Annotated in this window: 49 protein-coding genes, 2 tRNA genes and 2 pseudogenes; 19 read left to right on the top strand and 34 right to left on the bottom strand. The window is 40.1% G+C overall.

What is annotated here, in order from left to right; genetic code table 11:
* Positions 1 to 148 precede the first annotated feature (148 nt).
* Positions 149 to 1,495, bottom strand: a complete 1,347-nt coding sequence (locus ACN6OV_RS12640; protein WP_427953453.1) for a dicarboxylate/amino acid:cation symporter — start codon at positions 1,493 to 1,495, stop codon at positions 149 to 151.
* A gap of 414 nt (positions 1,496 to 1,909) precedes the next feature.
* On the opposite strand from ACN6OV_RS12640, the gene ACN6OV_RS12635 reads away from it, so the two are divergent.
* Complete coding sequence (locus ACN6OV_RS12635) at positions 1,910 to 2,905, top strand: glycosyl transferase family protein (protein ID WP_427953451.1); 996 nt, start codon at positions 1,910 to 1,912, stop codon at positions 2,903 to 2,905.
* Between the two features lie 317 nt (positions 2,906 to 3,222).
* Here ACN6OV_RS12635 and ACN6OV_RS12630 read toward each other — a convergent pair whose 3' ends face one another.
* Both ACN6OV_RS12630 and ACN6OV_RS12625 read right to left on the bottom strand, forming a co-directional pair.
* Complete coding sequence (locus ACN6OV_RS12630) at positions 3,223 to 3,489, bottom strand: YeaC family protein (protein ID WP_086178070.1); 267 nt, start codon at positions 3,487 to 3,489, stop codon at positions 3,223 to 3,225.
* 2 nt (positions 3,490 to 3,491) lie between these two features.
* Positions 3,492 to 4,430 (bottom strand): NAD(+) kinase, encoded by a 939-nt coding sequence (locus tag ACN6OV_RS12625; RefSeq protein WP_086178071.1) that lies wholly within the window; start codon positions 4,428 to 4,430, stop codon positions 3,492 to 3,494.
* Between the two features lie 152 nt (positions 4,431 to 4,582).
* On the opposite strand from ACN6OV_RS12625, the gene mrcB reads away from it, so the two are divergent.
* Both mrcB and ACN6OV_RS12615 read left to right on the top strand, forming a co-directional pair.
* Entirely contained in the window at positions 4,583 to 6,976 is a 2,394-nt protein-coding gene (mrcB, locus tag ACN6OV_RS12620; protein WP_427953448.1) for a penicillin-binding protein 1B, read from the top strand.
* A 13-nt stretch (positions 6,977 to 6,989) separates the two neighbouring features.
* Positions 6,990 to 7,541: a tetratricopeptide repeat protein gene (locus ACN6OV_RS12615; protein ID WP_427953455.1), complete on the top strand. Its 552-nt coding sequence runs from the start codon at positions 6,990 to 6,992 to the stop codon at positions 7,539 to 7,541.
* Positions 7,542 to 7,631: 90 nt separating this feature from the next.
* Here the strand turns inward: ACN6OV_RS12615 and ACN6OV_RS12610 are convergent, their stop codons facing one another.
* On the bottom strand, positions 7,632 to 8,531 hold the full coding sequence (locus ACN6OV_RS12610; protein WP_427953446.1) for an NUDIX domain-containing protein: 900 nt from the start codon (positions 8,529 to 8,531) through the stop codon (positions 7,632 to 7,634).
* A 139-nt stretch (positions 8,532 to 8,670) separates the two neighbouring features.
* Between ACN6OV_RS12610 and hemP the strand changes: the two genes are divergently transcribed.
* Entirely contained in the window at positions 8,671 to 8,841 is a 171-nt protein-coding gene (gene hemP / locus ACN6OV_RS12605; RefSeq protein WP_427953444.1) for a hemin uptake protein HemP, read from the top strand.
* Positions 8,842 to 8,926: 85 nt separating this feature from the next.
* Here the strand turns inward: hemP and ACN6OV_RS12600 are convergent, their stop codons facing one another.
* The 4 genes from ACN6OV_RS12600 to ACN6OV_RS12585 form a co-directional block, all read right to left on the bottom strand.
* A complete protein-coding gene (locus tag ACN6OV_RS12600) occupies positions 8,927 to 10,273 on the bottom strand; it encodes a sensor histidine kinase (RefSeq protein ID WP_427953442.1) in 1,347 nt (448 codons plus the stop codon).
* 10 nt (positions 10,274 to 10,283) lie between these two features.
* Complete coding sequence (locus ACN6OV_RS12595) at positions 10,284 to 10,946, bottom strand: response regulator transcription factor (protein ID WP_427953440.1); 663 nt, start codon at positions 10,944 to 10,946, stop codon at positions 10,284 to 10,286.
* Between the two features lie 122 nt (positions 10,947 to 11,068).
* Positions 11,069 to 11,434, bottom strand: coding sequence for a NirD/YgiW/YdeI family stress tolerance protein (locus ACN6OV_RS12590; protein ID WP_427953438.1), 366 nt, complete (start codon positions 11,432 to 11,434; stop codon positions 11,069 to 11,071).
* 92 nt (positions 11,435 to 11,526) lie between these two features.
* A complete protein-coding gene (locus ACN6OV_RS12585; RefSeq protein ID WP_427953436.1) occupies positions 11,527 to 13,284 on the bottom strand; it encodes a GspE/PulE family protein in 1,758 nt (585 codons plus the stop codon).
* 197 nt (positions 13,285 to 13,481) lie between these two features.
* Between ACN6OV_RS12585 and ACN6OV_RS12580 the strand changes: the two genes are divergently transcribed.
* On the top strand, positions 13,482 to 14,453 hold the full coding sequence (locus ACN6OV_RS12580) for a hypothetical protein (RefSeq protein ID WP_427953434.1): 972 nt from the start codon (positions 13,482 to 13,484) through the stop codon (positions 14,451 to 14,453).
* A 28-nt stretch (positions 14,454 to 14,481) separates the two neighbouring features.
* Here ACN6OV_RS12580 and tsaA read toward each other — a convergent pair whose 3' ends face one another.
* Positions 14,482 to 15,207, bottom strand: coding sequence for a tRNA (N6-threonylcarbamoyladenosine(37)-N6)-methyltransferase TrmO (gene tsaA / locus ACN6OV_RS12575; protein ID WP_427953432.1), 726 nt, complete (start codon positions 15,205 to 15,207; stop codon positions 14,482 to 14,484).
* Positions 15,208 to 15,312: 105 nt separating this feature from the next.
* Here tsaA and ACN6OV_RS12570 point away from each other — a divergent pair, with 105 nt between their 5' ends.
* Positions 15,313 to 16,092 carry a ferredoxin--NADP reductase gene (locus ACN6OV_RS12570; RefSeq protein ID WP_427953430.1) on the top strand — a complete coding sequence of 260 codons (780 nt, stop codon included), beginning with the start codon at positions 15,313 to 15,315 and terminating at the stop codon, positions 16,090 to 16,092.
* Positions 16,093 to 16,174: 82 nt separating this feature from the next.
* Here ACN6OV_RS12570 and ACN6OV_RS12565 read toward each other — a convergent pair whose 3' ends face one another.
* The 10 genes and pseudogenes from ACN6OV_RS12565 to ACN6OV_RS12520 form a co-directional block, all read right to left on the bottom strand.
* Positions 16,175 to 16,357, bottom strand: coding sequence for a hypothetical protein (locus tag ACN6OV_RS12565; RefSeq protein ID WP_180005252.1), 183 nt, complete (start codon positions 16,355 to 16,357; stop codon positions 16,175 to 16,177).
* Positions 16,358 to 16,376: 19 nt separating this feature from the next.
* Positions 16,377 to 16,628 (bottom strand): hypothetical protein, encoded by a 252-nt coding sequence (locus ACN6OV_RS12560; protein WP_180010878.1) that lies wholly within the window; start codon positions 16,626 to 16,628, stop codon positions 16,377 to 16,379.
* Between the two features lie 153 nt (positions 16,629 to 16,781).
* Positions 16,782 to 17,009 (bottom strand): transposase, encoded by a 228-nt coding sequence (locus ACN6OV_RS12555; protein WP_257245643.1) that lies wholly within the window; start codon positions 17,007 to 17,009, stop codon positions 16,782 to 16,784.
* Between the two features lie 28 nt (positions 17,010 to 17,037).
* Positions 17,038 to 17,280, bottom strand: coding sequence for a transposase family protein (locus tag ACN6OV_RS12550; RefSeq protein ID WP_218952797.1), 243 nt, complete (start codon positions 17,278 to 17,280; stop codon positions 17,038 to 17,040).
* A 4-nt stretch (positions 17,281 to 17,284) separates the two neighbouring features.
* Entirely contained in the window at positions 17,285 to 18,553 is a 1,269-nt protein-coding gene (locus tag ACN6OV_RS12545) for a type VI immunity family protein (protein ID WP_427953426.1), read from the bottom strand.
* Positions 18,554 to 18,969: 416 nt separating this feature from the next.
* On the bottom strand, positions 18,970 to 19,758 hold the full coding sequence (locus tag ACN6OV_RS12540; RefSeq protein ID WP_427953424.1) for a hypothetical protein: 789 nt from the start codon (positions 19,756 to 19,758) through the stop codon (positions 18,970 to 18,972).
* 118 nt (positions 19,759 to 19,876) lie between these two features.
* Positions 19,877 to 21,006, bottom strand: a pseudogene (locus ACN6OV_RS12535) (DUF2515 family protein).
* The gene (locus ACN6OV_RS12530; RefSeq protein WP_427953422.1) at positions 21,006 to 21,173 is read right to left on the bottom strand and encodes a hypothetical protein; all 168 of its coding nucleotides are present in this window, start codon (positions 21,171 to 21,173) and stop codon (positions 21,006 to 21,008) included. Before ACN6OV_RS12530 ends, ACN6OV_RS12535 begins: the two are co-directional and overlap by 1 nt.
* Before the next feature lie 73 nt (positions 21,174 to 21,246).
* Positions 21,247 to 23,787: pseudogene (locus ACN6OV_RS12525) on the bottom strand (type VI secretion system Vgr family protein); the annotation flags it as partial.
* A 189-nt stretch (positions 23,788 to 23,976) separates the two neighbouring features.
* The gene (locus ACN6OV_RS12520; RefSeq protein WP_427953420.1) at positions 23,977 to 24,612 is read right to left on the bottom strand and encodes a cation transporter; all 636 of its coding nucleotides are present in this window, start codon (positions 24,610 to 24,612) and stop codon (positions 23,977 to 23,979) included.
* A 62-nt stretch (positions 24,613 to 24,674) separates the two neighbouring features.
* Between ACN6OV_RS12520 and cadR the strand changes: the two genes are divergently transcribed.
* From cadR to ACN6OV_RS12505, 3 genes are all read left to right on the top strand, one after another.
* Entirely contained in the window at positions 24,675 to 25,091 is a 417-nt protein-coding gene (gene cadR / locus ACN6OV_RS12515) for a Cd(II)/Pb(II)-responsive transcriptional regulator (RefSeq protein ID WP_427953418.1), read from the top strand.
* An 80-nt stretch (positions 25,092 to 25,171) separates the two neighbouring features.
* Positions 25,172 to 26,578, top strand: a complete 1,407-nt coding sequence (yegQ, locus tag ACN6OV_RS12510; protein ID WP_427953416.1) for a tRNA 5-hydroxyuridine modification protein YegQ — start codon at positions 25,172 to 25,174, stop codon at positions 26,576 to 26,578.
* Between the two features lie 6 nt (positions 26,579 to 26,584).
* Positions 26,585 to 26,839: a YfhL family 4Fe-4S dicluster ferredoxin gene (locus ACN6OV_RS12505; RefSeq protein ID WP_427953414.1), complete on the top strand. Its 255-nt coding sequence runs from the start codon at positions 26,585 to 26,587 to the stop codon at positions 26,837 to 26,839.
* Between the two features lie 257 nt (positions 26,840 to 27,096).
* Here ACN6OV_RS12505 and ahpF read toward each other — a convergent pair whose 3' ends face one another.
* The 7 genes from ahpF to ACN6OV_RS12470 all read right to left on the bottom strand — a co-directional run bounded on the left by ahpF (position 27,097) and on the right by ACN6OV_RS12470 (position 35,626).
* Positions 27,097 to 28,662, bottom strand: coding sequence for an alkyl hydroperoxide reductase subunit F (ahpF, locus tag ACN6OV_RS12500; RefSeq protein WP_427949416.1), 1,566 nt, complete (start codon positions 28,660 to 28,662; stop codon positions 27,097 to 27,099).
* A gap of 533 nt (positions 28,663 to 29,195) precedes the next feature.
* Positions 29,196 to 30,122, bottom strand: a complete 927-nt coding sequence (locus tag ACN6OV_RS12495; RefSeq protein WP_427953412.1) for a hypothetical protein — start codon at positions 30,120 to 30,122, stop codon at positions 29,196 to 29,198.
* A gap of 38 nt (positions 30,123 to 30,160) precedes the next feature.
* Positions 30,161 to 31,291, bottom strand: coding sequence for a toxic anion resistance protein (locus tag ACN6OV_RS12490; protein ID WP_427953410.1), 1,131 nt, complete (start codon positions 31,289 to 31,291; stop codon positions 30,161 to 30,163).
* 16 nt (positions 31,292 to 31,307) lie between these two features.
* Entirely contained in the window at positions 31,308 to 32,099 is a 792-nt protein-coding gene (locus ACN6OV_RS12485) for a tellurium resistance protein (protein ID WP_180058235.1), read from the bottom strand.
* 301 nt (positions 32,100 to 32,400) lie between these two features.
* Positions 32,401 to 32,805 carry a nucleoside diphosphate kinase regulator gene (gene rnk / locus ACN6OV_RS12480; protein ID WP_427953408.1) on the bottom strand — a complete coding sequence of 135 codons (405 nt, stop codon included), beginning with the start codon at positions 32,803 to 32,805 and terminating at the stop codon, positions 32,401 to 32,403.
* A 156-nt stretch (positions 32,806 to 32,961) separates the two neighbouring features.
* The gene (gene glyA / locus ACN6OV_RS12475) at positions 32,962 to 34,218 is read right to left on the bottom strand and encodes a serine hydroxymethyltransferase (protein WP_427953406.1); all 1,257 of its coding nucleotides are present in this window, start codon (positions 34,216 to 34,218) and stop codon (positions 32,962 to 32,964) included.
* A gap of 154 nt (positions 34,219 to 34,372) precedes the next feature.
* Positions 34,373 to 35,626, bottom strand: coding sequence for an alpha/beta hydrolase (locus tag ACN6OV_RS12470; protein ID WP_427953404.1), 1,254 nt, complete (start codon positions 35,624 to 35,626; stop codon positions 34,373 to 34,375).
* A 313-nt stretch (positions 35,627 to 35,939) separates the two neighbouring features.
* On the opposite strand from ACN6OV_RS12470, the gene ACN6OV_RS12465 reads away from it, so the two are divergent.
* From ACN6OV_RS12465 to ACN6OV_RS12450, 4 genes are all read left to right on the top strand, one after another.
* Positions 35,940 to 36,638 carry a 3'-5' exonuclease gene (locus ACN6OV_RS12465; RefSeq protein ID WP_427953402.1) on the top strand — a complete coding sequence of 233 codons (699 nt, stop codon included), beginning with the start codon at positions 35,940 to 35,942 and terminating at the stop codon, positions 36,636 to 36,638.
* A gap of 90 nt (positions 36,639 to 36,728) precedes the next feature.
* Positions 36,729 to 37,391: a hypothetical protein gene (locus ACN6OV_RS12460; RefSeq protein WP_427953400.1), complete on the top strand. Its 663-nt coding sequence runs from the start codon at positions 36,729 to 36,731 to the stop codon at positions 37,389 to 37,391.
* A 215-nt stretch (positions 37,392 to 37,606) separates the two neighbouring features.
* A complete protein-coding gene (locus tag ACN6OV_RS12455; protein WP_427953398.1) occupies positions 37,607 to 37,963 on the top strand; it encodes a hypothetical protein in 357 nt (118 codons plus the stop codon).
* 147 nt (positions 37,964 to 38,110) lie between these two features.
* On the top strand, positions 38,111 to 38,404 hold the full coding sequence (locus ACN6OV_RS12450) for a hypothetical protein (protein ID WP_427953396.1): 294 nt from the start codon (positions 38,111 to 38,113) through the stop codon (positions 38,402 to 38,404).
* A gap of 77 nt (positions 38,405 to 38,481) precedes the next feature.
* Here the strand turns inward: ACN6OV_RS12450 and ACN6OV_RS12445 are convergent, their stop codons facing one another.
* The 7 genes from ACN6OV_RS12445 to lldP all read right to left on the bottom strand — a co-directional run bounded on the left by ACN6OV_RS12445 (position 38,482) and on the right by lldP (position 47,452).
* Positions 38,482 to 38,694 (bottom strand): hypothetical protein, encoded by a 213-nt coding sequence (locus ACN6OV_RS12445; RefSeq protein WP_427953394.1) that lies wholly within the window; start codon positions 38,692 to 38,694, stop codon positions 38,482 to 38,484.
* Between the two features lie 697 nt (positions 38,695 to 39,391).
* Positions 39,392 to 39,481 (bottom strand) — tRNA-Ser (locus tag ACN6OV_RS12440).
* Positions 39,482 to 39,568: 87 nt separating this feature from the next.
* Positions 39,569 to 41,605, bottom strand: a complete 2,037-nt coding sequence (locus ACN6OV_RS12435; RefSeq protein WP_427953392.1) for an FAD-dependent oxidoreductase — start codon at positions 41,603 to 41,605, stop codon at positions 39,569 to 39,571.
* A gap of 257 nt (positions 41,606 to 41,862) precedes the next feature.
* The gene (gene dld, locus ACN6OV_RS12430; RefSeq protein WP_427953390.1) at positions 41,863 to 43,560 is read right to left on the bottom strand and encodes a D-lactate dehydrogenase; all 1,698 of its coding nucleotides are present in this window, start codon (positions 43,558 to 43,560) and stop codon (positions 41,863 to 41,865) included.
* A gap of 295 nt (positions 43,561 to 43,855) precedes the next feature.
* Positions 43,856 to 45,007, bottom strand: a complete 1,152-nt coding sequence (gene lldD, locus ACN6OV_RS12425; RefSeq protein WP_427953388.1) for an FMN-dependent L-lactate dehydrogenase LldD — start codon at positions 45,005 to 45,007, stop codon at positions 43,856 to 43,858.
* Positions 45,008 to 45,009: 2 nt separating this feature from the next.
* Positions 45,010 to 45,753 (bottom strand): transcriptional regulator LldR, encoded by a 744-nt coding sequence (gene lldR, locus ACN6OV_RS12420; RefSeq protein ID WP_427953386.1) that lies wholly within the window; start codon positions 45,751 to 45,753, stop codon positions 45,010 to 45,012.
* A gap of 28 nt (positions 45,754 to 45,781) precedes the next feature.
* Positions 45,782 to 47,452, bottom strand: coding sequence for an L-lactate permease (gene lldP, locus ACN6OV_RS12415; protein ID WP_427953384.1), 1,671 nt, complete (start codon positions 47,450 to 47,452; stop codon positions 45,782 to 45,784).
* 566 nt (positions 47,453 to 48,018) lie between these two features.
* Here lldP and argG point away from each other — a divergent pair.
* Positions 48,019 to 49,362 (top strand): argininosuccinate synthase, encoded by a 1,344-nt coding sequence (gene argG / locus ACN6OV_RS12410; protein ID WP_427953382.1) that lies wholly within the window; start codon positions 48,019 to 48,021, stop codon positions 49,360 to 49,362.
* 58 nt (positions 49,363 to 49,420) lie between these two features.
* Here argG and ACN6OV_RS12405 read toward each other — a convergent pair whose 3' ends face one another.
* The gene (locus tag ACN6OV_RS12405; protein ID WP_427953380.1) at positions 49,421 to 50,677 is read right to left on the bottom strand and encodes a diguanylate cyclase; all 1,257 of its coding nucleotides are present in this window, start codon (positions 50,675 to 50,677) and stop codon (positions 49,421 to 49,423) included.
* A gap of 154 nt (positions 50,678 to 50,831) precedes the next feature.
* Between ACN6OV_RS12405 and pyrC the strand changes: the two genes are divergently transcribed.
* The 5 genes from pyrC (at position 50,832) to ACN6OV_RS12380 (ending at position 57,239) form a co-directional block, all read left to right on the top strand.
* Positions 50,832 to 51,866, top strand: coding sequence for a dihydroorotase (gene pyrC, locus ACN6OV_RS12400; protein ID WP_427953378.1), 1,035 nt, complete (start codon positions 50,832 to 50,834; stop codon positions 51,864 to 51,866).
* Positions 51,851 to 52,510 carry a ribonuclease T gene (rnt, locus tag ACN6OV_RS12395; RefSeq protein WP_427953376.1) on the top strand — a complete coding sequence of 220 codons (660 nt, stop codon included), beginning with the start codon at positions 51,851 to 51,853 and terminating at the stop codon, positions 52,508 to 52,510. The genes pyrC and rnt overlap by 16 nt, the downstream gene beginning before the upstream one ends.
* A gap of 20 nt (positions 52,511 to 52,530) precedes the next feature.
* Positions 52,531 to 52,606 (top strand) — tRNA-Glu (locus ACN6OV_RS12390).
* A 212-nt stretch (positions 52,607 to 52,818) separates the two neighbouring features.
* Positions 52,819 to 55,329, top strand: a complete 2,511-nt coding sequence (locus ACN6OV_RS12385) for a TonB-dependent receptor plug domain-containing protein (protein ID WP_427953374.1) — start codon at positions 52,819 to 52,821, stop codon at positions 55,327 to 55,329.
* A 479-nt stretch (positions 55,330 to 55,808) separates the two neighbouring features.
* A complete protein-coding gene (locus ACN6OV_RS12380) occupies positions 55,809 to 57,239 on the top strand; it encodes an amino acid permease (protein WP_427953372.1) in 1,431 nt (476 codons plus the stop codon).
* The last annotated feature ends 243 nt before the right edge of the window (positions 57,240 to 57,482 follow it).

Below are 57,482 nucleotides of genomic sequence, written 5' to 3'. Positions count from 1 at the left end.
TATTTTGATGTGACAAAGCCTGAGTCCTTCTCGTTAAAGTGTTGGTTCGCACTTATATTTTAACGATTTGGGCTCAGATTTTTTTATTTAAATTAAACTATGGGACAGCAGTGGCCGAAGCTTCCTCTTAGAATACTAACGAGATGCATTAAGCATGATGCGTATTGCCTTCTTCTTGCATTAATCGGTCAATTTCTTCTGGGTTCGCCAAAGCAAAATCCAATTTTTCTTTGTCCAATTGACCGACCCATTTCGCAACAACAATTGTTGCCAATGAGTTACCAACAAGGTTCGTTAAAGCACGCGCTTCAGACATGAAACGGTCAATACCTAGAATCAATGCCAGACCCGCTACAGGAATATGTCCCACAGCAGAAAGCGTTGCCGCCATAACAATAAAGCCAGAACCCGTTACACCCGCTGCACCTTTCGATGAAATTAAAAGTACCAATAACAGGGTAATTTGGTGTGAAAGGTCAAGCTGCGTATTGGTTGCTTGTGCAATAAAGATAGCCGCCATGGTTAAGTAGATTGACGTACCATCGAGGTTAAATGAGTAACCTGTAGGAATAACCAAGCCCACAACTGATTTTTCTGCCCCAGCAAGCTCCAATTTTTTAAGCATACGCGGTAAGACAGATTCAGAAGATGAAGTCCCTAATACAATCAATAATTCTTCACGAATCATGCGAATCATTTTCAGGATACTAAAGCCACAAATACGTGCAATTGTGCCCAGTACAAGGAAAACAAACAGTAGACAAGTCACATAGAAGCAGAGAATTAACTGACCTAATTGCGCCAAACTACCAATACCATATTTACCAATAGTATATGCCATTGCACCGAATGCCCCGATTGGTGCAAGCTTCATGATCATATTTACAATATTAAAGAATACTTGTGCAATTTGATCTACGAATTTCAGTACAGGTTTACCGGCATCGCCCAGTTTATGCAGTGCAAAACCGAATAATAAAGCAAACAATAGAACTTGAAGAATTTCACCCTGCGCAAAAGCACCAACCACGGTGTCAGGAATAATATTCATAAAGAATTCCTGAGTGGATTGGGCTGCACCAGATTCAACATATTTAGAAATACCTGAAGTATCTAAAGATGCTGGATCTACGTTCATGCCTACGCCTGGTTTAGCAATATTAATGACTGCTAGACCAATAATGAGTGCAATAGTCGATACAATTTCAAAATACAGTAATGCCACACCACCTGTTTTACCCACAGATTTCATGCTTTCCATACCCGCAATACCACTTACGACAGTACAGAAAATCACAGGTGCAATAATCATTTTGATCAGCTTGATGAAACCTTGTCCTAATGGATAGAACAATTCACCCCAGCCTTTCACGTATTGCTCGGTACCGTTAATAATTTGAGTACCACTTGGCGAGTAATGACCAACCAAGACACCTGCAATAATGGCAACGATCACTTGAAAGTACAGTGACTTATAAATTGGTTTTTTAGCCATAATATTACTTCACGATATATTTCTGCTTTCAAGAAATATTCAGTTTTTGCCTATTTTCAAAAAATAAACAGCCCAAAACCCTTTTGCCATCGGCAAAAGAGCACCAAAGTATTTGATATAAACAAATACGAAAAATACAAAAATGTGCAAAGTGGCTGAGAAATAGCCACATCAGGACCTGATATAAAAATCAGTTCATTGATCAGGAGATGAAACACATACTAAAGTAGGTTAAATTTTACCTGTTTTTTTTAGGCTTGTTGCGCTGTAAATGTTAATTTAGGTCACAAAACAAACACAACTTATTAGACTATAGTCTAAATACAGCATTTTTTAGTCTTAACTTCAGGCTGAAAAATACCGACTATAGAAGTAAACTATCCTTAAGTCCTAGATTTTATGCCAAGCGTCCGAATGAACAATAAACGAAATATTTATAAAGATTTTGAACATCCCTTTGCCCAATTTGTCCGTATTGTCGGCAAAGGCAAAAGTGGTGCCCGCTCACTGACCTATGACGAAGCCTATCAAGCTTTTAGTATGATCTTAAAAGATGAGGTTTTAGATGTGCAATTGGGCGCTTTCTTGATGTTATTGCGGGTAAAAGAAGAATCTGTGGATGAATTGACCGGATTTGTTCAAGCCACGCGCGATCAATTAAACTTTAAACCGCTTGAAGTTGATTTGGATTGGTCATCCTATGCAGGGAAGCGTAAACACTATCCATGGTTTTTACTTGCGGCCTTAACCCTAGCCAAACATGGTTATAAAATCGTAATGCATGGCGCTTCTGGCCACACCATCAACAGGCTTTATACAGAACAAGTATTAGAGTATTTGGGTTTTCCTATTTGCCAAAATGATCATGATGTGGAACAGCAATTAAAACAGCGAAATTTTGCTTATCTTCCATTAGAAGTGATCTCTCCTATTTTGAGTGATTTGATTTCACTGCGTAATGTCATGGGGTTGCGTTCACCGATTCATACCTTGGCACGTTTAATTAATCCCTTTAACGCTAAAGCCACACTGCAAGCGATCTTTCATCCGGCTTATCGCACATCACATCAACGCGCTGCGTTTCAATTGGGTTATCAAAATAGTGCGGTGATTAAAGGTGAAGGCGGTGAGTTTGAACGCAATCCCGATGCTAAAACATTAATTTGCGGAATCAAAGACGGTGAAATGTATGAACATGAATTACCAAAACTGACCGATAATCGTAGCCCCGTTGAAGAAGAATTAGATTTAGCCATATTTAAAGCCGTGTGGGACGGTCAACAAGCGCATGAATATGGTGAAATTGCGGTCATAGAAACTATGGGCATTGCACTATATAGCATGGGTGTTTGTCCAAGCTATGAAGAGGCTATGCTCAAAGCTAAAGCACTTTGGGCAGATCGGTTCTAATCTAATTTTTCAGTTCATAATGGATGTTCCCTCTCCTTTTAAAGGATGAGCGTAGTTACGCACAAGAGGGAGAGGATTTAGATGAAAACTCCCCCCTCATCCTCTTGCGGAGCATGCTCCTCATCCCTGAGCCATATATGGCGCAAGAGAAGGAACTGTTCATGACTAATTTAATCTCTAATTCTGAACATTTTTTGACTTTTTCAAGAGATCTATTTTAGTTTTATTGATTGCATTGAAAGATTTTTTACTTATTTTTGAGATTTAAAAAAGCCATATGATTGCTCTAACCATATGGCTTTTTGAAGTGAATTCGATTAGACAAAACGAATTGGCTTGAACTCTGGCTCTTCAACATGTGAGTCGCAATGTTCGTCTTCTTCTTTCGTTCCACGGTCAATATAACCACTACGCTCTTCTTCAGGCAAATGTTTAATTTCCCACGCGTACACTGCTTGCATACAAATCTGACGTTGTTCTTGAGTCAGTGCAACGCCATTGGGCCATTTACCAATTTCAATTGCCGTTTTAAGTCGACCAACTATTTCAGGATCGAGTACGGCAAGCATCTGTTCAATATTCATAATTAATCCTGCTTTAATGAGTCAAAATCTTGGTTCCAACCGAGTTTGGTACGACACGCCATATAGAAGTCATAACCGGGTGGATGTAATAAGTTGAGCTTAAATGGATGTTTACGGATATGTAAACTATCGCCTACACCCAATGATACACTGTGTTGGCCGTCGGCACTAACCATTGGTAATACACGGTTTTCACGAATGAGTATTTTGATTTCGCTTTGACCACCGACCACAATTGGGCGTGATGACAAAGTATGAGGATGCATCGGCACCAAGGCAATCGCATCCATACTCGGATGTACAATTGGTCCACCACCAGAAAGTGCGTAGGCAGTTGAACCGGTTGGGGTTGAAACGATCAAACCATCACTGTGCTGACGATAAACATATTGCCCATCAATATTCAGTTCAAAGTCGATCATATGCACAGACTTACCGGAATGCAGCACAATATCGTTTAAAGCCACGGCATCATAAATCGACTCGCCTTTGGAGCGAATTTCCATTTCCAATAAGAAACGGCGATCGAGCTGAAATTCACCTTTCAGCACTTGGTCTAGCTTAAAAATCACTTCAGTCGGTTTGATATCGGTTAAAAAACCCAAGCGGCCACGGTTTACACCAATCACAGGCGTATTATGCTTTACCAACGCGCGCGCAGCATGCAGTAAAGAACCATCACCACCGACAACAATAACTAAATCGACGACTTCACCAAGCAGTGCACGGCTCACGGTTTGAGTATTGTTATAAGGAACCAATTGCGCTGTTTGCGTATCAAATACAGGATGTAATCCTAAACTCAAGATATGATCATGGATCAAACATAGGGTTTCGATCACGGATGATTTATCTGGACGACCAATCAACCCAATGTTTCGAAATGATTTATGTGAAATTTGCACCTGCGCCATTGCTCCGCTTCGCCTCGGCCATATCATATCACTAACAGAAATGATTTAAAAAAACTTTAAAGTGTCTACTTTAGTCATGTTCATATCGACATTTTGCATACATATAACAGATTAATTATTGCAAAATGCTGAAAAGCTTCGCATGATTAGCAAAATTTCTCAGGGTCTGATCATTATTTATGAAGTCTGAACGTGGCATAGGCTTAATTGCACTTATTTTCTCACTGCTGATTATCGGTGGATTTATAGTGTTCAGCATTTATCTCATTCGTCTTGATAATATTGTACGGGATAAATTTGAAGGTCAGCGTTGGGATATTCCAGCCAAAGTATTTGCGCGTCCTTTAGAAATTTATTCGAATGCACCCGTCAGCCAAGCAGATTTCAACGAAGAATTGAAACTCTTGGGTTATAAGTCACAAAATAGTTATGCAAAAACCGGAAGCTATGTCACTTCAGGTAATGTCACTTATGTACATACACGTGGCTTCGATTTTGGTGACAGTGTCGACCCAGAACAAGTGCTTAAAGTAACTTTTGATCAAGATCAAATTACCGAAGTCAGTGCAACTAAACCCTCAAGCAGTGGGATTGCCCGTTTAGAGCCAATGCTAATTGGTGGGATTTACCCGCAGCACAATGAAGACCGTGTGCTGATTAAACTGGATAAAGTGCCTAAGCCACTTATTCAAGCTTTAATTGCAACCGAAGACCGCAACTTCTATCAACATCATGGCATTTCTTTCCGTGGTACTGCACGTGCTATTGTCAGCAACATCACTGGTGGTAAACGACAAGGTGGTTCAACCCTAACTCAGCAGTTGGTTAAAAACTTCTATTTATCCCCTGAAAAAACCATTAAGCGTAAAGCCAATGAAGCATTAATGGCGATGCTGATTGAATTGCATTATGACAAAGATGAAATTCTGGAAACTTATTTAAATGAAGTGAACTTAGGCCAAAACGGTAACTATTCTATTAATGGCTATGGTTTAGCCTCACAATTCTATTTTGGTTTACCGCTGCGTGAATTAAATATTGCTCAGCAGGCTTATTTAGTCGGTTTAGTCCAAGGCCCTACCCTGTATAACCCTTGGAAAAATCCAGAACTGGCAAAAAAACGTCGTGATATCGTCCTCAACAACATGGTGGTCATGGGCTATTTAACCCAAGAACAATATGAAACTGAGTCTGCACGTCCATTAAATGTAATTTCCAAACCGACTTTAGGTCCATCACGTTTCCCAGACTTTATGGATATTGTGCGCCGTCAATTACGTACTGAATATCAAGAAAGTGATTTGACCAATCAGGGTTTACGTATTTTCACAACCCTAGATCCAATCGCACAAACCCATGTACAAAGTGCATTTAAAGATTCTGTTGAACGTTTAAGTAAAGCGAATCCTGCGCGTTTAAAAGAATTACAAGGCGCAGTATTGGTTTCCCATCCTGAAAATGGTGAATTGGTTGCCGCTGTGGGGTCGACACAAGACTTCACTGGTTTTAACCGGACCATGGATGCCAAACGTCAAGTCGGTTCGTTATTGAAACCGGTCATTTACCTCAGTGCGATTGAATCCAACCGTTATAACTGGGCAAGTCAAATTCAAGATAGCCCAATTAGCATTCAAAGTGATGGCAAAGCATGGACACCGAAAAACTATAGTGGTGGTGCACATGGTGTGGTGCCAATGGTTGATGCGCTCTCCAACTCTTATAACTTATCGGCAGTCCGTTTAGGTCAAGAGTTGGGTATGTCGACCTTTATTAATCACCTGAAAAAGTTTGGTGTAACCTCAAACATTCCAAATTATCCGTCAATCTACCTCGGTGCTATTGATATGTCACCGATGGAAGTAATGAGTATTTACGGTAACTTTGCAACAGGTGGTTTTAAATATCCAACCAAAGCGATTCGTTCAGTTGTGGATTCAAATGGTCGTCTACTTGACCGCTATAGCTTAACCGTACAACCGACGATTTCTCCTGATGCAGCCTTTATTTTAAACTATGGTTTGCAACAGGTAATGAGCTCAGGTACAGGTCGCTCGGCTTATGCCTCATTACCTGCTTCACTGAAGTTGGCTGGTAAATCTGGTACCACCAACGATACACGTGACTCTTGGTTTGCAGGCTATTCGGGTAATTATTTAAGTGTGGTGTGGCTAGGTCTGGACGATAACAAAGTTACAGGTTTAACCGGTTCATCGGGCGCACTCCCAGTTTGGACCAATGTGATGAAACAGTTGCGTCAAAAACCGGTGAATTTACGTCAACCTGATAACGTGCAATGGCACTGGCTTGACCGTTATTCAGGTAATTTGTCGGCAGAACATTGTACTGGTGCCATGTACATTCCACTGAATCGTAATTCGATTCCAAATCAGGCAACGGCTTGTGGCTCTACACAATATGAAGTAGAACCTTACACAGTTGATACTGAAGAAACGCAGCCAAACAGTGAACAAAATGATAGTTTAGGCGACTACATTCGTGAAAGTGATTTGGAAAATGATCAAGGTAGTCATGATCAGCAACGAATCATCTCAAGTGGAGAGTATTCAAATTAAACTGTATTTTTCAATGACCTTAAAATGGTTTTGCCTTCCAAGTTTAGCACTGCTGAGCTTGGCGGGTTGTCAAAATATCATTCAGACTGAGCCTGAAACAAAACCTCAGGTTCAAAATGAAAAAAAATCTGACATTCATGCTCCCTCTGGTGTGATCATTCACCCTTATGATCGTCCTGAAATTAAACGTCAGCGGATTGTCATTCCAGAACAAAAGCCTCAAATCCAAAAGTTTGAGGATGGCCGTAACTTGCCTGCCTTTAAAAAGCTGATGCAAACCACCCAAACAGCGTATGCCAATGGCAAATGGAATGAGGCTGAAGCTGCTGCAACACAAGCACAGCGTTTAGCGCCACAGTCGGCTGAAACATTTTTATATTTAGCCATGATTGCCAATCGCAAAAACCAACCTGCAAATGCAGAGTCACTTGCCCTACGTGGCTTAAGCTATGCGCAAACCAAGCCGATGAAAACCCAACTTTGGAATGTCGTGCTAAAAGCAGGTCAAATGCAAAAAAAAACCAGCACCATCAATAAAGCACAACAAGCACTGAAATCACTCTAATCTCGTAATAAAAAAATCCTCAGCAATGAAAATTCAACTGAGGCTTTTTTATGCATACTACCTTTTAGTAAGTAACACTAGAATAGAAAGTTAAATATGACGAATACCTGCGATTCCGTATGCACCATGTTGTTTTGCAATAGCGAATAACTTTTTTTGCATGCCGCCTAAGGCAAACACTGGAATATCGAGTGATTGTGCAATCTGTTCAAATTTTTCCCAACCTAAAGTGACATCATTCGGGTGTGTGTCTGTAGGCAATACAGGACTAAGTAATATCGCGTCACAGCCAATTTTTTGGGCATGTTGTGCAGAGACCACGTCATGACACGCGGCAAGATAGCGACAACCAAGGGTTAAATCTTCTGCTTGGCACTGCATGAGTTGATTTTGCTTTAAATGAATGGCGGAAATATGTCGTTGAACTTCAGGAGTCAATTTACGCCATAGCTCTACGTTAATGATCATTTGTTGTAAAAGAACAGTCGGCAGCTGATTGAGCGCTTGAGCATTTTCATCCGTTGCCTCTACGCGCCAGTAATACAATAATTCAGGATTGAAATTTTCAAGCATCGGCAGTGTTTTACCAATTTTAATCTGTTCAGCCCAATATAATCGCTGAATCATGCTTCGATTGGCTTGAGGAAAATTCAATTCCAGCAATTGGCTCCGTGTATACCAGGCCCAAGGCTGTTGAATTTCATTCAGCAATGCGGTCGGTACAACCGCATGGAATAGATGCAATCTAACAATCACATCTTCATATTCATGCTGGATAAAATCAAACTTGTTCCACTCATGTAGCCCAATCCCGACTTCTTCAAAAATTTCACGACGGCAGGCTTGCTCAGGTGTCTCACCCTCCTCTACTTTCCCGCCCGGAAATTCATGCTTATTGCCCTGATGCTGTTTGGCCTTACGCCACCCGACTAACACTTTGTCTTGATGCAATAAAATGGCGATCGCCACATCAAGTTGAGGTTTAGACATTGCTCTTGCTCTATTCCATTTAATGCCTAAGTGTAAGCAAATTTAGCTTTTTTATAAATTAATAAAAATATCGTTGACAGATGTATTTGATAATGATTATCATTTCAATCATTCAAAAATACACCACGGAGTCGATGGAATGAACGCACCTTTTAGCTTTTTTACTCGCAACAACGAAACACACCACTCACTACCAATGCTACATTCAAACAACCTTTTTGCATTAGGTCGTGAAATTCGCATTATGCATGCTGGTGAAGAATATCGCTTACGTTTAACCCGTAATAACCGCCTAATTTTGACCAAATAATTTCCTGATAATAATAATCAGCGCAATAACAAAAATCGTGGACAGCAGCAGTATGCGCATGCGTACTGCTTTTTAGTTTTTTCAATCATACATTTAGGTTTTCAATTTCTAATTTATTATATGGAAAGGTCAAATTCAGCTTTAAACCACCCAAGGCTGAGGCTTGAATATCTAAGTCACCGTGATGCAATTGAATAATCTTTTGCGCAATGGAAATCCCTAAACCCGAACCGGAAGTTTTGGTTCCCAGTACCCGATAAAATCGTTCACCAATGCGGTTTAATTGCTCTTGACTAATACCCCCACCCGAATTTTCAATCATCCAAACAATCTGATGCGCCAATGTATGCATCTGAATTTTCACAGCTCCCTGTTCAGGACTATAACGAATCGCATTATCGATTAAATTACGCAAAGCACTAAACATCAGTTCAGTATTCATCGACATCGTGATTGACTGGGTTTGAATGGAAAATTCGATCTGCTTCTGCTCTGAGAATGGCGCTAAGGCTTCTAATGCTTGCAAAGTTATTTGTTCTAAATCTGCTTGTTTTTTCTGAAGCTGATCCGTTTGAGTCGGATCTAATCGAGCAAGCATCAGTAAGTTCTCTAAAACCCGCGTTCCTCGGCTAACATCTTGCTGAATCGCATTTAAATCAGGTTGTATCTCTGGATATTTACGTTGTAGCACCTGTAAACGCATTTGAATGGCCGATAGCGGCGAACGTAACTCATGTGACGCATCCGAAGTGAAACGCTGTTCTGCTTGCAATGCAGCATCCAAACGCTGTAGTAAATGATTGAGCTGCGTTTGGATCGGTTCCAATTCTTTCAGTGCAGGGCTGGCTAAAGCAATCGGCGCCAAATCATCGACACTTTTTTGCGCAATTTGGCTGGAAAATAGCTGTAAACTCTGTAGTCGGCGCTTAATTAAAATATGTAGCAGGAGCCATTGAATCAACCAAACCACCAGTAAAATGGCCGAGTAACCCACCACACTTTGTAAACTTTCTTTAAAACGTACTTTTATCGGCTGCAAAATTTGCACACTGAGTTGATCATCTTGCTGCTGATAACTACGCCAAAGCTGCCCATCTTCCCAGATAAAATGATGACCATGTTCAAATGTCATTTGTGGAAAATGCTGATGCTGATTTTCCGATTCGGTCAGCACTTGAGCGCCACGTGTAAGCTGATAATGGATCTCAAACTCGTCACTCAGCTCATCCACTTGTTCTGCGGTTTTTTGCGTGAGATCTGTCGATAGCAGCATATCTGCAACTTGATCCATCAGCTCATCATGCACATCCATCATGTAATACAGACTAAAACCCAACATTAAAAATAGCGAAATCACACCTGCCCAGACCGCACTTAGCAGTGAGGTTTTGATCAGTTGGCTTTGCAGTGAAATGCTCTTTTGAGTCTGCATCGTTTTAACCTTACTCAGGTAGATTCATTCGATAACCCAACCCACGGATGGTTTTAATATATTCGCTACCAATTTTTTTCCGCAGTTGGTAAATAAACACCTCTATGGCATTACTTTCGACTTCATCGCCCCATGCATATAACGACTCCTCCAGTTGGCTGCGCGTCATAATATGTTCAGGGTTCAGCATCATTTTATGCAGGATTTGATATTCCCGAGAGGTTAACTCGATACGGATGGCATTCTTATGTAAAGTTTTGGCTTGTATATCCAAACGTAAGTCACCAAAACTGAGGCAATTATTGACCTGCTGATGCTGTGTCCTCAGTTGCGCCCGTACGCGTGCAGAAAGCTCTTCCAAGCTAAAGGGTTTGATCAAATAATCATGTGCGCCTAAATCCAAACCTTCGACACGATCGGCAATACTATCGCGTGCCGTCAAAAAAAGTACTGGCGCCTGCGGATAGATTTTGATGAGTTGCTTTAAAATTTCATCACCTGTAACTTGAGGCAAACCACGATCTAATAAGACACAGTCATAATGATGCTGTTCCAAAGCCAAAATTGCATGGTCACCACGCTCGACCCAATCCACGCTATACCCATCCATTTCCAACCAAGTTTTTATACTTTCAGCTTGGGATGCATCATCTTCGGCAAGTAATATTCGCATAAACCGTCCTATGTTTTGACTTGTCTATTGTCTTTAGTGTAGCGAAAAAATATTGAATCAAAAAACCACATCCTGAGATGTGGTTTTTCTAAATTTAGATTAACTTTTCAATTTCCAACACTTTAAAACCTAACCAGATCGACATCAATTTCAACACGTTTGGTCGGCTTATAATCCACATCAACTTCACCCATTAAGGTCACAGGTGTTTTTGCAGAAATCGCTTTTCCGTGCCAAAGTTCATCATCAATATCTACCGTGATGCTACCGGTGGCATCACGGAATTGATATTTTTCATCACCGATCGATTTCACCACATAACCTTTCAACTGAACTTTTGTATTATCTTTTAGGTTTAAGGCTTGTTTCACCGTTGTGGTTTTTACAGCAACCGCTGCTTGATTCACTGCGGTATCGGCATGCGCTACAGCAATGCCTGCAACACCAACTAAACCCAAACTCAACACCACATTTCTTAACATGTTCATCTTCAACCTCATTGACTGTGTTTATTTCGATATCACTATTGAAACAAAGTAAAATGAGGCGAATCTTAAGAAACTCGAGATTGAAAATAATCTTAATTTAGCGGTACAACTCTTAAGACTTCTTCCAAAGTGGTTGTTCCTGCCAACACTTTACGTGCCCCTGCAATACGTAAAGGCTCAATCTGTTCTTTACGGGCCTGCTGACGCAATTGATTCAGCGTTGCATTTGCCCCAATCAACTGTTTGGTCTCGAGGCTGAGTGGCATAAACTCATAAATCCCCACACGGCCTTTATATCCGGTTTGACGGCATTCATCACAGCCAACAGCTTCATAAACAAAATTCGGCATTTCAATCGCATAATCAAAGGTCAGATGTTTCCACTCTTGCTCATTGATAAACGTTTCACGTTTACAATGTGGGCAAAGCTGACGCACCAAACGCTGTGCCAATACCCCTAAAATGGTTGCTGCTGTTAAAAAAGGTTGAATGCCCAAATCGTGTAAACGGGTCAAACTCGATGGCGCATCATTGGTATGCAGGGTCGATAAAACCAAGTGGCCGGTAAGCGCTGCTTGAATCGCCATATTGGCAGTATCATGGTCACGAATCTCCCCAACCATAATAATATCGGGGTCTTGACGCATTAAAGCACGCACACCATCGGCAAAACCTAGCTCAATGCCTGTATTAACCTGCATTTGGTTAAAGCTAGGCTCTAACATTTCAATCGGGTCTTCAATGGTACAGACGTTGACTTCTTCGGTTGCCAGTTGTTTCAGCGACGAATATAAAGTGGTGGTTTTCCCTGAACCGGTTGGGCCAGTCACCAAAATAATGCCGTGACTATGTCCCGTTAAGGTTTTCCAATCGTCGAGTAAGCGTCCATCAAAACCCAATTGTTGAAAGCTACGGACTAAAACTTCGGGGTCAAAGATACGCATCACCAACTTTTCACCAAAAGCCGTCGGTAAAGTCGAAAGACGGAGTTCGGTTTCCTGCCCTTTCGGTGTACGGGTTTTTAAACGGCCATCTTGGGGCTTACGTTTTTCCGCAACGTTCATCCGACCTAAAATTTTAATCCGCGATACTACGGCAGTTAAGGTATTGGCTGGCATGTTGTAAATAGTATGTAGTACCCCATCAATACGGAAACGGACTTTCCCGGTATCTTTTCGCGGCTCGAGATGAATATCACTTGCCCCCTGCTCAAAGGCAAATTGCAGCACCCAGTCCACCAACTTCACAATATGCTGATCATTGGCATCAGGGTTTTGGGTATCGCCTAATTGCAATAAGGCTTCGACACCTTTATTTTCCCGATCATAATTTGAAGATTTTTGTGAATTACTCACCGCACGGCTGACTTGGTAATATTCAACCAAATAGCGCTGTAATTGATCTGGACTGAGTAAGACGCGTTGAATTTTACGTGGTAAAACCGTACGTTCTAAGTTGGCAACCCATTCATTTTTATACGGTTGGTCAGTCGCAATCAGTACATGTTCATTTTGTAACTCTACAGCAAGAATACCATTTCGTACCGCAAACTCTTGTGACATGACACTGGTAAGCGCTGCAACATCTGCTTTAAGCGGGTCAATAATATAAAACGGTAAACCTGATTTTTCTGCTAACCACTGGCAAAGTCGATTTAAGGTCAGGGTCGATTGAGGATGACTTTGATCAACCAAATTAAAATTTGAGATCCATTGTAAAGGATGCCATTTCAACTGTTCACGCTGACGGTGCGTGGTTTGGATCAGCATTTTGTCTCTTTCAGTAATGCGTCCGTTTTTTTGTAATTGGTCTAAACACCAAGATGTATCGATTTCAAAATTAAAAGTCATTGTTATATGTCCCCAAACATCCGTTCACTATAACAAATATTCAGTATGAGGAACTTATTGCCATCACCGTTTTATGTTCTTGCCTAAAATTCACTCGTCGGTTTGTATTGAAAATTACTACTACTTCACAACATTTATCTTATAATTAATTGCTTTTCAAAAACTTTTATAACAACGATGACCTAAGAAGACAACATATGAAATTAAAATTACTTGCACTGAGTACTATGACCTTATTAACTTTAACTGCCTGTGGTGGTGGCGGTAGTTCATCCTCAAATAACAACTTAAATGAAAGTCCATCTATACCTAATTCGACTTTTCAACAGTGGTCTACTTTTGAACTGGATAGCCAAAGTGATGTGCTTTCCTATGAAAGTGAAAAAGCGACAATAGATAATGGAAAATTCTATGTCTTAGGAAATATGGATGATTCCTTTAGTGTGACTACAAATGGATTATACGATCAAGGTCCATTGCACAATACCTATGGTTATCTGAATGGCAATATCACCATCAATAATAATGTATGGACTGTTAATCCTTATTCATCAATCAATTCAACAGGTTTAAGGTTTGCAAACACAATGAAGCCGTTCAAGCTTGAAGGTGAAAATATGGCTGCGAAAGTTGATCCTTATAACCATTGGATACTAAAAAACAATCTTAATGATGCAAATAATTATATATCCAGTGGTGCTGTGAAATATCTAACTGCTATATCGAAAGTTAAATTTCCAGCAGGAGCTACCTGTTTACAATTAAACAAAGTGACTAATACTGAGCAGTATTTAGATCTCTTTAATGATACAGATAATACTGATCAAGAAATATTAGCAGACCGGTGGAATGATCTCAGTACAGATATCAATGCTAAAAAATACATCATGAAAGATACCATTGCATACACGATAACTGATGAGGATGAAAGTGAATATGGCGTGGCACAATATAAAAATCGTTTATATGACGCCTATCTTTATCAAAAGGGTGTTGAATATGATCTCCAAGCGTTAATTAAATCTGTTGATGCTTTAGCCAATGCTGCAACGAACGCTACAGAAAAAACTCAAATTCTGGAATTTAAAAAGTTAGTCGAGAATTCTTGTAGCCTATATAACGATGTCGCGATGAATGCAATTCAGCAAAATTTTGAATCCAATAAATAATTTATAAGTTGAATTGAACAAGGAGTTTTTAAAGCTCCTTGTGTTCACACTGAATTTCAAGCACTTCTACATCAAAACCAATCATCCTAAACTTCACATTCAATCCAGCAAACAACATGCCATATACTCGCCCCGCATCATGTTGATATGCAGGTCGTGGATCTAAAGATAACACCTCTTGTAACTCGAAAACTGTCTGTATCTCTAAAGAACCCATAGCGATCAACTGATCTTTTTGCAGTTCAGCTGCTTCTGACCAAATCACTTGTTTACGTACAGGTTCATCCTGAGCATAACCACTTTGCGCATCCATCACGGCATCTGAATATTGAATATAAGGTTTAATATCTAAAATAGGCGTGCCATCCAACAAGTCACTGCCTGTCACGTATATTCGTACTGATTTTCCGATCTTCTTTACTTCTTTGAGTTGTACCACAGACAAACCCATTGGCGAAGGTCGATACATACTGCGTGTGGCAAATACGCCTATTTTCTTATTCCCACCCAAACGTGGTGGACGTACTTGCGGACGGAATTTTGTGGACTCCGCATTTTTATTGTCATGAAACTGCCAAATCAGCCAAAGATGACTAAATTCCTCAATCCCCTCAAATGCCATTAAGTCATTATAGGGTTCAAGCATTTCAATATAAGATTCGACCTGAACTAAATTTGGCTGACGCGGAATACCAAATTTTTCTCGGTAGGGAGATTTCATATACCCAATTATTGGTATTTTAAGCTCAGTCATAATCACTTTTTCTGATAAGTTCAATTAAATATATTCAGTTTATCGAGAATGAATTTAGATTAGAATAGTACGCTGTCCTAATTTGATAATTTATTGAGACCTTTAATGGCTGCTTTTAACGTCGAAAAGATTACTCACGTCCACCATTGGAATGATACTTTATTCTCTTTTAAAACGACTCGCGACACGGCGTTACGTTTTAAAAACGGTCAGTTTGTGATGATCGGTCTTGAATTAAATGGTAAGCCTTTAATGCGCGCTTATTCTATTGCTAGCGCAAACTATGAAGAAGAGTTAGAGTTTTTCTCTATTAAAGTTCCAGATGGGCCTTTAACGTCGATTTTACAAAAAGTAAAAGTGGGCGACGAAATTTTAGTTTCTAAAAAACCAACAGGAACTTTAGTTCTGGATGACTTAAATCCGGGTAAAAACTTATACCTACTTTCTTCTGGTACAGGGCTTGCTCCGTTCCTTTCAGTCATTCGTGACCCTGAAACTTACGAACGTTTTGAAAAAATTATCGTGGTTCACGGTACACGTTTTATTTCAGAATTGGCTTACCAAGATTTAATTCTTGACGAAGTTCCAAACCACGAATTCTTTGGTGAATTAGGTGCGAAAGAAAAATTAGTTTACTACCCAACGGTAACGCGTGAAGAATTCCACACTCAAGGTCGTGTCACCACTGCAATTGAGTCTGGTCAATTATTTGAAAAAATTGGTTTACCACGTTTCAACCCAGAAACTGACCGTGCAATGCTTTGTGGTAGCCCTGCTTTCCTTGACGACGTTGCTGCACTACTTGATCAACACGGTCTTAAAGAATCACCTAAAATGGGTGTGCTCGGTGACTACGTGATCGAACGTGCATTCGTTGAAAAATAAGATTTCTTATTATTTCCAATAATATTGGATCAAAAAACCGAGCTATTTAGCTCGGTTTTTTATTGCTATCATCACGAAAAAATTAACGTCCACGGCCTTCTTGGTTTGCAGACCCTGAACAACCTGCGCCCCCCCCAATAATAAAACCTCTTTCCGCCTTACATGAACCGATCATACGACCATGTGAGTCAAATGTAGTAACCGTCGATGCACAACCCGTCAGTACAACCGTTGCTACTAATGCAATAAGTGCTGATAATTTCACAATATTTCCCCTCTATTATTTACGGTGCTAAATTAATCTGATTTTGACTTGGTGGTACTGGTAATAGTCCAGTCTTGGCATCCACTGTATTGTAATTCACACCAATCGCATTGCCTGAGCCACCACAATGGGCACTGGCAGTCGAAAGTAAACCACGTGTTGCTTTACATGATCCAATCACCTGACCAGTTGCATCATAGGTCACAACTTTCGAGCTACACCCAGTAATTAACAACACAGCACCTACGACTAAAAATTTAATTATTTTCACTACACCCTCTGCTAAAAATCTCTAAAATATCCAGTTTATTTTTAGAAATTACTTACATTACTTATACTTAATTTAAATTCTATCAAAATGTTTTTATTTGTAAAGAAATAAATATTATGTGAATTTAAAAATATATTAGACCTCTTGCATAAATCATTTTTTATCCAACTCCATATTGTAAACCCCAGCAATTAAATTGAATCGTAATCCCAGTCTTTTATCTCTATTTCGATAACGCTCAGCCAAAATTTTAAAGGTTTTAAGGCAACCAAATATGTGCTCAATCCCAATTCTTCTTTTGTTGATCTCTTGGTTATAAATTTTAAGTTCAGGATCTAACTTACAGTGACGTTTAGCTTTTGATAGCAACAGACTATTCACATATACAACATAAATTCTCTGATAACCCTTATCTGCGAGGATAAAAGCCCCCTATAGGAATCTGATTAAAGTTGCGTTTAAAGAGCTCAAAATCATGTACTGAACCTCGATCAGCGCATAAACTCAGAATTCTCTGAGTTTTATAATGAATGATGGCTTGTACTTTAAAGGTGTATTTCTTTTTCTTGCCACTATAGCTTTTCTTCTGTTTTTTAGACCTTTGGATTGGAATTTCTGTGGCATGCTTAAATGAACAAGCGTCTAAGGACATCCATTTATTCTTCACCATCAAACTGCCAGTACACATCACCCCAATCACTTTCAAAATCAGGGAATATATCACCTTGTTTGAAATATTGACGTGAGTTTTCTTTAGCAAAAGTATACCAATAACCTGCGTGAGGACATGGGCTACCGGCAATAACAATATCTATTCTTTCTTGTTCTTGAACTTCAACTTCCACTCGTTTTAATTCAGGCCAAGTGCTGTCTTCATCAAATCGTGCAATCCATTGCTTTGAACTTACGGCATCAAAACGTGGATTTGGATCATCTGACCACGCATCCAAAGTGGTCAGTTTTAAGTTATCACAACGTATCGGTTTAATTAGTTCATTTGCCATCACCAATAAATCAGGAACACCTTCTTCAACAGGGTAAAGTGAAAGTTCACCCAACTGAATCCATAAACTGTATTTCGTTGAATTTTCTGGCTCTATAATTTTAGTAATTTCAATTCGTGAATCATTCAGTTTTTCGCGAATTTGTTGTTCGTTTAAATCAAGTTTTTCCAACCAATAAGGTGAAAGTAAAAAGCACCATGTAGGCGTACGAATACCGCCACCTAAACCATCCCTATCTTCTGCAATAAATATATTTTCATGAGAGAACTCCATTCCAGGATGATCAATATCGAGTCCGTAAAAATAATCTGTGAAAGTCCGTTCAACTGTTTCAAACTCTGGAGATATAAATGCAAATTGTCCAGTGTTTCCTATTTCATAACCACTATAAGCTTGAATCGGGTTAAGTATTTCTAGACATTTTTGAACAAATGAGTACCAAATATCTTTATTGGATCTATACCATTGATCACCAAAAGTTAATTTTAGACTAGAATAGCGCTCACTAGAGTCTCTAATCTTTGCACTTAAAGCCCAACGTGGACTTTGATCTTGAGATTGTGCAGATGTTGCACCTAAATAGTAAATGAAATATTTTTTATAAATTTTTGCCATTTCAGCTGATATTTCTTCACGACTTCTAATCCATGAAATTGCCTTTTTCCAAACCTCTATATCATCTCTATAACGTAATTTAAATGGTTTATTTATAATATCTTTTTCAAACCATTCATAAATATCAATTATTTTATTTATAATTTCTTCTACTTTATCGGCCGAATGGAAAAGATAAAAGGTGATATAAGGACAAACCCCAAACTCTTTATTTTCCTCTCCATACAAAATGGAAGTATCAAATGGAATATCACGAATGAGTTCTTCTATTTCCTCATCATTTAAATAAACTTGTGCTGTGCTCATAAAATATTCTTTTAATTAATACTTCTTTTTTTAGAGATCCAATATTATCAAGCCCCGAAGGGCATAAAACTGCCAGTACACATCACCCCAATCACTTTCAAAATCAGGGAAAATATCTCCCTATTTAAAGTATTGACGTGAGTTTTTTTATGATGGTAAATAAATAATCTACTTGAAAGCATTTTTAGCCTACCATTATTAAACAGAATGATTAATCATTTTTAGGGGGGGATACCCTACCACATTCCATTCGATACTTTCAGCTTCAGGCAAACTCTTCATTACATTAAATAAATTATACTTGATTAGACTATCCTCTACATGGTGGAGGTTAGGTATGGGATTATTCATCTCATAATTATATTGCTAAATGAAACCTAACAAACAACTTTCTGAAACAAAGCCCACCAAATATCCTATTTCATATATTGCCAAACATCAGGGTCTACATAGCTGTCATCAATATGATAGCCTTCCAGTTTAATTTTTTGTTCCTTAAATTTACGATCTTTTTCATTGTCTCTCCTTTCATCTAAAAAGGCTTGTTTTAACTGTTCTGCTGTCATTTCATCTGAGTTAGAAATAGCATTGAAACCACTATATCTAAAGTGCTCAAAACCATATCTAACAACATATTGTTCTTTTTCATCGTCTTTATGAGTTCTAGAAAGAGATATTCCTAAATTAATATTACTATTATATAAATCAAAAAACATGTGATCATTGGTCATATTCAACATTTCTTGCCATTCTTTAAAACTTAAAATATGGCTTGGATCAATAACCTTCCCCATATGCTTACTCATATATTTTAGATTATCTTGTTTATCTATACGTTCAGTAAAAGGTAAATAGTACTGTTTCCAGTTTTTCTCATTCATTTGCTTCATCAGTTTGACATAAGCGTTATATGCATCTTCACTCGTCGTATATTCATTAGCATGTAAACTAGCGGTCACATCCATAATTAAAACACCATCATTGCCCAATCGCGCAACTTGCGTCCCCATTACACTAATAACATTATCAATCTCAAAGTTGCTTTGTTCAGTCACAATTTTAACCTGTCCCAGTTTGGGCGGTCTCCAATCCAGTGATAAAAAATTCATCCCCGCAGGTTGGCGATCCATCGGCGCATTACTATATTGAACAAAATCTTTTAAACCTTGCTGTCCAAAATGTAAAATAGCACTTTGTTGTGGCATTATTTCATTTCCTTCACTTTTCGTATTTGGAGTACATGCCAATAATAGGCAACATATCGAAAATCCAAAAATTAAACTTAGATAATTTTTCATATTGAAACTTTTATTAAAAAAATCATTATTTTTTCCCTTCATTACTATTTGGATGTACTCCAAAGATAAAGTCTGCTTTACTCTGACTCCACCCCGTTATTTTTTTAACTCCTGATGTAGAAAGGTTCGACCTCTATCATCCAACATTAAACGATGATATTTTTCAGCTGCTTTGTTAATCCAAATCATTCGACTATCGTAGTCCTCTGCCTTTGTATCACTAAAAGGCGAAATATAGACATCCTCAGGCAATTCACTCAACTGCTTCGCCCGACTACCACTATAAGTACCAAACCAACCCTTCTTAACTTCATCCACATCATAATCGCTTGACAAAACTAAGGTTGCATCTGGCATTGCCCAGCCCATATACCAGCTTCTTTGCTTCTCTGCCCCCCATTTCGCGGAAGCCTTATTCCAAACAACAGTTTGCAAGATATTAAATTGTTCCTGAACTGCAATAGCCATTAAATGAGCAAATAATTGAGTTTTAGCATTAGTATATTTTTGCTTTTCAGATTTTGCTTGTAAAAAAATAGCCTCTATTTCAGGCAACAAAGCAAAAGCATTTTTGATTTGCTTTGTACTTCCTAAGTAATTAATCTCTGGCAAACAACTTGACCATGGTAGATTCATGACTTCTTTTTTTATATGAGTAAATTTTGAAATATTTCTTTGGGTTCTACAACTATCAAATGTTTTTGATGAAGTGCTCCAAGCATAATGCCAAGGGGCAATATCCATAAATAGCCACAAATTCCCTAAAGCAAAAAGATCGATTGGTTCTTTTATAGTATCTACAATAATAGGAGCAGAATAACCTGTCTGACTTCCCCAATGATCAAAAACATTAGCAACTGTTTTAGATGCAAATGCACCCAAACCCATCCAGTAATAACGACCTTTTAAATTTACATTACCATTTATCTCTTTTTCTAAGAAAATTTTAGCGTATGCTGCCGCTATTCTTCTTGCTCGTGCTTCATAACCTTCTTCAAGTCTATATAAGTTTTGTTTAGCATCTTTTAAATTTGAAAGACGCTGCATCGCTACTTGCTGATATACTTCCCAAAAAGTCAAACAATCACACTGTGCTATTTTGCAACTATTCTCAGTTGTATTGGTATTGCTCTTCCAGTCTAGATCACCTCCCATTATTCTACTTCTCCTTCGCTTTCATCTATTTCTAAAGTCATCCAGTTTAAATCTAATATTAAACCTTCTTCACCTTCCGTATTAATACGTTTAGATTTACCTTTATTATCCGCTTGTGCAATAAATTCTTGATCACTCGTAGAAACCTTATAGTCAATAAACTTCATAGGCTCACCGGACGGCAAAAGGATTTGGAATTTTTCATTATATATTTCATATGCAGGTAGTCCCTGTATATTAACTCCAACTTCTGCCCCCCCCCACAAACCTATGCTGCCCAGCCTTCACCTCAAACTTTCCAGCAGTAGTAGGCAATACACCCGCACTACTAATCTCAATTTGACTGCCGCCAGCAGTTAGCACGATTTTTTTGCTCGCTTTGATTTCAACTTTATCTTCCGTCGAAATAATTTGAATACCCTTTCTTGCAATCAGATCTGCCCCATCACCTTGGGCTTGGATTTCAACTTTGCCTTTGCCTGCATAGGCACGTAATCCCTCTTGTGCTGCAAATAGACTGATCTTGCTTTGTGCATGGGCAATCAAGGATTTTTGACTACTGAGGTTGATGCTATCGCCTGCACTTTGGCTGATCTGTCCATCTGCTGAAAGATGAATATCTTCCTGACTACTCACAGCAATTGAGTTCGGTGCAGATAAAATCATTAAGGCCTGTTTAAAGGCATCGGCCTTTTCTTTACTGCCTTTTTCGATTTGTCCAAGGAAGTTTTTTAAATTATCTAAGACTTCAAGTGGATCAGTTTGCTGGTTTTTCGCCACTTCACTTAAGGCTTTGCTGCTGTTTAAGTTGGCTTCGACTTGTTCTTTCGCGGGTTGTGCATCGAGGTGCATTGCCGCTGCTTGTTGTTGTGGGTGTGTGCTGACAAGGAGCCCTTGACCTGCACGCACTGCGCCCCATTGGTCGGTTCTTAGTTCAAAGCCTTCACCTCGACCTTCACTTTCTGCGGCTTCTTTGGGATGACTGAGGTTCCCTAGGTTGAGCTGAGTCGCACCATGGGTACTTTGTAATTGTGTTGAGATTTGTTCTGTGCTGTCATCAAAGCGCAGTTGTCCAAAGCCCTCACCTTGAACTTCTTTACTTTTTATTCCAGCCAGTTTTTTTGTGTCTGGCAGTTTGCCTTTACTATCAAATTGGGTTGGACTGCGCTGTGCTTCATGTATGCGCCCCACCACAAATGGGCGGTCGATATTGCCGTCAAAGAAATCGATGACCACGATTTCATTAATGCGCGGCAAGAATCGTGCGCCATAGCCTTCACCTGCCCAAGGGGTAAGCACATCTACCCATGCTGAGTCCGTGTCGTTGTCATTGCTGCCTGCACCGCCATCATGGCTGTGGTCATCTCCACGGGTAAATAAGAAGCGGACTTTGATTCGCCCCCATTCATCAACATGAATTTCTTCACCGCTTGGTCCAACGACTTTGGCCCGTTGCGGATGGGTGCTTGGACGATGTTCGAGTGGGTTATATTCAGGAACAGTAGAGATATTACGTCGTTGCAGAATTAAGTTATTGGCTTGGCGTTCTGCTTGTTCTTGAATCGGTTTAATCTTCCACTGGCTTTGTGCAATCAGTTGGTTGACTTGTTCGGTCAGATCTTTAGGTAAGTTGTTTTGGTTATAGAATTTCTTTTCTGTGATTAGAAATTCTTTGTCTGCGCCACTGTGTTGATCAATTTCAGGATGTTCATTCAATTCAAACCAGTAGCCGACTTGCGTATCACGCACGGTCGATTGCGCATTGAATTTTTTCGATTGTAAGTCATGGTAACGGCTGAGATTTCGGTTGAGTTTTTCAATTTGGCTATTGGATGCGGCTGTCGCTTGATCTTCACCGTTTAGGTCTTGCATCCACGCGGGGCTGACATGCCACGCTTGTTCCAAACTTAGGCTAGCATTGTCTTGGTTTTGGCTATGTTGATGTTTACTTTGAACTGAACCTGCGCCTTCTTCTTGGCTGAGGCCATCAGCTTGCCAGCGCTGTACATGGACCGCAGTCGGTTGAATGCTGCGTTCACCAATCAAACTGGTAATACTGTCTTGTTTTTCTGTGGCACTGGAGCGGTGGAAACGGATATTGCGGCGACTTAGGGCTTGATATTGACTATTGTCATCAATCAACCGAAGTTTTTGTTTTTCGATCGGGCTACTGGAATGCATCACTTTCAATTGCGCTTCATCAATCAGCCAGTTAATGCCTTCACTGCGCCAAAGTCGGGTTAAAAAGTCATAATCGCTTTCATTCGATTGCATGATGAAAGGTCGTACATCATAGTTTTGACTTAAACCGCTGAGATCTAGCGTTAGGCTTGCTGCAAAGAGCGGGCTTTTGCTTTGCCATTCTTTGAAAATAGTTTCACTGACCTCACGTACCGATTTGTTCATGAATACACGGCTATTACGGCGTTTATGCCACAGTGATGTTGCATCTTCTAAACTGAGTTTATACAAGGTAAGTGAACCATCACTCTGCCCTTGGGTGGCTTCGGTGATGATACCCGTAGTACGGAATAGTTCACCTTGATCAGTGACTTGATCGATGGCGACTTGTACACCAATAAATTGTTTTAGTGGAATAAAAGCATTGGTGGATAGGCAAATCAAGGTCGCTTGTACGCCTTGGTTTAAGACATGCTCACCATCAATACGCTGAATAAAGATTTCTTCATTCAAGGCAATATTTGAAAATTGTATGTGCATTGCACGTTTTTGTGCCGCTAACCCAAGTTTTTCTAATACAGCAAATATTTTGCCTAACATAATAAACGTTCTAAATTGTAGTTGTAGGAATTCATCCGATGCATATTCTAATCAAACATGCATCGGAATTTAATCATAAAACCCAGTGAAGATGTGTCGTTATGTAAACTCAAGAGCTGACTACAATTCCATTACCTAACCTACAATTATCTCTAGCGATCTACTCCAATGCAGGGTTTGAGATAAATCTTATGCACAAGTTTGTTTTTCCAACGCACTTTGCTTACGCTCTTGCAGCGCTTTTTTCATCACTTGGTAACCACCCGTTAAACCAAGGCTCGCCATAATCGCAGCGACAATGAGATCTGGCCATAAACTGCCTGTACCAAACACCCCGATGGCCGCAAAAATAACCGCGGCATTGCCAATCGCATCATTCCGGCTACACAGCCAAACTGATTTCATATTGGAATCCCCATCGCGAAATGCATATAGAATAAATGCCGTTGTCATGTTGGCGATTAATGCAAGCACACCAATCGCCCCCATGGTCATTGCCTCTGGAGGAATACCGAGCGTATAGGCATAAATCACTTTTGCCAGTACCACCACCCCAAACAGCGCCATGACGATACCTTTTGCCAAAGCCACCGTTGCTCGCCAATATAAACTTGCACCCAACACTGCCAGTGAAATTGCGTAATTGACCGCATCCCCGAAAAAATCTAAGGCATCGGCCCAAAGTGCAGAAGAATGTGCATACATCCCACCGACTAATTCTACGCCAAACATCAACAAGTTGATGAACAGCGCAATCCAGAGCGCGGTACGAAATTTACTGTTCGGCTTTTGAGGTGCTGGTTCATGACTACACGTACATGCCATTTTCGAACTCCAACATTTAAGATATACTTATTCAAAACTATGGACTCACTCCAAGGTCAAGTATGCAAGAACAAAAATATTTTTTAATTAAAGAACTCGCGTTGGCAACGGGTGTCAGTATCGATACCATACGTTTTTATGAAAAGAAAAATTTGCTCCAACCGAGCTTTCGCGCCGACAACAATTATCGTTACTATGGCGAAGAAATGTTCAAACGTTTAACCTTTATTAAACGTTGTCGTGCGCTGGATATGTCCTTAAATGAAATTAAAAGTCTAATTGAATTAGAGCAACAACCTGCTCAAAGCTGTCAAATGGTGAATCAATTAATTGACCAGCACATCATCCAAGTTTCTGAAAAAATTAAAGAATTACAGAAATTCAAAACACAATTAAAAGAGTTGCGTGCCACTTGCAATGAAACCTCCCGCATTGATGACTGTCAAATTTTAAAGCAACTTGAAAATGGAAAATCGTAAAAACCCAACTAATTTACTTGGTTGAATCCTTTTTTTAGATCACTACAATAAAGCCATAAATTTTGTATGCCTTTATAGACATGACTATTCAACACGTAACTGAACTCCTCTCTCCCGCCGGTTCATTAAAAAATATGCGCTATGCATTTGCCTATGGTGCAGATGCGGTATATGCAGGTCAGCCACGTTATAGCTTACGTGTTCGTAACAATGCTTTCGACCATGACAATTTAAAAATTGGGATTGAAGAAGCGCATGCTTTAGGTAAAAAATTCTATGTGGTTGTGAATATTCAACCGCATAACTCAAAATTGAAAAATTTTATTCGTGACCTTGAACCTGTGGTGGCGATGAATCCAGATGCACTGATTATGTCCGACCCCGGTTTGATTATGATGGTGCGTGAACATTTTCCTGACGTTTCAGTTCATTTGTCGGTACAAGCCAATGCTGTGAACTGGGCAACAGTAAAATTCTGGAAAAATATGGGTTTAACACGCGTGATTTTGTCACGTGAACTGTCTATCGAAGAAATTGAAGAAATTAAAAATAATGTCCCTGATATGGAAATTGAAGTTTTCGTACACGGGGCATTATGTATGGCTTATTCCGGTCGTTGCTTACTTTCTGGCTATATGAATAAACGTGATGCAAACCAAGGTGCATGTACCAATGCATGCCGTTGGGACTATAAAATCCACGAGGCAGCAGAAGATGAAACTGGTGATGTTATCCCAGTGACACAACTTGAAGACTCACTCAAAGAACATTCATGCTGTCAAAATAAAGATGCCGATGAGCAACACGCCTTAGAACAACACCAATTTGGCGAGCCGGTTTTATTACAACGCAATGAAGAAGACATGTTTGCTGCTGAAGAAGACGAACATGGCACCTACTTCATGAACTCCAAAGACTTACGTGCTGTGCAGCATGTCGATCGTTTGACCAAAATGGGGATCCATTCTTTGAAAATTGAAGGTCGTACCAAGTCTTATTTCTACTGCGCACGTACCGCACAAATCTATCGTAAAGCAATTGATGATGCGTTAGAAGGCAAAGCTTTTGATCCATCACTAATGACCCAACTTGAAGGTTTAGCTAACCGTGGCTATACCGAAGGTTTCCTGCGTCGCCATGTGCATACTGAATATCAAAATTATGAAACTGGCTCTTCACGTTTTGATCATCAACAATTTGTCGGTGAAGTGCTGGAACGTAATGGAGATCACATCAAAATTGAAGTAAAAAACCGTTTTGTTGTGGGTGATTCCTTAGAATTGATGACCACTTCGGGCAATATCACTTTCGTTTTAACTGAAATGAAAGATAAAAAAGGTAATCTGATTGAAGATGCCAAAGGTTCAGGTCATATCGTTGATATTCCTGTGCCTGCCGATGTTGACATGCAATTTGCTTTATTGATTCGTAATCTACCCAATTCGACTGCTGATATTTCGGCATCGTCTTTGGCCTATCAGGCTTAATCCATCATGGCTTTGTTGATTACTGACAAATGTATCAACTGTGATATGTGTTTGCCTGAGTGCCCGAATGATGCAATTCATGAAGGCTCGAAAGTTTATGAAATTGATGTCGATCGCTGCACCGAATGCGTGGGGTTCTATGAGCATCAAACTTGTGTTTCGGTATGTCCAATTGAATGCATTATTCCGCATCCTGAACATGTCGAAACGCAAGAACAATTGCTAGATAAGTTTAAAGGGTTGAATTTATTTCAATCCTAATAATGCTTTAAGTATTTAAAAAATGAAAAAGACAACCTTGGGGAAAGTAGAAAAATAAGGTTGTAAAACAAAAAAAGCGGGGCAAAGAACAGGATCAAAATGCGTGGGGACATTTTGATTCTTATTTTGCAAACAAAAAAAGGAACTCGGGTGTTAGCGTCCAGAGTTCCTATAAAACGAGAATATTAAGAAAAATAATATTCAAATATAAAACATTCAGCGCGGTCAGTGTGTATCAAACACACTGACCATTTCTTTTATTGACCTGAACGAATAATGTAATCAAATGCTGAAAGTGATGCTTTCGCGCCTTCACCTGTGGCAATGATGATTTGTTTGTACGGCACAGTTGTACAGTCACCGGCAGCAAATACACCTTTGACATTGGTTTCGTTGCGATCATTAATTAAAATCTCGCCACGGTTTGAAAGTTCAACTGCGGTGTCTTTTAAGAAATCCGTATTTGGCAATAAACCAATTTGCACGAAGATCCCTGCCAATTCAACAGTTTTGATTTCATCCGTTGCACGGTCTTTGTATTTCAATGCGGTCACTTGTGCGCCATCACCCACCACTTCAGTTGAAAGCGCATTCATGATTACAGTGGTATTTGGCAAGCTGTTTAATTTATCTTGCAATACTTGGTCCGCACGTAATTTGGTATCAAACTCAACCAACGTCACGTGTTCAACAATCCCTGCAAGGTCAATCGCTGCTTCAACCCCCGAGTTACCACCACCAATCACCGCAACACGTTTACCTTTGAACAATGGACCATCACAGTGTGGGCAGTAAGCCACACCACGGGTACGGTATTCTTGTTCACCCGGTACGTTCATTTCTCTCCAGCGTGCACCGGTAGATAAAATCACAGTTTTCGATTCAAGTTTCGCACCATTTTCTAAAGTCACTTCCACTAAACCGTTGGTCGTTTCATCTGCACCTTTAATGTCAGAGACACGCTGTAGGTTCATGATATCGACACCGTACTCACGGACATGGGCTTCCATTTCAGCGGCAAATTTTGGACCTTGAGTTTTCTGAATTGAAGTGAAGTTTTCAATATCCATGGTATCCATCACCTGACCGCCCATGCGTTCAGCCACGATACCGGTACGGATACCTTTACGTGCCGCATAGATTGCAGAGGTATTACCCGCAGGGCCACCGCCAATCACTAATACATCAAAAGCCTCTTTGGCATTGAGTTTTTCAGCATCTTTTGTTGCAGAATTGGTATCCAATTTGGCAATGATTTCTTCCAACGTCATACGACCTTGACCAATGTGGTTACCATCTTGGAACACCATTGGAACCGCCATGATTTTGCGTTCTTCCACTTCGTCTTGGAAGAATGCACCATCAATCATGGTTGCAGTAGTGCCCGGATTGTAAATCGCAATCAGGTTTAAGGCTTGAACCACATCAGGACAGTTGTGGCAGCTTAAAGATACGAAGACATCAAAGTCAGCTTGAAGATTTAAACCTTTAATTGATGCCAAAACTTCATCCGAGACTTTCGGGGCATAACCAGACGTTTGTAACAATGCCAAAATCAAAGAGGTGAACTCGTGGCCCATTGGCAGACCTGCAAAGAAGACACGTGGTGCTTCACCTGCTTTGGCAATCCCAAAACTTGGTGCACGGCTATTGGTACCGTCAAAGCGTGCAGTGACTAAATTTGAAAGTGCGGCAACTTCAGTCACCAATTCTTTAATTTTGTCTGACTTATCTGTACCGTTTAAAGTCGCGACGATTTCGATTGGGCCTTCAAGGCGTTCTAAAAGGGTTTTTAATTGCGCTGAAGTATTTTGATCTAACATTACTAACGTCTCCAGAGGAGTAAATTTATTTGATGAGAGAATAATAGGACAAAGCATGATATAGGTGAAACGGTTTGTTTTTATAAAAACAATCGGTTTTACAAATCAATAATCAAAATACCCTTCTAAATCAGAAGAATACACAAATTTTTAATGAAATAACATAGTGTTTAGCAAAAACAATAAAGAGAACCATGACGCATAAGTCTAGATAAATATTAAATCCATATTTTGTAGTTCACATTTATTCGAGGTTTAAAGTTGGGAATTTAAAGGTATTCTTATTTTTAAAACCAGCGAAGTAAGCATGTTATATTCAAGAAAGCTATTTTATGGAAAGTGCAGATTAAATATCTAAGCTCTAGATGAAGAAAGAAGAAATGAATCGAATTGTTCTGAGCATAAAGAAAAAAAGCTCATCAAAATACAGTATTCAAAAGGCTTTCACTGCAAATCAATTTCAGTAAAAGCCGAAGTTTAAAAAATATTAGAACAACATTTAAAAAAACCTTATGAGTAAATTGGCTCGCTTATCAATGCCTCATTCCTTGCTCAATACGAACAATACGTGATCTGAATTGTTGTGCAAGTAGATACAACAACAGACTTAAAACCAAAGTTAAAACGATCACTGCGATCAAAATCCAGCGCACAATCACCTCAACCACATTGGCTTGTTGAACTTGTTTTTCTACGCTCTGCGCCATCGGGGTCATGGTTTTATCAAACAATTGATTTTGCATGGTCCACAATTGTTCAGGTTGAAAACCATATTCACGAAATTCCGCAGGATAATTTTGCTCTGCATTCATCAAACTTTGCACATAAGGAATCGCTGTTGCACGATCAACAGGTTGATGCAATAAAGCCGCCTGTGCATATAAATAGGCTTTGACAGGATCAGCAACATCCAATTCATGCAGCTCATGGGCTAAACGACTGTCTTGAATGTTTTTCTCATAATGTACGAGTTTATGATAAGCCGCTTGATCATCATCTTTTAAATCATATTGCACATAAGTTAAACCCGACCACAGCACAATAAAAGATAAAATCCAGCCAACAAATTTTAGGACAAAGGACTGAAAACGTATCCTAAAGAAATTAAACTTCTTTAAAAATCCCACTAAAAAGAATGCGCCAATAAAAGACACAACCAATTTAAGAAATAACCAACCGATAAAAGACAGAAAATTGACAAAAAAATAATCGGACTGATTGCCCAAATGATACGATAACTCGCCTGTACTAACCGGAATATGTAACTGCTGTACTGTCAGACTCAGCCCAAAAAAACTATAGACCAAGTCTTGCTGAATGAATAAAGCCACAGCAGCAACGATCAGCACAGAAATACTCACAAATGACATGAGCATCAAATTGCGCTGACGCTGTTTAATGGTTTTTAAGCCCGATTCGATTTGTTGCGGTTTCAGCGCATATTCATCAATGGGAGGCAAATAAGTTCTCCTTTAGATTCACTCACCTCCCTCATGATTTATGAAGAAGGATTGCTGCCACTTGACTCAATCACGAGATGATTCAAATTATTTTGTAAGGCACGAATACGTGTAGTGGCTTCTTCACGTTTTTGCATCCCTTCTTTCTGAATTTGAATTACATCATTAACAGTTTTAATGAGGGTATTTTGGACATGTTCAAGGGTTTCGATATCAATTACTGAACGCTGGTTGGCTTTTGCCGTATCCACCGAGTTTTGATGTAACAAATCTGCATTACGTTTCAGCAAATCATTGGTCGCATCATCAATACTGTTGGCCAATTGCACACTGTTCTTTTGTTCCTGCAATGAAATCGCCAAACTGATTTGATTTTTCCAGGCCGGTAAAGTGATATTTTTAATTGCATAAAATTTATCGACCAACATTAAATTATTGGATTGGATAATACGAATCATCGGCAAAGTTTGCATCGCAGACTGCTGCAATATCTGTAAATCACTCACTCGTTTTTCCAGATTATTGGCCAAATGATTGAGGTCATAGACTTTTTGTGTCGTCGTCTGATCTTGTTCCTGCGCAGTTAAAGCTGCAAGTTCCTGTTGGATTTCCTGCTCTTTCAACTTACCGGCTGCAATATAAACACCGAGCTGTTTATATTCATCCTGCACGCCTTCAAACATTTTATCCAAAGTATTTACACGGGCTTTTAAACCATTTTGTGAGGTTTCAATTTCTTTGACTAAACTGTCAATTTGCTCTTTGGTGCTGTTAAAGTGCTGATCGAAACTTTGCTTTGCGCCTTTAAATTTACTCAGTAATCCACCCAAAAAACCTGAACTTTTCGATTTATTTAAAATACTCGAGGTATTCAACTGCTGCGCCACTTGTACCACTTGATTCAACTTTTGCCCTGTTGTATCGAGGTCTTTGTTTTGCACCAAGTTTAATAATTCATCGGTATAAGTCGATGTTTTGGTCGCAATGTTTTTGCCATATTCAGCCACACTGTTATGACTTAAATCTGCCAATTCTTTCCGTGCAGCAATCACTTCATGATAGTCAGAAGCCTGCAAGCCTATTTCTTGCAAATTAAGCTGTTGAAATTTTTGCTCAGTTAATTCAGTTGTTACTTCAACGGGTAAATTTTTGGCATCTAAATCGGTCATAACTCACCTTATATTTCTAAGACTTAGAGGAATTCTCTAATGATTTTTTTAAAGTTTTAATCAAATTTTCACGGCTATTATCTAGCTTTTCCAAGCTACTTGTCGAGTTGCTTTGCCGACTTTGTTTGACATGATATTGCCAAGCCGGAATTAACACTTGTTGCGCTTCTTTAAAACGGTCAAGCAAGCTAAAAGATAATTGCTGTGAAAGCTGCATTTGTGTAATTGCAATATCATTACTCGCCTGTAAGGTTTGTAAGGTATTTATTTTCTTGGACAATCGCTCTGCAAAATTATCCAGTGGATGCTGTTTTTTTACAAACTGCGGATATTCAACAAGAAACTCTTCGGCAGCGACAATATAGCGCGCCATTTGTTCGCGTAAGCCTTGTAATTGATTCAAACGAGATTGCGACTTTTGAATTTCTAACTGTAACTTTTGGCTCAAATGATTGGCACGGTCTAATAGCTGATCCAGATTTTTATAGTACTCCACCTGCCCTGAACCATATTCCAAATCAATGCCTAACCACTTTTGCAAGGCATTAAATTTTCGGTTTTTCAGATATTTTTTTGAGTCGGCCAAAGCCTGAATCAATTGTTCAATGGTTTGACTGAGTTGTTGTGTCAATATTGGGTCGACACCATCCAATAACACAGCCTGTGCCTGAATCAACTGATCGGCATAATGATTTAACCGATACTGATCGCTGAGTAAAGGCACAAGGTCATTGCGCTTAATTGACAATACTTCTGTACGGTCAACAGCAATTTCCTTTATAGGTACCAATACATCAATTTGTGACATAGCAGATTAAACTCAATAAAATCATTTTTATACTACAAGTTTTGCCATAAAAGTCTTGTAGTATTTTGCAAAAAATAAGCCCTTTCACTCTTCGATGCTCAAGCATGCTCCAAGAACGGGTAGCAACTTTGGACAATTACGCTTCAACCTATCCAAATTTGATAAAAGTATTATGGTCGTGAAAGATGAGTACAGGCTTAAGATAACTTAGATATCATCTATCTATAGATAAAGCATAAAAAAGCCATCTTTTAAGATGGCTTAATATCACACTGAACTGTAGCGGATATACAATAAGAAATTATAGATAATTACCTTCACGCTCAGGCTGATACAGCACTTTTTCAATTTTTACTTTCATGATATGACCATCGGGTTGAGGCCATTCAATTTCCTGCCCTTCCGCAAGTCCTAATATTGCAGCGCCAACCGGTGCAAGCACGTTCACTTGTCCTTTATCACCACGAAAATCATGCGGATAAACCAAAGTGATCTCTGTCGGCTCTGTCGCAGGAGCAATGGTAATCATAACCTTTGCATTCATACTCACGACATTCGCAGGCACATCCTCTGGTGCAACAACATCCGCACGTGCCAACTCATCTTCTAAATGTTCCATTGTTGGCGTCAATTTAGATTGATGCTCTAACATGGTTTCTAGACGATGTAAGTCTTGCTCAGAGATAATAATATTTGGTCGATTCATTTATAAATTCCTTTATTTTTACAGCCACTACAGTGGATAAGTCTTGTTGTCATCCATATTCTTTTATATCAGAAAAAAAATAATTAAGATAACTTTTAGCCTTTTATATCAGCATAAAAAAAGCCCCCCTTGAGGGGGGCCTTTCTCAAGTATTACTTAGTTTGCGTAAACAGGGAATTTAGCGCAAACAGCAGAAACTTTTTCTTTAACTGCAGCAATTACCGCTTCGTCACCTTTCGAATCAAGGATATCAGCGATCCAACCTGCAAGTTCACGAACTTCAGCTTCGCCGAAACCACGTGTTGTCACAGCAGGAGTACCGATACGAATACCTGAAGTCACAAATGGAGAGCGTGGATCGTTTGGTACAGAGTTTTTGTTCACAGTAATGTGAGCTGCGCCTAACCATGCATCAGCATCTTTACCTGTAATATCGCCTTGTTTGATTAAAGACAATAGGAACAAATGGTTTTCAGTACCGCCAGAAACAACATCAAAACCACGTTCGATTAATACTTCAGCCATAGCTTGCGCATTTTTCACAACTTGTTGTTGATATGCTTTGTATTCAGGCGCCATTGCTTCTTTAAAGCAAATTGCTTTGGCAGCAACCGCATGAACCAATGGACCACCTTGGTTACCAGGGAATACTGCAGATTGTAATTTTTTCTCAATTTCTTCGTTGGCTTTTGCAAGGATAAGACCAGAACGCGGACCACGAAGTGTTTTATGAGTCGTCGTTGTTGTTACGTCAGCAATTTGAACTGGGCTTGGGTAAACACCTGCAGCCACTAGACCAGCTACGTGAGCCATATCTACAAATAGGTAAGCGCCAACTTTATCCGCGATATCACGGAAACGCTGCCAATCTACAATTTGGCTGTACGCAGAGAAACCAGCCACGATCATACGTGGTTTGTGTTCTAAAGCTAAACGTTCAACTTCTTCATAGTCGATTTCGCCAGTTTCTGGGTTTAAACCGTATTGGATTGCATTGTACGTTTTACCTGAGAAGCTTACTTTAGCGCCGTGAGTCAAGTGACCACCGTGTGCCAAGCTCATACCCAAAACTGTATCGCCTGGATTAAGAAGCGCTAAGTAAACAGCTGAGTTTGCTTGTGAACCTGCGTGTGGCTGAACGTTAGCGTAGTCTGCACCAAACAATTCTTTAGCACGGTCAATTGCCAATTGTTCAATTACGTCTACATATTCACAACCGCCATAGTAGCGTTTGCCTGGGTAGCCTTCCGCATATTTGTTAGTCAGTTTTGATCCTTGCGCTTCCATTACTGCTGGTGAGCAATAGTTTTCAGAAGCGATGAGTTCGATGTGCGCTTCTTGGCGAGCATCTTCTTGAGAAATTGCTTTCGCGATTTCTGGATCAAATTCAGCAATAGAGATATTGGCAAACATTAGCGAGGTCCTATTAAATTAGGGCTTTTAAGCCGTGCTAAGATTGGCGCATATTGTAGCATGAAGTTTATAAATATTGAGAAGGATGTTTGTGCAGTTTTAAATAAAAAATGCTCATCTTCGTTAAAAAAATGAGCATTTTTTTTAAATTAAATTATTGAGTTGGCATGAGAGATTTTACATCCAATACAATTTCATCCCAATTAGCCGTATAAACGGTTCCATGATCCCATTTGGGGTTAATTGAATTATCTGTATCAGTGACATAATTAATTTTAGTGCCTTTTCCTTTTGCTAACTGAACCATAAGGTCTGTCACTTGTTTAGGGACTGTTGAATCCTCAGATCCTTGATAAATAAAAATTGGCGTATTCAATTTAGTTTGTAATGGTTGTGAACCACTTTCTAAGAATTTTTTAACTTCTGGAATAGTCATAAAATCAGGCTGCGTACGTGGGTAACCGTCTAATTTCCCATTTTTTTGTACATATGCATTCATTGCCCCGCCTAAAGTTTGCCCTAACACGTCGTAACATACATTTTCAGCTTGAGCAGCGAGCTGGTCAGTTGGCGGGACAAACACTTCACTATATTGCAAGGTTGGTGTTGAGTTTCTTAAACCTGCTGTAATTAGCGATGTAAAGGTATCAAGCGGCGCAAGAATATTAACTTTCTTAATTAGATCGGCTTCAGCTGCGGCTTTTTGTTCACCTCCACTGAGAATTAAAGCTAAATTAGAGGCTGGTGCTACAGCCACTGCCCCCTTATAGGTTAATTGGGCCCGTGACGCATATTGTGCAGCACCCAATGCAGCTTGACCGCCTTGTGAATGCCCAACAACCGACCATCTTTTTTCAGTCGTATTACCTAAATTTTTTCTGGCAGCCACAACTGCATCCGTAATGGAATAAGCTTCACTTTTCAAGTTTAAAAAAGGATGTAACTCTTTGCCACTTGGTTCACCCAAACCTTCATAATCTGGCGCAACGACTGCATATCCCGCAGCTAAAAGTCTAGCAATAAAATGCTCATTACCTCTAAGGCCTTGCCGACTTGGTGCACAAGCATCTGCAACCCCTGTTGTACCATGTGCCCAAGCCACAATTGGCCAACCTCCAACTGGTTTTGTTCCCTTCGGTGTAAATACAATTGCAGTAGCTTGGGTTTCAGTACCATTTACGCCAAGCATTTTGTATGTCATTAAAGTTTTTGAAACACTTGCCGCATCCAATACAGTATTTGCATCAGGATTGGCATCAGTATAAACCTCAGTTTTCACTATAGGCACTGCTATATTGTTTTTGGGAATACCATCATCCGCGACATATACCGAGTCACCATCCCCTCCGCCACAGGCAACGAGAAAGAGCGTACTACTCATTAAAACTGATAATCGAAATTGTTTCATTCCTTGATCCTTCTCTTCTTGTTTTTAAGTTTGTCGCATAATTAATTACATGGAAATTCCAGATATTCAAGCTTATTTTTTAAACAATATAAATTATATACGGGACAACCATATAATTAGTCGATCAAAAAATTGGCACTTCCCCCCTACAGTTATATAAAGGTTTAATTTCCGCAGATGCATTAAAAGAAGATTATTTAAACATTGTGCAAGTCTCCTTATCATTTCCCTATAAATAGTGCTTGCATTGGTTTGTCAGTCTAGGCTTGATCATGTACATTCTTTTTATTCATTCAACATTGCGGAACTGGACATGCAAGCCATTATTCTCGACACAGAAACCCATACATTAAATGGCCAACCCATCGAGATTGCCTATGCACCCATTCAGGTATCGAATGCCAAAATCACCTTAGATAAATCTAAAATCTTTGACCAATTATATAGCTGTGATGAGGCCATCTCCTATGCTGCAATGGCTGTGCATCATATTCTAGAGTCTGATTTGGAAGGTCAACCACATTACAGCACTTTTCAGCTTCCGGCTGAAACCACTTATATTATTGGTCATAACATTGATTATGATATTCGTGCTTTGGAAAAATGTGGTGCCGATAGCTCGAAAATTAAAGCGATTTGTACCCTTGCCCTTGCACGTTTGGTTTGGCCAGATGCTGAGGCACATAATATTTCTGCGCTGATTTATATGATTACTAAGGGTAGCGAAAAAGCTCGTGAAATGATCCGTAAAGCGCACCGTGCCGATATGGATATTATTTTAACGGCCAATATTTTGATGCATATCGTGCACCATCTCAAAATTAACAGCATTGAAGAACTATATGCTGCTTCTGAAGATGCCCGTATTCCACGTACAATTAATTTTGGGAAACACCGTGGTACCGCAATTGCCGAACTGCCTGCCGATTATGTTCAATGGCTATTACGTCAAGAGGATTTAGATCCGTATCTACGTAAAGCTTTAGAAAATTCAGCGATTCTGACTTTATAAATCTTTGATTGTTTAATATTTTTTTCATACAACTGTCATTTTCACTCAATAGGCTTGCCTTAATTCTTTTTTCGGCTATGGAATTAAGGCATGTTCAACTACCAAAAAACTGAACTTGGTTTTCAAGTTCTGAGAGAGCGTCAGCTGGCTCTAAATGCACGACAGCGCCGACTACTGTTATTGATTGGTACTGATGATTTTAATCAGATGCAAACTCAATATCAGCAACGTATTGCAGAGCCAACGCTTTTAAGTCAATTGCTGGAAATGCAACTCATTCAGTCTATTGGCGAACCTGCCGAATATGCTGCAACTACAATACCTATTGAACAGACTTCTCTTGAGCCAGTCATTTCTCCTATAAAAGACATCGATGTAGATGTTAAAACACCTCTTCCTTCCGAAATAATCAACACCCCTCACATTGACATCCAACCTAAACCTTCCGAAGCAAAAACTACATCTCAAGTAGAACCTTATCCAAATAGCATAGCGTCAGTCACTCAGATATTCATTGAACAAGATTTTGAACAACTACAAGCCTATATGTGCAGTTACTTACAGCGCTACTGTGGTTTGATGGCAAAAAAGTTGATTGAAAAAATTCAACACACAGATGACCTTGCACAATTAAAAGCCTGTCAAATGCAATGGATTACCTTGTTAAATGAATCCAATATTCAACCCGAACGCTTACAGCAAGCCCTTCAACAAATCAATTACAGCCTAAAGAACATTCAAGCGCTGGCTTAACTTAGAGCGTTTTCCTCACTTCTGATTCAAAAAACAACTTAATGAAGTGAGTATATGAATTTAAATATCAAATATTTTCAATATAATTCAAATACTTATACTATAAACTCTTATTTATACTAACTTAATCTCTTGTTTTATACGACCTTCACCCAATATTTTCTCATGCCTAAATATCGCAAAAATTAAGAGTATTTATAGACCTGAGCATTCAAATGTCACAAGAGTTTAGTCTAGAGTTCGATCCTTTTGATCATCCGACTCAACTGAGTAAAGTAGGCAATTGGATTTTTACTTTTCTCAGCACACCTGAAGAAATGCCGTACATTCAATTGGCAATCACCAATGTCATGCCACGCCATATCAGTGACGAATTACAACCGCGCTGCGTGATTATTCACAATACTGAAGATGAAAATATATGGAAGATTGAAGTGGTGGAATGCTTTAACAGCCAGACCAATCAGGAAATGCTCTTCGCTGCTGCTGATCCACAATCACAGCTGGTCTTAAAAAGTATCATCACTGAATTTGCACGTTATGATGTAAATCTAACGCTAAAATCACTTTAATTTTTTGCTATTTTTGAGCCAAACTAAATCAAGAATTTATTAAGACTACATTTCTTATACATTAATGGATAAATACTCCATCATAAATTTTGGCTCATCTTCCTATACTATGTGCGTGTAAAAAACACGAACTTTGGATAATAAAAAATGAATTTAGCAAATTATTCTAATCAACAAGCGTTAATCCTGTTTAATTTATATAACAGCCTTGAGCAATGCTTAGAAGCTATTGGACGCATCCATCTTGGCCCTCAATTAGTTTTAGGCAATGATCCTATTTCTGCCGATCGTATGGTAGTTTCACGTTATCAAGCTGGTATTTTGACCAAAGAAATTCAGGTGAGAAAACAAGACGTTGAACTTGCTACAAGCAATCCTATGACACGTTATCAATTGTTGTCTTATATCCTGAATCAATTTCAAGATAAACAAGCGACTTAATTCAGCCATTCCCTTCATCTGTTCAAAAGCAAAAAACTCACATTGATGTGAGTTTTTTTTTGCTTAAGTGGATCGAGTTAAGCTTCGAGTAATCTGTAGATACTGTCTGATTTTTGACTTTCAAACAGTAATTCAATACTGGGCAGAATAATTTCACCTGCAACAACAATATGTTCAATTCGGTGGAATAAAGCTCTTGAATCTTCCTCTGAAGGTTTACGCACTAAAGCTTGTGCATCATAGACCTGACTAAATTGGTCCTTCACTTTAATATCAATCATCTGAGTCATAACGGTGTCTCTACTTGTTTTAATAATTTCAGTTTTTATAGCACACCTTTACCAAACTACCTGCTATGTAAATGTTAGATTTCTTGGCAATGTAAAGTTTTTTTACAATAGTGAATAGATATCAATAAGATAACTAAAACATTTTTAATTGTTTGACAAAAACACTATATTTTAATGATTTGAAACATTAAAAAGCCCGCATCTCTGCGGGCTCTATGTTGGAAGGCTAGTGCTGATTTCTTGTCTGCAATACGCTAAATTTTCATTTAAGATATTACGAAACTCAACGAGCTGTCATTAATCCGTCCAACTTATTAGTAGCGTCTTTTGTTATGACCTACTGTGATTTCAATATAGCATTTTTTTTATGCTTGCCAATACCTCGTGACACTTCAACACATTTGCTCAAATAAAATACAATTGATTAATTTTAAAATTAGTAGATCATAGCTACGTGCAACCAAGTTCAACACACTACGCCCCATGATTAGATAAGAATTCATTGAACTCACGCATTTTCTAAAACATAAAATCGATCATTTATTTTTTTTCTTCATCTGTTCCACTCACAAAACTTTTTTTAATAATCGATATTTAATTACGCCAGCTTTTTATGATGCATTTTTAAACTGAATGATTTAGGAAAAATAAGCTATAAAAAAAGGCTCTTGTTAATAACAAGAGCCTTTTTAGTATTTGGCGGAAGCGGTGAGATTCGAACTCACGGAGGACTCGCGCCCTCGTCGGTTTTCAAGACCGGTGCATTAAACCGCTCTGCCACGCTTCCATGTGCGCCATAATACGGAGGTTTGAGTGATCTGACAAGTAAAAGTTACAACTAAACCTTTCAAATGAATATTGTTTCACCAAATCCTTAAAGTTTTGCAGCAAGCTCAGCGCCTTCACGAATCGCGCGCTTTGCATCAAGCTCTGCCGCCAATTTTGCACCACCAATAATGTGATAATTGGCTAAAGTTTTTTCACCTTGCTCTGGCATCAAGTGTTTAACAGATTCTTGCCCTGCACAGACGACTACCGTATCGACACGCAGTAATTGATCATGTCCCGCATGTTCAATCCACAGACCTTCATCCGTCACCGCTTTATATTGCACACCACGCAACATACGTACCGCATTTTTCTTTAATTGTGCACGATGAACCCAACCTGAAGTTTTACCTAAGCCCGCACCTAAAGGTGAGGTTTTACGTTGTAGGAGGAAAATTTCACGCACTGGTGCTTCAAGCTCCGCAACTTGCATCCCACCTTCAGACACATAATTTGGGTTTGGATCAACTCCCCATTCACGTTGCCAATCTGCCAATGGCTGTGGTTGCGGCTGATGCGGCGGTTTGAGTAAAAATTCAGACACATCAAAACCAATACCGCCCGCACCAATCACTGCGACTTTATGACCGACTTCAGCCCCTTTTAAAACTTCTGCATAAGACAAGACATTTGGGGCATCACTTCCCGAAATTTTCAAGCTTCGAGGTACGACACCAGTGGCAATAATGACTTCTTCAAAACCTTCACGTTCAAGCTGCTCACGGTTCACACGAGTATTTAAACGCAATTCAACACCAGTTGTTTCGATTTGCACTTTAAAGTAGCGAATAGTTTCGTGAAATTCTTCTTTCCCCGGCACAACTTTTGCCAAGTTAAATTGACCACCGACTTCATGATTTGCTTCAAACAAAGTCACTTCATGACCACGGCTTGCTGCAACAGTGGCTGCCGACATGCCTGCCACGCCACCACCAACGACTGCAATACGTTTCGGCTTATTGGTTTTTAAATAAACCAGTTCAGTTTCATAAGCTGCACGTGGATTCACCAAACAAGTTGCACGCTGATTTTTAAAGGTATGATCCAAACAAGCTTGGTTACAGGCGATACAAGTATTAATTTCATCGACACGGTTAGTGGCAGTTTTATTTACCCAGAATGGATCTGCCAATAATGGACGCGCCATTTGCACCATATCTGCTTTGCCCGAAGCTAAAATTTCTTCTGCTGTTTCAGGCATGTTGATACGGTTCGATGCAATGACAGGAATGGTGACATGCTTTTTGACTTCTGCCGTATAGTCCACAAATGCCGCACGTGGTACAGAGGTCACAATGGTTGGAATACGCGCTTCATGCCAGCCAATACCCGTATTTAACAGCGTCGCTCCTGCTTGCTCTAAAGCTTTCGCTACAGTGATGACTTCTGCCATGGTGTTGCCATCATGGACTAAATCTAATAAGGACAAACGGAAACAAATAATGAATTTTTCGCCGACTTCGGCACGAATGCCTTTTACAATTTCAACCGCCAGTCGCATACGGTTTTCGATATCCCCACCCCAACGGTCAGTACGTTGGTTAACATGACGGCTTAAAAACTGATTCAGTAAATAACCTTCTGAACCCATAATTTCGACACCGTCATAGCCCGCCTTACGTGCAAGACTTGCCGACTTCACATAGTCATCAATGGTTGCAAGTATTTGCTTTTCACTGAGTTGACGCGGTTTAAATGGAGAAATTGGTGATTTGATTGCACTTGAAGACACCACAAATGGTTGATAACCATAACGTCCTGCATGCAAAATTTGCATCAAAATTTTTGCGCCATGCTTATGCACAGCATGTGTAACTAGTCGATGTGGTGCAACATCGCCCAAAGTATTCATGGTACCGCCCGCAGGCAGCAACCAGCCTTGACGGTTCGGTGAAATACCACCGGTAATAATCAGGCCAACTCCACCCTTTGCACGCTCACCAAAATAAGCTGCCAGCTTAGGATAATTATAAAAACGATCTTCCAAACCACTATGCATGGAGCCCATCACCACGCGGTTTTTAATCGTGGTAAAACCTAAATGCAGCGGTTTCAAAATATTTGCATAGCTAGTCGTTGTCATGCGGAATCCTTTTATATTTGGCTTTGCAACTTGTTGCATAATACTTTAACGCTATTTTTATCTTTTACGATGGCAATTCAGCAAAATTTGTCTGTGCTTTAGGTCAATGCAATCGCAGTTTTATCATTGACGTATTTTGCCAAACAATTCTATTTACTCATTATTTTATTATTCACATATCCTAAGAAAAAGCCAATGCGGGTAATGCACTGGCTTTTAAATGTAAATCTAAGACAATTAGCACTTACGGAAAATGCTTATTTCCAATATTTAAGTTTACTGGTCTGCCCGATTCCGACGTTAAAACTATTGGTCGGATCGAGTTTTTGATAATGATTTTTTAAAGCCGGTTTAGCTACATAAAGATGCCCGACATTATGTTCCGCGGGATATTCTGCGCCGCGCTGATCTAATAAATGCCACATTTGATGTTCCATCGCCAAAGGATCCACACCTTTTTTCACAATATAATCCTGATGGAACACATGACAAAGAAAATGACCGTAATACAACTTATGAATAATCAAATCATTCATTTCTTTGGGTAAAGTCTCCACCCACTCACGGTCGTTGCGGCGCAAAGCAATATCCAGCGCCACAATATCTTCCACCTCTGAATGGTGCGTATCACGATAGCGGATGGCTGCACCAGCCACAGCAAAACGGTGCAAAAAGGCTTTGCGACCTTCTTCTTCTGTACAATGAAAATAACTACCTGTTGCCTTGCCTTGAAAATAGGTTTTTAGATAATTTTCAGCTAATTCGGCATCCTGATTTTCAATCCGAATCACCAAATGATGTTCATACAAATCACGGAATTCATTCATGCGTTTTGGCAGATGATTCGGCATAAACTTGGTCACCAGTTGCAAAACTTTATCCGATAAACCGCGTAATCCCACTTTTTCTAAATAGCCATCGACCTTGTCTTTCATGGCAAATGCAGCTGGCACTTTGGCGGTGCCGAATTTTTCAATAAAGACAAAAGTATCTTTACCGTATTCTGCGCCAATGTCATAGGCTACACGGTGGATGTATTCGCCAGCAATTGGCAGCCGCGGCAAATCTTTGAGTAAGAAACGGCGGATTTCAGTCAAATCATCCTGCGAATTAGTGCCGACATAGAACACTTGGCTCGGGATTTTCTCAAACGTATCTAAACGCACGGCAAACACGCAGACTTTACCCGCAGAGCCCGAAGCTTCAAACAAACGGGATGGATCGGCATTAAAACGGGCTGGGGTATTTTCATCGACCTGCTTTACGTCGTGCGCATAACGCTGATCCGATGCACAGCAGCTGGCATTATTTACAATGTCATTGAGCTGATAATTTTTATTTTCCAGTTTGGTCAGGATTTCTTCTGGTGTTTCCCCCAAATGCACATCCAAATGATTGACCAACTCCAACTCACCGGCATCATTTACCTGCGCATACAGCGCCAGTTCAGTATAAGCTGGGCCACGGCGCACTAATGCTCCGCCCGAGTTATTGCACACGCCGCCAAGCACGGATGCACCAATACACGATGAACCAATCACCGAATGTGGTTCACGGTTAAATTGTGCGAGTTCTTTTTCAAGGCGGTCTAAGGTTGCACCCGGCAGGCAAATTACTTGCTGACCTTCATTAATCACTTGAATGCCCGCCAAACGGCGCGTACTCATCAAAATCACCGGACGATCATAATCTTCACCAAAAGGTGTTGAACCTCCCGTCAATCCCGTATTGGCTGCCTGCATAATCACAATACAATCTGCTTCAACAGCGGTTTTCAACACTTGCCATTGTTCGAGCAATGTCCCCGGAACTGCAACTGCCAGCACCTGACCGGAGCCGTAGCGGCGGCCTTGGCGGTATAGGCGTGTGTCGTTATCATCGGTCAGTACATGTTGTTTGCCGACAATATTGATGAGTTTTTGAATGGTTTGCTGTGCATCTAAATTGGATGGCATCTGTCATATCCTATTGATGAATTCTCGCGTGCTTAATCAACATAGCACTCATTACTGCGGAGTCTTTCCAATATTATTTATATTCAGGAATTAACCTTCGGTTCGACCTACTTTTCTTTCAGGAAAAGTAGGCAAAACCATTGTCATCCGCAAAACTCGTCCCATTCCGTCAAATTTTTATTTTCATCGCAGAAACATGACTTTAAATATGAAATCCTGCCCCAAACAGTTGCGGATGACGTTTACGCGTATCAAAATCACGCTTTGACTAGATTTAATCTTGATAAAGTATTATTTAAGCTAGTTCCCTTTCCAGCTTCACCAAACAATCCGACGTAATATCCGCAATGGTTTTAGCACCCGTCAAGGTCATGGCCACACGCATTTCTTTATCGATCAATTCCAATAAATTGCTGACACCCTCACCGCCTGCTGCGCCTAATGCATAAACAAATGCACGACCGAGCATACACGTGTCTGCACCTAACGCCAGCATACGAACCACATCTAGGCCATTACGAATACCTGAATCGGCGAGGATTTTAATGTCACCTTTGACTGCATCTGCAATTGGAGGAAGCGCACGTGCCGAAGACAAAACCCCATCCAACTGACGACCACCGTGGTTCGACACCACGATTCCATCTGCACCGAAACGCACTGCATCTTTAGCATCTTCAGGATCTAAAATCCCTTTAATCACCATTGGGCCATCCCAAAATTCACGAATCCACTCCAAATCTTTCCACGAAATTGAAGGATCGAAGTTATTGCCCAACCAGCCAATATAATCTTCCAAACCTGTTGGCTTGCCCAAGTATTTAGAAATATTGCCCAAATCATGCGGACGGCCCATTAAACCGACATTCCAGGCCCAATGCGGATGGAAGCACGACTGCATATAACGGCGCATGGCTGCATTTGGCCCACTCATGCCAGAATGTGCATCACGATAGCGCGCACCCGGAACCGGCATATCTACGGTAAAAACTAAAGTTGAACAGCCCGCAGCTTTGGCGCGTTCCAAAGCATTTTTCATAAAACCGCGGTCACGCAGCACATACAGCTGAAACCACATTGGACGGTTTATTGCAGGCGCCACTTCTTCAATCGGACAAACTGAAACGGTTGAAAGCGTAAACGGAATACCCTTTTTATCTGCCGCGACAGCCGCTTGGACTTCACCGCGGCGCGCATACATGCCGGTCAATCCCACTGGCGACAACGCCACAGGCATCGACAAAGTTTCATCAAACAGTTTTGTTTCAAGGCTCAATTGCGACATGTCATTCAGCACACGCTGCCTTAACGCAATTTTTGATAGATCTTCTACGTTGCGTTTCAGGGTATATTCCGAGTACGCCCCACCATCAATATAATGAAACAGAAATGGCGGCAAACGGCGCTGCGCGGCTTCACGATAGTCATTCGCAGAAGAAATAATCATGTCTATGTCCTATTTAATCGGCTCGCACGCTGACGACGGGCTTCTTCCTCATCAATCATCCGTACTTGCTGTACTACAAATTCAATGTGTCCGCGAACTGCATTGCGTGCAGCTTCAGGATCACGGCGTTCAATCGCGTTCATCACATTAAAGTGCTGGTCACGCAATTGATCATAGGTTCGGGCTTCGGTATACACTTTGCGGCGGCCTAGCACCACGTTGTACTGCAGCAGGTCAAACAATCCACGCATCATTTGAATCAGTACCAAATTGTGTGAGGCTTCGGCAATCGCCAAGTGAAATGTAGCATCAGCTTTGGCGGCCTGTGCATCATCACCAATCGATTGGAAATGCGAGATCTGCGCATAACATTGGCGGATGTGTTCTATGTCTTCCGCTGTGGCGCGCTGTGCGGCATACCATGCCGTGCCGCCTTCCAAAATGCTTCGCGCTTCTTGAACATCAAAACGGTAAGCCGGGTCTTGATCAATCAAATTGCTAAGCGGCTCAACGATTTGATGATTCGACCAATTGGACGGCAACTGCTGCAAAAAAGTTCCCGAACCCGCTTTACTGACCAACATGCCCGTGCTGATCAGCTGTTGAATGGCTTCGCGCAATGACGAGCGGGAAACTCCCAACTGTTCACAAAGCTTGCGTTCTGCTGGCAAACGGTCTCCAACCTGAATGCTGTGCTGTTCAATCAGCAGTCGTAATTTCTGTACAGCTTGGTCGGAGACTTTCATCTGCTTTCCTTAAAGATTCACTTTAGTCTCATGGAATCATCCATGGGAATACATAGGCTTGTAGAGTAATCATAATACCCATCATGATGGTGAACGTTATACTGTGTTTTACAGTAAAACGGAACAAATCAGACTCTTTACCCACCAAACCTACAGCTGCACAGGCAATGGCAATCGACTGCGGTGAAATCATTTTGCCGGTAACACCGCCACTGGTATTGGCTGCAACCAATAAAACTTCCGGTACGCCAATCTGCTGCGCCGTGGTGGCTTGCAAAGCTGCAAACAATGCATTTGCCGATGTATCTGAACCCGTCAGGAATACGCCCAGCCAACCTAAAAATGGTGAGAAGAAAGTAAATGCCTGACCTGTATGCGCTAGTGCCAAAGCCAATGTTGCTGACATACCTGAATAGTTGGCAATGAAGGCAAAAGCCAGCACCATGCCAATTGAATAAATCGGTACTTTCAGTTCATTTAAGGTTTCAGCAAAAGTCACAATGGCTTGTTTCGGCTTCATTTTGAGGAAAATAATGCTAATGATGGCTGCAAAAATAATGGCTGTACCGGTGGCAGAGAACCAGTCAAATTTATAGATCGCATCGTAGTCTTTAATTTCAGGCACCACTGGTGGCATCTTTTGCACCCATTGATGCAAATACGGTACTTTGATCGAGATCACCCAATCTTGCAGCGCGCCATCTTTAGCAAACAAACTCTTAAAAGGTTTGATGCTCCAGATCGTAACCATTGCCGTTAAAATTGCAAAAGGCGACCATGCTTTAGCAATTTTCCCCAAGCTGTATTTTTGCTGCATTTGTTCAGCTAAATTTTCTTGAATGTCTGCATCTTCATTGGCGAAACGGAAAATATGCTTTGGCTTCCAGAACTTCAATAGAATCGTGAGTGACACCAATGCCGCAATCGCTGCAGTAATATCCGGCAATTCAGGCCCCACAAAGTTCGATGTTAAATATTGTGCAATTGCAAATGAACCACCGCCGACAATCACTGCTGGCCACGTCTCTTTCACACCGCGCCAGCCATCCATAATCGCCATGATCCAGAACAGCACAATGATCACCATAAATGGCAACTGGCGGCCGACCATCTGGCTAATTTCCATAGTTTCAACGCCAGACACTTGCCCTGCCACAATAATTGGAATCCCCATCGCACCAAAAGCCACAGGTGCAGTATTTACAATTAAGCAGAGACCTGCGGCATAGAGCGGTTTAAAACCAAGTCCGACCAATAACGCAGCAGTAATTGCCACAGGCGCGCCAAAACCGGCTGCGCCTTCAAGAAACGTCCCGAAAGCAAAGCCAACAAAAAGCATTTGTAAACGCTGATCTTCGGTAATGGATAAAATCGAAGAACGAATAATGTCAAACTGGCCCGTCTTTACCGAAACTTTGTACAGAAACACTGCGCCAATAATGATCCATGCGATTGGCCATAGGCCATAGAAAAAACCATAAATCATTGAGGCGAATGCCATCGCAGATGGCATTTGATACGCAAACAGTGAAACCAATAGTGCCAAAACTACTGTAATGGTGCCTGCCACACTACCTTTTAAACGAAAAACAGCCAAAGCCAGAAAGAAAAAAATAATCGGGATCAAGGCAATCAAGCTCGAAAGCCAGATGTTCCCCATCGGATCATAAATCTGTTGCCATTGCTGAAGCATTGTCATCTCCTTGAAATGCTTTCCAGAACATATACTGGTCTGAACACCTATCGGGTCACACGATAATTGGTATGACCAATATCAAATAAGATAAAAAAATATATCTTTAAAAGCAAGGGGAATCCTACTTCCTGTTGATTTAAAGATCAAATATTAATTTAAATTATTAAAATTGGTCATACCAATATAAATATATAATTTGTGACAAAACTCAACTTCTAGAATGATTCAAAAAGAATTAATTCTTTAATTTTTAATATTTTTTATTTGAGTCGTTTTTCACTAAACAGCTTGCATCATACTTTAGTCGAAACTACTTATTTTAAAGACTTTGAATCAATATCAACACAACAAAAAATGTCCCAATTGAGAAACTCAATCCTACCTTTTCATCAATCGCCAACCGTTCTAGTCAGCTTCTTCGATAAAAATCGAGCCATCAAACTGAATTTTTTATCTATTGGGAATTTTTTCAGAAAAAAAATCTAGCAAAAAGTGATATGATTACAGAAATTTGTATTCTCTCGGGCCACCGGTTTCAAGGTGCCTATTTTATATCGTTAGGATTAACAATGACTGATAATGCAACTATCTTGCAGAATGTCCCTGTTGGCAAAAAAGTTGGTATTGCCTTCTCTGGTGGTCTAGATACTTCAGCAGCTCTTTTGTGGATGAAACAAAAAGGCGCAGAACCATATGCTTATACAGCAAACTTGGGTCAGCCTGATGAAGACGACTACGATGCAATTCCGAAAAAAGCAGAAGCTTATGGTGCGGTTAAAGCGCGTTTAGTCGATTGCCGTCTACAGCTTGCACTTGAGGGTATTGCTGCAATTCAATGTGGTGCTTTCCACATTTCGACTGGTGGTATGCCTTATTTCAACACGACTCCACTTGGTCGTGCAGTAACAGGTACTATGCTTGTTACCGCAATGAAAGAAGATGACGTTAACATCTGGGGTGACGGTTCGACTTATAAAGGTAACGACATTGAACGTTTCTACCGTTATGGTCTATTGACGAATCCTGCGCTTAAAATTTACAAACCTTGGTTAGACCAAACCTTCATTGACGAATTAGGTGGCCGTGCAGAAATGTCACAGTTCCTGATCGACAATGGTTTTGACTATAAAATGTCAAAAGAAAAAGCATACTCAACTGACTCAAACATGTTAGGTGCAACTCACGAAGCAAAAGATCTTGAATACCTTAATGCTGGTATCAAAATCGTTGACCCAATTATGGGCGTTGCATTCTGGAAAGATGACGTCGAAGTTAAAGCTGAAGAAGTTTCTGTTACTTTCGAAGAAGGCTTCCCTGTTGCATTAAACGGCAAACGCATCGAAAACCCAGTTGAGTTCATTCTTGAAGCGAACCGTATTGGTGGTCGTCATGGTCTAGGTATGTCAGACCAAATCGAAAACCGTATCATCGAAGCGAAATCTCGTGGTATTTACGAAGCTCCGGGTATGGCACTTCTTCACATCGCTTACGAGCGTCTTGTGACTGGTATTCATAACGAAGATACGATTGAACAATACCGTATTAACGGTCTACGTTTAGGTCGTCTACTTTACCAAGGTCGTTGGTTCGATTCACAATCATTAATGCTTCGTGAAACTGCGCAGCGTTGGGTTGCTAAAGCAATTACAGGTACAGTAACCATTGAACTTCGTCGTGGTAATGACTACACGATTATGAACACTGAATCTCCAAACCTCACTTATGAAGCTGAGCGTTTAACAATGGAGAAAGGTGATTCTGTATTTACGCCAATGGATCGTATCGGTCAGTTGACAATGCGTAACCTTGATATTACAGATACACGCGCTAAATTAGGCATCTACACAAACTCTGGCTTACTTGCAGTAGGCACAGGTTCGGCAGTGCCTCAATTGAAAGACAAAAACAAATAAGATTTGTTGCGTCAAAAAACCGCGCTACTTGCGCGGTTTTTTTATTTTTGATTTTTAATTAGGCAACATGTGCTGAACGAATCGACTGATAATAAATTTGATTGCGTCCGAGCTGTTTTGCACGGTATAAGGCCTGATCGGCAACGGTTAATAATTCTTCTTTGCTCACGTCTTCTGCACGATACACCGTAATCCCCAAACTAATCGTGACATGATTGGAGACTAAAGATTTGGCATGTGGAATTTCCAGACGATCAATCGCTTTATAAATATCGGATGCGACCGCATAAGCTCCATGTGCACCCGTTTCTGGTAATAAGACCACAAACTCTTCACCACCATAACGGGCAACGAAATCCATATGTCGAATGGCATTTTTAATGGTTTCGGCAATGGCTGAAATCACCCTATCACCCTTCTGATGTCCATAAAAATCGTTGTAATTTTTAAAATGATCAACATCAATAAACAATACGGCAAGCGAGCTATTATTACGTCGTGCTTGATCATAAAAATTATTGAGCATTTCATCAAAAGTACGCCGATTCGAAATTTTCGTCAGTTCGTCATGTTGACTTAAATGCAATAATTCAGTGGTGTGAATGCGATGGATTTGCTCACTAATATCCGCACGTAACATATTCAGGAAAATCATCCGTTCACGCGCACAAAGCATCTTACTGATGGCAAAACCGAGGGTACAACTCCCCACTAGCACGCGTCCGACCACCATGGCATCAAAGTGGATAGACATGGAAAATAGCAATGACATGCTCACCGTTGCTGCCAACAAACCCGTCATCAACATATGCATGGGTTTTACCCCAGTGATGATGTAGCCCAAGATATAAATCATACAAATGATCATCATGGCTTGATGCTTTAAGGCTTCTGTATATACCGTCATGGTCAGCCATGTCATCGATATCACGAGCCAAAACACAATAAAAAGACTGGCCTGAGAAAAATACGCTTTGAGTTTCGTATGCTGCGCAAAGGCATACAACAGCAATAAACTGACAGCGCCATTGAGCAGACTCAATAAACAATGAATAAAATCATGTGCAAAAAATTGTTTATCAATAATCCAGTAATCACCCGGTACGATCAGCATGATCAAAATAAAATAGGTCAGCACACCCACCCAAAAAGATTGACTGATGTTAGTTTGAGCACGATCAAGATGAAGCATCCAAAATTCTAGTTCTAATTTTTGCGGGAAAGTTAAACCGACACGACGAGTTTGCCGCGTCATCAGTTCCTCTATTTTTTCTTTATCATATTGCAACTTTGCAAGCTTATACTTGTATTCCATTTGCAAGCATTTATCTAATTTTTATAGTGGTTTAAAAATACCATAGTTTTTATGATTTATTTATACCCTGCGCAGTCATTTGTCCTGAATTCTCGTTACCATTTTCACATTATATGGATTATCATTTGCTTTATTTCTAAGTTTTGGAATTATTGTGAATACGATTACTCTTCTTCAGCCAGATGATTGGCATGCACATTTACGTGACGGTTTAGCACTGGCACGTACAGTTCCTGATTTAGCAAAACAATTTTCTCGCGCAATCTGTATGCCAAACACGGTTCCACCGATTAAAACAGTTGAAGAAGCCAATGCTTACCGTGAACGTATCATGGCGCATGTGCCTGAAGGAATTAATTTTGACCCACGTATGGTTTTGTATTTCACAGACAATACTCAACCCAGCGAAGTGAAAAAAATTAAAGACTCTGAGCATGTGAATGCCATTAAGCTTTATCCAGCAGGCGCAACCACTAACTCAGATAGTGGTGTGAGTGACATTAGTAAAGTGTATGGTGTGATTGAGCAACTTGAAGAACATCAAGTACCTTTGTTGTTGCATGGTGAAGTCACACATAATCATATCGATATTTTTGACCGTGAAAAACGTTTCGTGGATGAAGTTCTTTCTCCACTGTTAAAACAATTTCCAAAATTAAAGTTGGTACTTGAGCACATCACCACCAGTGAAGCTGCACATTTCGTACTCGAACAAGACCGTAATGTTGCTGCAACGATTACGCCACAACATTTATTGTTCAACCGTAATGACATGTTGGTCGGTGGTATAAAACCGCATTTCTATTGTTTACCGATTTTAAAACGTCAAACTCATCAACAAACATTGCTTGAAGTTGCGACCAGTGCAAACCCTAAGTTTTTCTTAGGAACAGACAGCGCACCGCACTCAAAAAATGCTAAAGAAAATGCATGTGGCTGTGCAGGATGTTATAGTGCACCCACAGCAATTGAGCTCTATGCTCAAGCATTTGATCAAGTCGGTAAAATCGACCGTTTAGAAGGTTTTGCGAGCCACTTTGGTGCAGACTTCTACGGACTCCCTCGAAATACCAACACCATTACTTTAGTAAAAGAAGATCAAGTGATCCCTGAAAGTTTAGACTATTTGGATGGCGAAAAAATTATTCCGTTGTATGCGGGTAAAACCATCCAATGGAGAAAAGTGTGACAGAAGAAACTCGACCAGTTGTTGGTCAACGTTTCCGCGGATTTTTACCTGTAGTTGTCGATGTCGAAACCGCAGGTTTTAATTCACAGACCGATGCATTACTGGAAATTGCAGCCATTCCGATTGTGTATGATACAGAAGGTAATTTTGTGCCTGGCGAAGCTCACCATGCACATATCAACCCATTTGAAGGTGCGAACCTTGATCGTCGTTCATTGGACTTTATTGGGGTAGATCCATTTAACCCTATGCGTATGGCCATGGCCGAAGATGAAAAGTCTGCCTTGAAGCGTATTTTTAAATCCGTTAATGAAGTACGTCGTAAACAAAATTGTACCCATGCAATTTTGGTCGGACATAACGCACATTTCGACTTAGGTTTTGTACAAGCAGCGATTGCACGTACGGGAACGAAAAATCAAAACCCTTTCCACAGTTTTTCCGTATTCGATACAGTGACGTTAAGTGCTGTAATGTTCGGTCAAACGGTACTGGCAAAATCATGTATTCAAGCAGGGATTGAGTTCGATGGTAAAGAGGCGCACTCTGCGCTGTATGATACTCAAAAGACCGCTGAACTGTTCTGTTATATTTTGAACAAACTCGGCCCTCACCTACTTGACACTATGGTGGCGGATCAATAAGATACCGCCATCTTCTAAACGTCCCTATCGTCTAGAGGCCTAGGACATCGCCCTTTCACGGCGGTAACCGGGGTTCGAATCCCCGTAGGGACGCCATCTATCTATCCTATATTTTCCATAATTCATTTCTTTATCTCAGCAGGTTCCTGCTTATCGCACTCTTTTGCTTTAATTTTTGAGTTTCCCTCTCTTATTCTTTTTCTCAGTCATTATTTAAATTTTTATTGCAAATAATTCTCATTACTATTGATTAATTAAGCCAGGTTAATGATAATCACTATCGTTTTTATTCACACAACTAAACCCTCATGCGTTTCGCCTATTCACCTCTTCATCTTGCCATTTTTTCTGCTTTGGCCACTCAAACCAATTATGCTGATGATGCAACCAATCAAAATATTCAATCCAATACCGTCTCGATGACACCGATTGAAATTGAGGTCAAAGTACAGCAAGACGTTGGTAAAACCACTTATAACCAAGAAGATTTAGAAAAAACTCCAAATACTCAAAAAACCATTTCAGAATTTTTAAAAGTTCATCCCAATATTCAATTTTCAAATCAAAATAATCGGGCAAGCAGCCAAGCTGAAATTAGTGCAACAGATATGTCGATTCATGGCGCACTGCCCTATAACAACAGTTTTTTAATCAATGGAATGAGCTTTAATAATGAAATCAATCCCTACTCAGGTAACAATTCATTAAATAGCATTTCAGATTTAAATGGCTCATCACAAGCAGTTACCATCAATACCGATCTACTCTGTAATCTAGAAGTATTGGACAGCAATGTCAGTGCAAAATACGGTAAATTTACTGGTGGTGTAATTAGTGCGACAACTTGTGCACCCCAAACGGACGTGGGCAAAGTGCATGGCTCAGTAAATTATGACTATACCGATTCAAGCTGGAATCGCTTTAATTATATCGATGCAGATGAAGATGCTGAATTTAATGATCCGACACAAAAAGAAGCTCAAAAAAACTATAGCAAACAGGGTCTAAGTGCTCATACTTATGGACGATTTACTGAAAATTTTGGTATCAATCTAGGTATAGCGCAGCGCCAATCCGATATTCAGGCCCATTCTCAACTCAACGATCAGCGTCCATATAATGAAAAACGTGAAGTGAATAATGCTGCATTAGAGATGTTTTATGATCCAAATGATGACCTATCGATCAAATTAGGCTTACAACATCAAGAAGATAAGAAACTACGTTTTGTTGCCAACACCTTGACCGATGGCATTCGCCAAACATCTAACAATCATGCGATTAATTTAAATATTGATAAGAGATTCGATCAAGTCACAGTTAAACAAAATGTTAGCTATCAAGAAAAACAAAATGAACGTCTCAGCAATACAGACAATCAATATTCTTGGTATAAATCTGCTGACAAAGACTGGGGAACATCAACACAGTCTACAGAAGGAGTTTCTGGAACGATTTTTAGCACGCAAAAAACTTTTGAATATCATGTTAATACTGAATTTAGTCCGCTTCAGTTTTTAGCAACGACGCATCAATTTAATCTCGGTGCAGGTTTCAGCCACAATGAGGCGCAATGGACGCGACCCAACGATTTTACAGCCTATTTTTTACCGACCAAGTTCGGGACAGACTGTATTAAAAATGATGGAACACTGGCAGAGGCTTGCGACCCAAGTTACATCCCCAGCAAAGATTTATCCGGTCAATATAGTCTTAAAAAGACGTTACATCATGCAGGCCAGCTCGATGTTCAACAAGACGCTTGGTTTGCGTATGCCGAAGACCGTATAAATTGGAATGATACGCTTGAAGCTGTGCTCGGCCTACGCTATGACTACGATAGCTTAAGTAAAAATTCCAACCTCGCGCCACGTACAGCATTTCATTACAAGCCTTTTGCCGACCAACGCTTAAAATTCACTACCGGCTGGAACCGTTATTATGACCGCTATTTATATAATTTTGACTTACAAGAAGGCTTAAATACACTAAAAGAAATCTATACCCGTACAGACTTAAATGCAGATTGGAAAGCCAGTACAGCGACTGCTTCCCTGAATGTGAAACGAAGTGATTTGGACTTACCTTATGCCGATGAATGGCTAATTGGCTTAAGTACGGCAATGAATAACTGGCGTATGCAATTAAAGTATGTAAATCGCGATTATCAAGATCAATATTATTTAATTCGCCCTGATGCAACAGATCTATGGACTCGTATTTATAGCAATGGCAAAGAATATCGCTCAGAAAATATGAGCTTTACTTTAGCCAATATCGCACCGATAGATGTACTGAATGCCAAACATCGTTTTAATTTTGCATTGAACTATAGCGATACTCAACGAGACTATAATGATGCCGATGAAGTAGAGTTAAAAGAATATTCACACGTTTTATATGATGGAAAAATCACCGCATCCCATGATATTCCTGCGAGTGACTACAATGTGCCTCTTACTGCGCGACTAAGCTGGGATTTCACACCAAATCGCTTTGAAGGGCTGAATATCAGCAACTTTTTAGTTTATAAACCCCGTCATGATGGCTTAATCAAAAGCAGTATCCCGGCCAAAGATCAAATTCAACACAATGGTTTACCCATCATTTATCGCTACGATCATACTGACGTTCCAAGCGTTGTACGCTGGGATATACGCGCCAGCTATACGCATCATTTTTCCAAAGATTACAGTGGTATATTCGGCCTCACCTTAAATAATGTCACCAACCGACATAACAAATATCTAGAAACTGACAATTATCTAAAATCTGAAATCGGTCGCCAAATCGTTGCTGATGTCAGCTTTAAGTTTTAGTTATTTAAAAAAGCTTCGACTCTCTTTTTAAATCAAAAAGAATCAGCAGAGTCATGTTGAGCATCAATTCTCTGCCTGACATTGAGCGACCTAGCTTAAATTAACGCGAACAAATGAGTCGGGAGTTGTAAAAGGCTTACAGTTCAACCGGTTTTGGTTATACTTTGGCAATACGTTTATTGATGTAAGAATGAATCATGTTAAAAAAGTTGCTTATCGTTTTAGCCATTTTATTTCCATCTATACTCTATATTTATATTGTAAGCCGAGACAACAACAAAGCACCCGACACTGAACAAACACAACCTCAAAATACGTCACAAGCGCAATCTCAAACGCCCGATCACTAAATAAAGTGATCGCGGGTTAACTATTTATTTTTTAGATGAATATTCACACATTATAAGAAAAATTCAATACATCACATATTTTATGACTTTCAATCATAATATAGACCTTTCTTCTCTTTATTTCGTTATATGCACTCTTCCTCTGAACCTTCACAGGACTCGCCTGCTGAAGGACAAAATCCATCGCTGAAAAGAGCGATGACAACTCGCCACCTCGTTATGCTTTCATTGGGTGGAGCTATTGGTACTGGTTTGTTCATGGGTTCAGGTGAAGTTATTTCACAAGCTGGCCCGCTCGGTGCAGTTCTCGCCTATATTATTGGTGGTCTTATCGCCTATATGGTGATGCTCTGCCTTGGTGAGCTTGCCGTCCATTTACCTGTCTCTGGTTCTTTTGGCGCATTCGCAACCAACTACATTGGTCCCGGAACTGGTTACATGGTGTCTTGGATGTATTGGCTGGGTTGGTCGGCAACTCTAGGAACAGAATTTACCGCTGCAGCCATTTTAATGCAGGAATGGTTTCCACAAACTTCGGTTTGGTTATGGACTTTAATCTTTGCCGCCGGTGTCCTGCTCTCCAACCTCAGCTCAACTCGCACATTTGCCGAATCTGAGTTTTGGTTATCGATGGTCAAAGTCGCAACGGTATTGATCTTTATCCTTCTCGGCTTTGCCTGCATTTTTGGTTTCGTTCCTTTCCAAGGTTACGAATCTGCACCGATGTTCCATAACCTCACCGATCATGGTTGGTTGCCAAATGGTTTGTTCCCGCTTTTTGCCACTTTATTGATTGTTAACTTTGCCTTTAACGGTACAGAAATGATCGGTATTGCCGCAGGTGAAACAGAGAATCCTGAGAAAAACGTACCGAAAGCAATTCATGCTGCGGTGTGGCGTTTGATTATTTTCTTTGTCGGGACCATTATCGTCATCAGTTCATTACTGACTTATACCGATGCAGGTTTAAATGTTGGTGGTCATGGTGGTTTAAGTAGCAGTCCGTTCGTATCAGTATTTAACCTCATGGGCATTCCCTATGCCGAAGATTTGATTCGATTTGTGATTATTACTGCTTTACTTTCAACAGCAAACTCTGGTTTGTATGCCGCTTCACGTATGATGTGGGCACTTTCAGCACAAAAACAATTACCGCCTGCCTTTGGGAAATTGACCAAATCTGGCGTACCTTATGTTGCTGTTTTAGTGACCATGATTGGTGGTTTACCGGGTTTATTGTCTGAACAATTTGGCGCGGATGTCATCTTCAAAAACTTAATGGGTGTTGCTGCATTTACTATGGTAATTGTTTGGATGAGTATTTGCTGGAGCCAATTCAATTTCCGTCGTCAATGGTTGAAACAAGGCCATAGCGTGTCTGAATTAAAATTCCGCACTCCGTGGTTCCCACTGGTTCCAATCCTTGGTTTTATTTGTTGTACCGCAACGGGCCTCAGTATGGCTGCCGATCCTGAAATGCTTTCAGGCTTTATTGGTTGCTTACTGTTTATGGCTGCATGTTATGCAGGCTATTACTGGTTGTATCATAATAAAGACTAAAATCCGCTCAAGCTGAAATATTAAAAGCGAATCCAATACTCAATTGGGTTCGCTTTTTTATAGCTAAAATAAATAAATTCTTCCGCTTACATGCATGAATAATATGCAAATAAATGATATTTCATAAATTTCCTTTGACTGATTTTCTATTTATTCATACTATAACCCCACCTCAAAACGTCCCTATCGTCTAGAGGCCTAGGACATCGCCCTTTCACGGCGGTAACCGGGGTTCGAATCCCC

The organism is Acinetobacter sp. (assembly GCF_050285345.1).
Lineage (GTDB): Bacteria > Pseudomonadota > Gammaproteobacteria > Pseudomonadales > Moraxellaceae > Acinetobacter.
This window is presented reverse-complemented; position numbering and strand designations above follow the sequence as displayed.

Excerpts from the sequence above, each read along its gene's own strand:
- ACN6OV_RS12640 (WP_427953453.1), bottom strand. The coding sequence starts at position 1,495 with ATGGCTAAAAAACCAATTTATAAGTCACTGTACTTTCAAGTGATCGTT.
- ACN6OV_RS12635 (WP_427953451.1), top strand. The coding sequence starts at position 1,910 with ATGAACAATAAACGAAATATTTATAAAGATTTTGAACATCCCTTTGCC.
- ACN6OV_RS12630 (WP_086178070.1), bottom strand. The coding sequence starts at position 3,489 with ATGAATATTGAACAGATGCTTGCCGTACTCGATCCTGAAATAGTTGGT.
- ACN6OV_RS12625 (WP_086178071.1), bottom strand. The coding sequence starts at position 4,430 with ATGATATGGCCGAGGCGAAGCGGAGCAATGGCGCAGGTGCAAATTTCA.
- mrcB (WP_427953448.1), top strand. The coding sequence starts at position 4,583 with ATGAAGTCTGAACGTGGCATAGGCTTAATTGCACTTATTTTCTCACTG.
- ACN6OV_RS12615 (WP_427953455.1), top strand. The coding sequence starts at position 6,990 with ATGACCTTAAAATGGTTTTGCCTTCCAAGTTTAGCACTGCTGAGCTTG.
- ACN6OV_RS12610 (WP_427953446.1), bottom strand. The coding sequence starts at position 8,531 with ATGTCTAAACCTCAACTTGATGTGGCGATCGCCATTTTATTGCATCAA.
- hemP (WP_427953444.1), top strand. The coding sequence starts at position 8,671 with ATGAACGCACCTTTTAGCTTTTTTACTCGCAACAACGAAACACACCAC.
- ACN6OV_RS12600 (WP_427953442.1), bottom strand. The coding sequence starts at position 10,273 with ATGCAGACTCAAAAGAGCATTTCACTGCAAAGCCAACTGATCAAAACC.
- ACN6OV_RS12595 (WP_427953440.1), bottom strand. The coding sequence starts at position 10,946 with ATGCGAATATTACTTGCCGAAGATGATGCATCCCAAGCTGAAAGTATA.
- ACN6OV_RS12590 (WP_427953438.1), bottom strand. The coding sequence starts at position 11,434 with ATGAACATGTTAAGAAATGTGGTGTTGAGTTTGGGTTTAGTTGGTGTT.
- ACN6OV_RS12585 (WP_427953436.1), bottom strand. The coding sequence starts at position 13,284 with ATGACTTTTAATTTTGAAATCGATACATCTTGGTGTTTAGACCAATTA.
- ACN6OV_RS12580 (WP_427953434.1), top strand. The coding sequence starts at position 13,482 with ATGAAATTAAAATTACTTGCACTGAGTACTATGACCTTATTAACTTTA.
- tsaA (WP_427953432.1), bottom strand. The coding sequence starts at position 15,207 with ATGACTGAGCTTAAAATACCAATAATTGGGTATATGAAATCTCCCTAC.
- ACN6OV_RS12570 (WP_427953430.1), top strand. The coding sequence starts at position 15,313 with ATGGCTGCTTTTAACGTCGAAAAGATTACTCACGTCCACCATTGGAAT.
- ACN6OV_RS12550 (WP_218952797.1), bottom strand. The coding sequence starts at position 17,280 with ATGTCCTTAGACGCTTGTTCATTTAAGCATGCCACAGAAATTCCAATC.
- ACN6OV_RS12545 (WP_427953426.1), bottom strand. The coding sequence starts at position 18,553 with ATGAGCACAGCACAAGTTTATTTAAATGATGAGGAAATAGAAGAACTC.
- ACN6OV_RS12540 (WP_427953424.1), bottom strand. The coding sequence starts at position 19,758 with ATGCCACAACAAAGTGCTATTTTACATTTTGGACAGCAAGGTTTAAAA.
- ACN6OV_RS12530 (WP_427953422.1), bottom strand. The coding sequence starts at position 21,173 with ATGAAGTTTATTGACTATAAGGTTTCTACGAGTGATCAAGAATTTATT.
- ACN6OV_RS12520 (WP_427953420.1), bottom strand. The coding sequence starts at position 24,612 with ATGGCATGTACGTGTAGTCATGAACCAGCACCTCAAAAGCCGAACAGT.
- cadR (WP_427953418.1), top strand. The coding sequence starts at position 24,675 with ATGCAAGAACAAAAATATTTTTTAATTAAAGAACTCGCGTTGGCAACG.
- yegQ (WP_427953416.1), top strand. The coding sequence starts at position 25,172 with ATGACTATTCAACACGTAACTGAACTCCTCTCTCCCGCCGGTTCATTA.
- ACN6OV_RS12505 (WP_427953414.1), top strand. The coding sequence starts at position 26,585 with ATGGCTTTGTTGATTACTGACAAATGTATCAACTGTGATATGTGTTTG.
- ahpF (WP_427949416.1), bottom strand. The coding sequence starts at position 28,662 with ATGTTAGATCAAAATACTTCAGCGCAATTAAAAACCCTTTTAGAACGC.
- ACN6OV_RS12490 (WP_427953410.1), bottom strand. The coding sequence starts at position 31,291 with ATGACCGATTTAGATGCCAAAAATTTACCCGTTGAAGTAACAACTGAA.
- ACN6OV_RS12485 (WP_180058235.1), bottom strand. The coding sequence starts at position 32,099 with ATGTCACAAATTGATGTATTGGTACCTATAAAGGAAATTGCTGTTGAC.
- rnk (WP_427953408.1), bottom strand. The coding sequence starts at position 32,805 with ATGAATCGACCAAATATTATTATCTCTGAGCAAGACTTACATCGTCTA.
- glyA (WP_427953406.1), bottom strand. The coding sequence starts at position 34,218 with ATGTTTGCCAATATCTCTATTGCTGAATTTGATCCAGAAATCGCGAAA.
- ACN6OV_RS12470 (WP_427953404.1), bottom strand. The coding sequence starts at position 35,626 with ATGAAACAATTTCGATTATCAGTTTTAATGAGTAGTACGCTCTTTCTC.
- ACN6OV_RS12465 (WP_427953402.1), top strand. The coding sequence starts at position 35,940 with ATGCAAGCCATTATTCTCGACACAGAAACCCATACATTAAATGGCCAA.
- ACN6OV_RS12460 (WP_427953400.1), top strand. The coding sequence starts at position 36,729 with ATGTTCAACTACCAAAAAACTGAACTTGGTTTTCAAGTTCTGAGAGAG.
- ACN6OV_RS12455 (WP_427953398.1), top strand. The coding sequence starts at position 37,607 with ATGTCACAAGAGTTTAGTCTAGAGTTCGATCCTTTTGATCATCCGACT.
- ACN6OV_RS12450 (WP_427953396.1), top strand. The coding sequence starts at position 38,111 with ATGAATTTAGCAAATTATTCTAATCAACAAGCGTTAATCCTGTTTAAT.
- ACN6OV_RS12445 (WP_427953394.1), bottom strand. The coding sequence starts at position 38,694 with ATGACTCAGATGATTGATATTAAAGTGAAGGACCAATTTAGTCAGGTC.
- ACN6OV_RS12435 (WP_427953392.1), bottom strand. The coding sequence starts at position 41,605 with ATGACAACGACTAGCTATGCAAATATTTTGAAACCGCTGCATTTAGGT.
- dld (WP_427953390.1), bottom strand. The coding sequence starts at position 43,560 with ATGCCATCCAATTTAGATGCACAGCAAACCATTCAAAAACTCATCAAT.
- lldD (WP_427953388.1), bottom strand. The coding sequence starts at position 45,007 with ATGATTATTTCTTCTGCGAATGACTATCGTGAAGCCGCGCAGCGCCGT.
- lldR (WP_427953386.1), bottom strand. The coding sequence starts at position 45,753 with ATGAAAGTCTCCGACCAAGCTGTACAGAAATTACGACTGCTGATTGAA.
- lldP (WP_427953384.1), bottom strand. The coding sequence starts at position 47,452 with ATGACAATGCTTCAGCAATGGCAACAGATTTATGATCCGATGGGGAAC.
- argG (WP_427953382.1), top strand. The coding sequence starts at position 48,019 with ATGACTGATAATGCAACTATCTTGCAGAATGTCCCTGTTGGCAAAAAA.
- ACN6OV_RS12405 (WP_427953380.1), bottom strand. The coding sequence starts at position 50,677 with ATGGAATACAAGTATAAGCTTGCAAAGTTGCAATATGATAAAGAAAAA.
- rnt (WP_427953376.1), top strand. The coding sequence starts at position 51,851 with ATGGAGAAAAGTGTGACAGAAGAAACTCGACCAGTTGTTGGTCAACGT.
- ACN6OV_RS12385 (WP_427953374.1), top strand. The coding sequence starts at position 52,819 with ATGCGTTTCGCCTATTCACCTCTTCATCTTGCCATTTTTTCTGCTTTG.
- ACN6OV_RS12380 (WP_427953372.1), top strand. The coding sequence starts at position 55,809 with ATGCACTCTTCCTCTGAACCTTCACAGGACTCGCCTGCTGAAGGACAA.